47 protein-coding genes and 14 pseudogenes (2 of these 61 running past the window's edge) are annotated in these 56085 nt (G+C 67.9%); 31 read left to right on the top strand and 30 right to left on the bottom strand.

The genetic code is table 11. The features are described from left to right. Nucleotides 1-418, top strand: the end of a protein-coding gene (locus tag IFJ75_RS15560; RefSeq protein WP_207869203.1) for a DegT/DnrJ/EryC1/StrS family aminotransferase. 713 nt of this gene lie to the left of the window's left edge; only the last 418 of its 1131 coding nucleotides appear in the window; its start codon lies off the left edge, out of view; its stop codon occupies nucleotides 416-418. A gap of 102 nt (nucleotides 419-520) precedes the next feature. Here IFJ75_RS15560 and IFJ75_RS20270 read toward each other — a convergent pair whose 3' ends face one another. Both IFJ75_RS20270 and IFJ75_RS15555 read right to left on the bottom strand, forming a co-directional pair. Next, nucleotides 521-787 carry an OmpA family protein gene (locus tag IFJ75_RS20270; protein WP_449727648.1) on the bottom strand — a complete coding sequence of 89 codons (267 nt, stop codon included), beginning with the start codon at nucleotides 785-787 and terminating at the stop codon, nucleotides 521-523. Between the two features lie 20 nt (nucleotides 788-807). After that, the gene (locus IFJ75_RS15555; RefSeq protein WP_449727646.1) at nucleotides 808-1677 is read right to left on the bottom strand and encodes an outer membrane protein; all 870 of its coding nucleotides are present in this window, start codon (nucleotides 1675-1677) and stop codon (nucleotides 808-810) included. 228 nt (nucleotides 1678-1905) lie between these two features. Between IFJ75_RS15555 and IFJ75_RS15550 the strand changes: the two genes are divergently transcribed. Both IFJ75_RS15550 and IFJ75_RS15545 read left to right on the top strand, forming a co-directional pair. Next, entirely contained in the window at nucleotides 1906-2811 is a 906-nt protein-coding gene (locus IFJ75_RS15550) for an SDR family NAD(P)-dependent oxidoreductase (protein WP_207869201.1), read from the top strand. 242 nt (nucleotides 2812-3053) lie between these two features. Further along, nucleotides 3054-4256: an acetyl-CoA C-acyltransferase gene (locus IFJ75_RS15545; RefSeq protein ID WP_207869199.1), complete on the top strand. Its 1203-nt coding sequence runs from the start codon at nucleotides 3054-3056 to the stop codon at nucleotides 4254-4256. A 90-nt stretch (nucleotides 4257-4346) separates the two neighbouring features. Here IFJ75_RS15545 and IFJ75_RS15540 read toward each other — a convergent pair whose 3' ends face one another. Next, entirely contained in the window at nucleotides 4347-5084 is a 738-nt protein-coding gene (locus IFJ75_RS15540; RefSeq protein ID WP_207869197.1) for a helix-turn-helix transcriptional regulator, read from the bottom strand. Between the two features lie 239 nt (nucleotides 5085-5323). Between IFJ75_RS15540 and IFJ75_RS15535 the strand changes: the two genes are divergently transcribed. Next, entirely contained in the window at nucleotides 5324-5941 is a 618-nt protein-coding gene (locus IFJ75_RS15535; RefSeq protein ID WP_207869195.1) for a glutathione S-transferase family protein, read from the top strand. On the opposite strand, the pseudogene IFJ75_RS15530 reads toward IFJ75_RS15535, so the two are convergent. The 3 genes and pseudogenes from IFJ75_RS15530 to otsB form a co-directional block, all read right to left on the bottom strand. Continuing rightward, nucleotides 5942-7387: pseudogene (locus tag IFJ75_RS15530) on the bottom strand (alpha,alpha-trehalose-phosphate synthase (UDP-forming)). Nucleotides 7388-7511: 124 nt separating this feature from the next. Then, a complete protein-coding gene (locus IFJ75_RS15525; protein WP_207869193.1) occupies nucleotides 7512-9314 on the bottom strand; it encodes a glycoside hydrolase family 15 protein in 1803 nt (600 codons plus the stop codon). Continuing rightward, nucleotides 9311-10102 (bottom strand): trehalose-phosphatase, encoded by a 792-nt coding sequence (gene otsB, locus IFJ75_RS15520; protein WP_207869191.1) that lies wholly within the window; start codon nucleotides 10100-10102, stop codon nucleotides 9311-9313. Before otsB ends, IFJ75_RS15525 begins: the two co-directional genes overlap by 4 nt. A gap of 259 nt (nucleotides 10103-10361) precedes the next feature. On the opposite strand from otsB, the pseudogene IFJ75_RS20050 reads away from it, so the two are divergent. The 3 genes and pseudogenes from IFJ75_RS20050 to IFJ75_RS15510 all read left to right on the top strand — a co-directional run. Continuing rightward, nucleotides 10362-10855, top strand: a pseudogene (locus IFJ75_RS20050) (SIS domain-containing protein); the annotation flags it as partial. A 27-nt stretch (nucleotides 10856-10882) separates the two neighbouring features. Continuing rightward, nucleotides 10883-11371, top strand: a complete 489-nt coding sequence (locus tag IFJ75_RS20045) for a CBS domain-containing protein (protein ID WP_404822103.1) — start codon at nucleotides 10883-10885, stop codon at nucleotides 11369-11371. A 50-nt stretch (nucleotides 11372-11421) separates the two neighbouring features. Next, a complete protein-coding gene (locus IFJ75_RS15510) occupies nucleotides 11422-12693 on the top strand; it encodes a glycosyltransferase family 4 protein (RefSeq protein WP_207869189.1) in 1272 nt (423 codons plus the stop codon). Here the strand turns inward: IFJ75_RS15510 and IFJ75_RS15505 are convergent. Continuing rightward, entirely contained in the window at nucleotides 12690-13691 is a 1002-nt protein-coding gene (locus IFJ75_RS15505) for an LLM class flavin-dependent oxidoreductase (RefSeq protein ID WP_207869187.1), read from the bottom strand. The genes IFJ75_RS15510 and IFJ75_RS15505 overlap by 4 nt on opposite strands. A gap of 136 nt (nucleotides 13692-13827) precedes the next feature. Between IFJ75_RS15505 and IFJ75_RS15500 the strand changes: the two genes are divergently transcribed. Then, nucleotides 13828-14196, top strand: coding sequence for a hypothetical protein (locus IFJ75_RS15500; RefSeq protein WP_207869185.1), 369 nt, complete (start codon nucleotides 13828-13830; stop codon nucleotides 14194-14196). Between the two features lie 125 nt (nucleotides 14197-14321). Then, entirely contained in the window at nucleotides 14322-14789 is a 468-nt protein-coding gene (locus IFJ75_RS15495) for a hypothetical protein (RefSeq protein ID WP_207869183.1), read from the top strand. Nucleotides 14790-14813: 24 nt separating this feature from the next. Here IFJ75_RS15495 and IFJ75_RS15490 read toward each other — a convergent pair whose 3' ends face one another. The 4 genes and pseudogenes from IFJ75_RS15490 to secA form a co-directional block, all read right to left on the bottom strand. Then, nucleotides 14814-15977: an aminotransferase class V-fold PLP-dependent enzyme gene (locus IFJ75_RS15490; protein ID WP_207869180.1), complete on the bottom strand. Its 1164-nt coding sequence runs from the start codon at nucleotides 15975-15977 to the stop codon at nucleotides 14814-14816. Next, nucleotides 15974-16135: a hypothetical protein gene (locus IFJ75_RS19815; protein ID WP_225896859.1), complete on the bottom strand. Its 162-nt coding sequence runs from the start codon at nucleotides 16133-16135 to the stop codon at nucleotides 15974-15976. Before IFJ75_RS19815 ends, IFJ75_RS15490 begins: the two co-directional genes overlap by 4 nt. Before the next feature lie 158 nt (nucleotides 16136-16293). After that, nucleotides 16294-16799: pseudogene (locus IFJ75_RS19810) on the bottom strand (class I SAM-dependent methyltransferase). A 4-nt stretch (nucleotides 16800-16803) separates the two neighbouring features. Continuing rightward, nucleotides 16804-19656 (bottom strand): annotated as a pseudogene (gene secA, locus IFJ75_RS15480) (preprotein translocase subunit SecA). Between the two features lie 283 nt (nucleotides 19657-19939). On the opposite strand from secA, the pseudogene IFJ75_RS20240 reads away from it, so the two are divergent. The 4 genes and pseudogenes from IFJ75_RS20240 to IFJ75_RS15460 all read left to right on the top strand — a co-directional run bounded on the left by IFJ75_RS20240 (nucleotide 19940) and on the right by IFJ75_RS15460 (nucleotide 22892). Then, nucleotides 19940-20870: pseudogene (locus tag IFJ75_RS20240) on the top strand (peptidylprolyl isomerase). After that, a pseudogene (gene argJ / locus IFJ75_RS15470) lies at nucleotides 20867-22261 on the top strand (bifunctional glutamate N-acetyltransferase/amino-acid acetyltransferase ArgJ). Before IFJ75_RS20240 ends, argJ begins: the two co-directional pseudogenes overlap by 4 nt. An 8-nt stretch (nucleotides 22262-22269) precedes the next feature. Then, nucleotides 22270-22575: a DUF6980 family protein gene (locus tag IFJ75_RS15465; RefSeq protein ID WP_207869178.1), complete on the top strand. Its 306-nt coding sequence runs from the start codon at nucleotides 22270-22272 to the stop codon at nucleotides 22573-22575. After that, nucleotides 22572-22892: a low molecular weight protein tyrosine phosphatase family protein gene (locus IFJ75_RS15460; RefSeq protein WP_207869176.1), complete on the top strand. Its 321-nt coding sequence runs from the start codon at nucleotides 22572-22574 to the stop codon at nucleotides 22890-22892. Before IFJ75_RS15465 ends, IFJ75_RS15460 begins: the two co-directional genes overlap by 4 nt. A gap of 106 nt (nucleotides 22893-22998) precedes the next feature. Here IFJ75_RS15460 and rlmN read toward each other — a convergent pair whose 3' ends face one another. From rlmN to IFJ75_RS15430, 6 genes are all read right to left on the bottom strand, one after another. Beyond that, nucleotides 22999-24165, bottom strand: a complete 1167-nt coding sequence (gene rlmN / locus IFJ75_RS15455) for a 23S rRNA (adenine(2503)-C(2))-methyltransferase RlmN (RefSeq protein WP_207869174.1) — start codon at nucleotides 24163-24165, stop codon at nucleotides 22999-23001. A 54-nt stretch (nucleotides 24166-24219) separates the two neighbouring features. Then, nucleotides 24220-25422, bottom strand: a complete 1203-nt coding sequence (locus tag IFJ75_RS15450) for a benzoate/H(+) symporter BenE family transporter (protein ID WP_207869172.1) — start codon at nucleotides 25420-25422, stop codon at nucleotides 24220-24222. 9 nt (nucleotides 25423-25431) lie between these two features. Next, nucleotides 25432-26226, bottom strand: coding sequence for an enoyl-ACP reductase FabI (locus tag IFJ75_RS15445; protein ID WP_404822102.1), 795 nt, complete (start codon nucleotides 26224-26226; stop codon nucleotides 25432-25434). A gap of 139 nt (nucleotides 26227-26365) precedes the next feature. After that, nucleotides 26366-27595, bottom strand: coding sequence for a beta-ketoacyl-ACP synthase I (gene fabB / locus IFJ75_RS15440; protein ID WP_207869168.1), 1230 nt, complete (start codon nucleotides 27593-27595; stop codon nucleotides 26366-26368). An 86-nt stretch (nucleotides 27596-27681) separates the two neighbouring features. Next, nucleotides 27682-28206, bottom strand: a complete 525-nt coding sequence (gene fabA, locus IFJ75_RS15435) for a 3-hydroxyacyl-[acyl-carrier-protein] dehydratase FabA (protein ID WP_207869166.1) — start codon at nucleotides 28204-28206, stop codon at nucleotides 27682-27684. 87 nt (nucleotides 28207-28293) lie between these two features. Beyond that, nucleotides 28294-28761, bottom strand: coding sequence for an SH3 domain-containing protein (locus IFJ75_RS15430; protein ID WP_225896856.1), 468 nt, complete (start codon nucleotides 28759-28761; stop codon nucleotides 28294-28296). Between the two features lie 205 nt (nucleotides 28762-28966). On the opposite strand from IFJ75_RS15430, the gene IFJ75_RS15425 reads away from it, so the two are divergent. From IFJ75_RS15425 to IFJ75_RS20035, 4 genes are all read left to right on the top strand, one after another. After that, complete coding sequence (locus IFJ75_RS15425; RefSeq protein WP_207869162.1) at nucleotides 28967-29953, top strand: 2-hydroxyacid dehydrogenase; 987 nt, start codon at nucleotides 28967-28969, stop codon at nucleotides 29951-29953. Nucleotides 29954-29961: 8 nt separating this feature from the next. Further along, nucleotides 29962-30444, top strand: a complete 483-nt coding sequence (locus tag IFJ75_RS15420) for a GNAT family N-acetyltransferase (RefSeq protein WP_207869160.1) — start codon at nucleotides 29962-29964, stop codon at nucleotides 30442-30444. 97 nt (nucleotides 30445-30541) lie between these two features. Then, the gene (locus tag IFJ75_RS20040) at nucleotides 30542-32164 is read left to right on the top strand and encodes an alpha/beta hydrolase family protein (RefSeq protein WP_263973056.1); all 1623 of its coding nucleotides are present in this window, start codon (nucleotides 30542-30544) and stop codon (nucleotides 32162-32164) included. 166 nt (nucleotides 32165-32330) lie between these two features. Further along, nucleotides 32331-32579 carry an alpha/beta hydrolase family protein gene (locus IFJ75_RS20035; protein WP_263972993.1) on the top strand — a complete coding sequence of 83 codons (249 nt, stop codon included), beginning with the start codon at nucleotides 32331-32333 and terminating at the stop codon, nucleotides 32577-32579. On the opposite strand, the pseudogene IFJ75_RS15405 reads toward IFJ75_RS20035, so the two are convergent. From IFJ75_RS15405 to IFJ75_RS20235, 3 genes and pseudogenes are all read right to left on the bottom strand, one after another. Beyond that, nucleotides 32576-33330 (bottom strand): annotated as a pseudogene (locus IFJ75_RS15405) (HesA/MoeB/ThiF family protein). The gene IFJ75_RS20035 and the pseudogene IFJ75_RS15405 sit on opposite strands and share 4 nt — an antisense overlap. Before the next feature lie 35 nt (nucleotides 33331-33365). Further along, nucleotides 33366-33494 (bottom strand): hypothetical protein, encoded by a 129-nt coding sequence (locus IFJ75_RS20030; RefSeq protein WP_263972992.1) that lies wholly within the window; start codon nucleotides 33492-33494, stop codon nucleotides 33366-33368. A gap of 90 nt (nucleotides 33495-33584) precedes the next feature. Further along, nucleotides 33585-33653, bottom strand: a pseudogene (locus IFJ75_RS20235) (hypothetical protein); the annotation flags it as partial. 300 nt (nucleotides 33654-33953) lie between these two features. Between IFJ75_RS20235 and hslV the strand changes: the two are divergent. Then, the gene (hslV, locus tag IFJ75_RS15395) at nucleotides 33954-34526 is read left to right on the top strand and encodes an ATP-dependent protease subunit HslV (protein WP_207869156.1); all 573 of its coding nucleotides are present in this window, start codon (nucleotides 33954-33956) and stop codon (nucleotides 34524-34526) included. Between the two features lie 87 nt (nucleotides 34527-34613). On the opposite strand, the gene IFJ75_RS15390 is transcribed toward hslV, so the two are convergent. Further along, nucleotides 34614-35039, bottom strand: a complete 426-nt coding sequence (locus IFJ75_RS15390) for a hypothetical protein (RefSeq protein ID WP_207869154.1) — start codon at nucleotides 35037-35039, stop codon at nucleotides 34614-34616. A gap of 260 nt (nucleotides 35040-35299) precedes the next feature. Continuing rightward, a pseudogene (locus IFJ75_RS15385) lies at nucleotides 35300-36030 on the bottom strand (glycosyltransferase family 2 protein). A 208-nt stretch (nucleotides 36031-36238) separates the two neighbouring features. On the opposite strand from IFJ75_RS15385, the gene IFJ75_RS15380 reads away from it, so the two are divergent. The 3 genes and pseudogenes from IFJ75_RS15380 (at nucleotide 36239) to IFJ75_RS15370 (ending at nucleotide 40304) form a co-directional block, all read left to right on the top strand. Then, nucleotides 36239-37594, top strand: a complete 1356-nt coding sequence (locus IFJ75_RS15380; RefSeq protein WP_207869152.1) for a glycoside hydrolase family 28 protein — start codon at nucleotides 36239-36241, stop codon at nucleotides 37592-37594. Between the two features lie 90 nt (nucleotides 37595-37684). Beyond that, nucleotides 37685-39394: an ArnT family glycosyltransferase gene (locus tag IFJ75_RS15375; protein WP_207869150.1), complete on the top strand. Its 1710-nt coding sequence runs from the start codon at nucleotides 37685-37687 to the stop codon at nucleotides 39392-39394. Beyond that, nucleotides 39391-40304, top strand: a pseudogene (locus tag IFJ75_RS15370) (hydroxymethylglutaryl-CoA lyase). Before IFJ75_RS15375 ends, IFJ75_RS15370 begins: the two are co-directional and overlap by 4 nt. On the opposite strand, the gene IFJ75_RS15365 reads toward IFJ75_RS15370, so the two are convergent. Beyond that, the gene (locus IFJ75_RS15365; protein ID WP_207869148.1) at nucleotides 40276-40803 is read right to left on the bottom strand and encodes a GFA family protein; all 528 of its coding nucleotides are present in this window, start codon (nucleotides 40801-40803) and stop codon (nucleotides 40276-40278) included. The pseudogene IFJ75_RS15370 and the gene IFJ75_RS15365 overlap by 29 nt on opposite strands. 181 nt (nucleotides 40804-40984) lie before the next feature. Continuing rightward, a complete protein-coding gene (gene putA, locus IFJ75_RS15360) occupies nucleotides 40985-44113 on the bottom strand; it encodes a bifunctional proline dehydrogenase/L-glutamate gamma-semialdehyde dehydrogenase PutA (protein WP_207869146.1) in 3129 nt (1042 codons plus the stop codon). 112 nt (nucleotides 44114-44225) lie between these two features. On the opposite strand from putA, the gene IFJ75_RS15355 reads away from it, so the two are divergent. The 5 genes and pseudogenes from IFJ75_RS15355 to IFJ75_RS15335 all read left to right on the top strand — a co-directional run bounded on the left by IFJ75_RS15355 (nucleotide 44226) and on the right by IFJ75_RS15335 (nucleotide 48288). Further along, nucleotides 44226-44693 (top strand): Lrp/AsnC ligand binding domain-containing protein, encoded by a 468-nt coding sequence (locus tag IFJ75_RS15355; protein WP_207869144.1) that lies wholly within the window; start codon nucleotides 44226-44228, stop codon nucleotides 44691-44693. A gap of 273 nt (nucleotides 44694-44966) precedes the next feature. Continuing rightward, complete coding sequence (locus tag IFJ75_RS15350; protein ID WP_207869142.1) at nucleotides 44967-45152, top strand: hypothetical protein; 186 nt, start codon at nucleotides 44967-44969, stop codon at nucleotides 45150-45152. 130 nt (nucleotides 45153-45282) lie between these two features. Then, nucleotides 45283-46366: pseudogene (locus tag IFJ75_RS15345) on the top strand (glycosyltransferase family 4 protein). 174 nt (nucleotides 46367-46540) lie between these two features. Beyond that, entirely contained in the window at nucleotides 46541-46933 is a 393-nt protein-coding gene (locus IFJ75_RS15340) for a hypothetical protein (protein ID WP_207869139.1), read from the top strand. Next, nucleotides 46930-48288, top strand: a complete 1359-nt coding sequence (locus IFJ75_RS15335) for an ATP-binding protein (RefSeq protein WP_207869137.1) — start codon at nucleotides 46930-46932, stop codon at nucleotides 48286-48288. Before IFJ75_RS15340 ends, IFJ75_RS15335 begins: the two co-directional genes overlap by 4 nt. Before the next feature lie 6 nt (nucleotides 48289-48294). On the opposite strand, the pseudogene IFJ75_RS15330 reads toward IFJ75_RS15335, so the two are convergent. The 4 genes and pseudogenes from IFJ75_RS15330 to phnC form a co-directional block, all read right to left on the bottom strand. Continuing rightward, nucleotides 48295-49331 (bottom strand): annotated as a pseudogene (locus tag IFJ75_RS15330) (substrate-binding domain-containing protein). A 126-nt stretch (nucleotides 49332-49457) separates the two neighbouring features. Next, a complete protein-coding gene (gene phnE / locus IFJ75_RS15325; RefSeq protein ID WP_207869135.1) occupies nucleotides 49458-50270 on the bottom strand; it encodes a phosphonate ABC transporter, permease protein PhnE in 813 nt (270 codons plus the stop codon). Continuing rightward, on the bottom strand, nucleotides 50267-51277 hold the full coding sequence (gene phnD / locus IFJ75_RS15320; RefSeq protein ID WP_207869133.1) for a phosphate/phosphite/phosphonate ABC transporter substrate-binding protein: 1011 nt from the start codon (nucleotides 51275-51277) through the stop codon (nucleotides 50267-50269). Before phnD ends, phnE begins: the two co-directional genes overlap by 4 nt. Continuing rightward, nucleotides 51274-52069 (bottom strand): annotated as a pseudogene (phnC, locus tag IFJ75_RS15315) (phosphonate ABC transporter ATP-binding protein). Before phnC ends, phnD begins: the two are co-directional and overlap by 4 nt. A gap of 333 nt (nucleotides 52070-52402) precedes the next feature. Between phnC and IFJ75_RS15310 the strand changes: the two are divergent. Continuing rightward, nucleotides 52403-53666: pseudogene (locus IFJ75_RS15310) on the top strand (type III PLP-dependent enzyme). Between the two features lie 258 nt (nucleotides 53667-53924). Here IFJ75_RS15310 and IFJ75_RS15305 read toward each other — a convergent pair. Beyond that, nucleotides 53925-54215 (bottom strand): PadR family transcriptional regulator, encoded by a 291-nt coding sequence (locus IFJ75_RS15305; RefSeq protein WP_318781016.1) that lies wholly within the window; start codon nucleotides 54213-54215, stop codon nucleotides 53925-53927. Next, nucleotides 54184-54339: a PadR family transcriptional regulator gene (locus IFJ75_RS20135; RefSeq protein ID WP_318781015.1), complete on the bottom strand. Its 156-nt coding sequence runs from the start codon at nucleotides 54337-54339 to the stop codon at nucleotides 54184-54186. The genes IFJ75_RS15305 and IFJ75_RS20135 overlap by 32 nt, the downstream gene beginning before the upstream one ends. 27 nt (nucleotides 54340-54366) lie before the next feature. Between IFJ75_RS20135 and IFJ75_RS15300 the strand changes: the two genes are divergently transcribed. The 4 genes from IFJ75_RS15300 to IFJ75_RS15285 all read left to right on the top strand — a co-directional run. After that, the gene (locus IFJ75_RS15300; protein WP_207932695.1) at nucleotides 54367-54516 is read left to right on the top strand and encodes a hypothetical protein; all 150 of its coding nucleotides are present in this window, start codon (nucleotides 54367-54369) and stop codon (nucleotides 54514-54516) included. Nucleotides 54517-55048: 532 nt separating this feature from the next. After that, complete coding sequence (locus tag IFJ75_RS15295; protein ID WP_207869131.1) at nucleotides 55049-55402, top strand: hypothetical protein; 354 nt, start codon at nucleotides 55049-55051, stop codon at nucleotides 55400-55402. Further along, entirely contained in the window at nucleotides 55399-55584 is a 186-nt protein-coding gene (locus IFJ75_RS15290; protein WP_207869129.1) for a hypothetical protein, read from the top strand. The genes IFJ75_RS15295 and IFJ75_RS15290 overlap by 4 nt, the downstream gene beginning before the upstream one ends. Before the next feature lie 178 nt (nucleotides 55585-55762). After that, a protein-coding gene (locus IFJ75_RS15285) for a phosphatase PAP2 family protein (RefSeq protein WP_207869127.1) crosses the window boundary here: on the top strand, nucleotides 55763-56085 show its beginning. The gene runs 343 nt beyond the window's last position; the window shows 323 of its 666 coding nt (coding positions 1-323); it begins with the start codon at nucleotides 55763-55765; its stop codon lies beyond the right edge, outside the window.

Here is a 56085-nt window from a genome sequence, read left to right as displayed (position 1 = left end):
CCTGTCGGCGGCGGTGGGGGTGGCCCAGCTGCAGTCGCTGGAGGCGCGGGTGGCGCGGCGCCGGGCCATCTTCGACCGCTATGTCGCGGCGCTCGGCGACCTGCCCGGCCTGTCGTTCGCGCCCGAGGCGCCCGGACGGCGGCACAGTCGCTGGCTGACAGTGATCCAGCTGGATCCGGGTGCGGCGACGACGCGGCCGCTGGAGCTGATGAAGGCGTTGGAGGCGGCGAACATCGAGAGTCGCCCGGCCTGGAAGCCCATGCATCTGCAGCCGGTCTTCGCCGATGCGCCGATGATCGGCGGGGCGGTCGCCGGGCGGATCTACGACCGGGGCCTGTGCCTGCCCTCGGGCAGCGGCCTGACCGATGCGGATATCGACCGGGTCTGCGCCGCGATCCGCCAGACGCTCGAAGCCTGATCTCCCACGCAGAAACGCCGGCCTCGCTTGCGCGGGGCCGGCGTTTCGAAGTCTTCGACATCCGAAGACCGTCGGGGCCTGCCGGAGCAGACCCCTCGGGACTTAGAAGTTGATGTCGATGGTGGCGCGGCGGTTCAGCGGCTCACGGACACCGTCGGCGGTGGCGCGGGCCAGCTGGGTTTCGCCCTTGCCGTCCAGCGAGATCACGCCGCCGGCGACGCCTTGAGCGACCAGGGCGTCAGCCGTGGTGCGGGCGCGGCGGTTCGACAGGCCGATGTTGTACGCGGCCGAACCCGAGGTGTCGGCGTGGCCGACGACCAGGATGCGGGTCGGTTGACCCGACTTGGCGTAGTTGGCGGCGGCCGTGATAACCGAACGCGCTTCCGTGGTCAGGTCCGAGCGATCCCAGTCGAAGTAAACGACGAACTGGCGAGCGGCGGGCTTCTGAGCGACCGGCGGCGGCGGCGGCGGGGAGCCACGACCGGCGGGGGCGGCGGTGCGACGTACGGCGGAGGCGGCGGAGGCGGCGGGGCCGGCTCGGCACCGAAGGCATACCGCAGACCCAGGGTCACGGTGTGGCTGTTGTCGTAGTCGCCTTCGAAGGTGCCCTGGTTGTAGGCCGCGACCGAGGTGGTCGAGGCGAACTCGGCGTCGCCGGTCAGGTAGCGGTAGGTCAGGTCGATGTTGGCGCGGGGCGAAATCGCCCAGGCCAGACCGGCGATGGCTTGCGCGGCGAACTTGGTGGAGCTGTCATCGGCGGCGAAGCCGACGGCGCGGTTGTTGCGCAGGCGGCCGACGACGTCGGTGTTGACATGGTTCACACCGGCGCCGATGCCGACGAACGGACGCAGGCCCCAGCCCGACCAGCCGAAGTCATAAATGACGTTGGCCATCAGGGTGGTGGATTCGATGTCGCCGTCCGGCGAGTAGCAGCCGCCGGTCGCGGGCGTCAGGTTGCAGACGCCGTTGTTGCCCGAGACGGCGCGAACGGTGCCGACGTCGCCCGAGCGATAGCCGCCTTCCAGTTCGACGCGCCAGTTCGGGTTGAACCGGTAGCCCAGACGCGCGAACGCGGCCCAGCCGTCGTTCACTTCAAAGTTGAAGTTGTTGCCGGTGGTCTGGGATTCGGCGTTGATGCCGTCTTCCATGGTGTGGAAGCCGGCGTCGATCGCGCCGTACCAACCGTCGGGCTCAGCCGAAGCGGCGCCGGCTGCGAACAGCCCTGCCATCGCTACGCCGGCGAGAAGTTTCAGCTTCATGGTTATAGGACCCTCGTTCTCAATGAAATGCCGATAGCCGTACGGTTCCGTGCGGCGCTCGATGGTCAAAACCAAGCCAACCTCTGATGGTTCCGCACATTGGTTCGGGAATGTGGCCACTGTGGCGCCGTTTCAACACATAGTCCGGCGCCCGGCTTCGCCACGGGGACTCTTGGCTTACGCGACGGCGCCGGCGTAGATGAGCGGAAAATTCACGGGAGAATGACTATGGCGATCCGGTTCGACGGCAAGGTAGCGATCGTGACGGGGGCCGGTGGCGGTCTGGGCCGCGAGCACGCCCTGGCCCTTGCGGCGCGCGGCGCAAAGGTTGTGGTCAACGATCTGGGCGCGGCGCGGGACGGTTCGGGCGGCTCTTCGGCGGCGGCCGAAGCCGTGGTCGCGGAAATCATCGCCGCGGGCGGCGAGGCCATGGCCAACGGCGCCTCGGTCACCGATCCGGTCGCGGTTCAGGCCATGGTCGATGCAGCCATCGCCAAATGGGGCGCGGTCGACATCCTGATCAACAACGCCGGCATCCTGCGCGACAAGAGCTTCGCCAAGATGACGCTGGAAGACTTCCGCTTCGTCGTCGACGTCCACCTGATGGGGGCGGTCAACTGCACCAAGGCGGTCTGGGACGGGATGCGTGAGCGGAACTACGGCCGGATCGTGATGACGACCTCGTCCTCGGGTCTGTACGGCAATTTCGGCCAGGCCAACTACGGCGCGGCCAAGATGGCCCTGGTCGGCCTGATGCAGACCCTTTCGATCGAGGGCGCCAAGAACAACATCAAGGTGAACTGCCTGGCCCCCACCGCCCACACCCGCATGACTGAGGACCTGGGCGCCGCCCTGCCGCTCGAGGCCCTCGGGCCGGAGCTGGTCTCGCCGGGCCTGCTGTACCTGGTGTCCGAAGAGGCCCCGACCCGGGTCATCCTCGGCGCCGGCGCCGGCGGTTTCGAGCGCGCCTATGTGACGATCACCCAGGGCGACTTCGCCGTCGGCCCTGACGCCCTGGAACAGGTCGCCGCCCGCTTCGACGCCATCTCGGACCGCACGGGCGAGATCGTGCCGGAAATGGGCGGCGCCCAGGGCATGATCGAATTGACCAAGGCCCAGAAGCATCATTCTTGATGGGGCGCGCCTCGCGGCGCGGCGCCTACGCTCGGCTCGCGGAGCCTCCCCTGCTTGAGGCGCAGGATTTCCGCGGGTGCTTGCGTTGACGTGACGGCAGGAGGCTAGAGTATTCACCGATTGCTGAACCGGCCGACAGAAGCCGGGGGCGAACCCAGAGGAAACCCGCGCTCAAGTAGCAAGCGCCCCGTTCCGCAGGAGTGGGTCGCGAGCGATAGCGCCCAAAGGAAAGAGCATCTCCGATGCGTGAAGCCGTCATCGTCTCGACCGCCCGGACCCCCATCGGGCGCGCCTATCGCGGCGCATTCAACGATACCCAGGGCCAGCAGCTGGGCGCCCATGCGGTGAAGCACGCCGTGGCCCGCGCCGGCATCGATCCGGCCGAGGTCGAGGACGTGGTCATGGGCGCGGCCCTGCAGCAGGGCTCGACCGGCACCAATGTGGCGCGCCAGATCGCCCTGGCCGCCGGCCTGCCGTCCAGCGTTCCCGGCATGACCATCGACCGCCAGTGCGCCTCGGGCCTGATGGGCATCGCCACCGCCGCCAAACAGGTCATCGTCGATCAGCAGAAGGTCGCCGTCGGCGGCGGTCTGGAGTCGATTTCGCTGGTCCAGAACCAGCACATGAACCTGTACAGGATGAAGGACGAGGCGCTGCTCAAGCTCTCGCCCCACATCTATATGTCCATGCTGGAGACCGCCGAGGTGGTGGCCCGCCGCTATGGCGTCAGCCGCGACCGTCAGGACGAATACGCCCTGCAGTCCCAGCAGCGCACCGCCGCCGCCCAGGAAGCCGGCCGGTTCGACGCCGAGATCGTGCCGATGACCTCGACCATGCTGGTCATGGACAAGGCGACGGGCCAGACCTCCTCGAAGGAGGTGACCCTGTCGAAGGACGAGGGCAATCGCGCCGACACGACGCTGGAAGGGCTGCAGTCACTGAAGCCCGTCTTCGGCGGCGGCGAGGAGATCCAGCAGGGCGAGTTCATCACCGCCGGCAATGCGTCGCAGCTGTCGGACGGCGCTTCGGCCTCGGTGATCATGGAGGCTGGCGAGGCCGTGCGTCACGGCCTGCAGCCGCTGGGCGCTTATCGCGGCATGGTCGTCGCCGGCTGCGAGCCCGACGAGATGGGCATCGGCCCGATCTACGCCGTGCCCAAGCTGCTCAAGCGCCACGGCCTGACCATGGACGACATCGGCATCTGGGAGCTGAACGAGGCCTTCGCCGTGCAGGTGCTCTACTGCGCCGACACCCTCGGCATTCCGATGGATCGCCTGAACGTCTCGGGCGGCGCCATCTCCATCGGCCACCCCTACGGCATGTCGGGCGCCCGGATGACCGGCCACGTCCTGATCGAGGGCAAGCGTCGCGGCGCCAAATACGGCGTGGTCACCATGTGCATCGGCGGCGGCCAGGGAGCGGCCGGCCTGTTCGAGATTTACTGATCCGACCTGGCTCACCATCGGTTGATGGAGTGAGGCGTGTTAGTGAGCGAAGCTGATGCCGCGTTTGCTTCGCTGCTCACCCCTTGCTCATTAGCACTCGTCACCGGACGAGCTGTCAGCCCGAGCCGCCTGATATCGCCGGTGCTCCTCGTCCATCCTGGCCTGCCAGCGGGTGCGCAGGCGCGCCGGGCGCTCGGGGTAGCGGTCGTCGAGGAAGGTCGCCTCGACCACCCGGTCGGTGCGGAAGGTGCGGAAGTCCTGCCGCGTCTCGCACCAGGCGATGAGCAGCCGCACCGTCTCGCGATAGCCGATCAGGAAGGGCCAGACGGTGCGCAAGGACGCCCGGTCCTGTTCGTCGCGATAGTCGAGCGTCAGCTTGCGGCCCGAGCGGATCCAGGTGCGGACCTGGCCCATGTCCAGCCGGTCCTCCTTGGCCCCGGCCCAGGTCGGGCCCGAGGTGACCGAGGGTTCCAGCACCACCGGCCGCAGCCGCTCCGGCACACTGGCGGCGATCTTGGCGACGAGATCGCGGGCGGCGCGGGCCAGGGCCGGATCGCCGCGTGAGGCCACCCACTGGGCCCCCAGCACCGCCGCCTCGATCTCGTCCGAGGTCAGCATCAGCGGCGGCATGTCGAAGCCGGAATCCAGCACATAGCCGATGCCGGCCTCGCCCCGGATCGGCACCCGCTGGCCCATCAGGGCGGCGATGTCGCGATAGACGCTGCGCTTGGACGTTTCGAGCTCCAGCGCGATCATGTCGGCCGTCACCGGCTGGGACGAACGTCTCAGCATCTGCACGATCTGGAACAGGCGGTCGGCGCGTCTCATCTTTGGGCCCTAACGCTCGCGACGCGGTCGCTCGCTGCTTGAGGGCCCGGTGTGGACCCTGACGTTCGGCTCGCCGAGCCTCGCTGCTTGAGGGCGGTGCATAAGGCTCCGCTGCTGACAGCATGCTGGCAGCAGGGTGGCAGTAGTCAAGTTCCACCGCGCTGACGCAGCGGTGATCGCGCTCAAGCAGCGAGCGACCGCGTCGCGAGCGATAGCGCACAAAGAGAGAGGGTCTTTCTATGCTGACGCTGTTCCACGCTCCGATGTCCCGGTCCTCGCGCCTCGTCTGGCTGATGGAGGAACTGGGGGCAGACTGCGACATCCGCTACTGCGACATCCGTCGGATGGACGGGTCGGGCGGTCGCGATCCGGCCAATCCGCACCCGGACGGCAAGGTTCCGGCCCTGATCCACGACGGCGCTCTGATCACCGAATGCGCGGCTGTGGCCCTGTATCTGACCGACCTGTTGCCGGAAGCCGGGATGGGCGCGCCGGTCGGCCATCGCGACCGGGGCGAGTATCTGACCTGGCTGGCCTGGGGCGCAGGCGAACTGGAACCGGTACTGGGGCCGAGACTGGGCGGTCATGTTCCGACCGATCCCTATTCGGTGCGGCGCTATGAGGATGTGGTCGACCGCCTGCTCGACCGGCTGTGGAGCGCGCCCTATCTGATGGGCGACCGGTTCTCGGCCGCCGACGTCATGATCGGCTCGACCCTGATCTGGGCTCGCGGTCACCTGCCGGAAAGCCCGACCCTGGACGCCTGGATCGCCCGGATCGAGAACCGTCCGGCGCGTCTGCGGGCCATGGCGCGGGACGGCGACATCGCCGCCACGACCTCGAACCGGGCGGCCTGATCAGGCGGCGTTGGCGGCGTGGCCTTCGTGGTGGAAGGGATCCTGATGAAACGGGGCGTCGCCGTCGCCACTGATCGGGATGGAAGTCAGGCAGCTGACGAAATCGTCGCGCCAGGTCGAGACGTCGGTGTCACGCACCACCTTCATCAGTGCGGTCCATTTTCGGATCCGCTCCTCGATCGGCATGGTCAGGGCCTTGTGGATGGCCTCCGACAGCTCCTCGCGGCTGAACGGATTGACCAGCAGGGCCCCCCCATCTGTTCCGCCGCCCCGGCGAAGCGCGACAGGATGAGGACGCCGGGATCCTCGGGGTTCTGGGCTGCGACATATTCCTTGGCCACCAGATTCATGCCGTCGCGCAGGGGCGTCACCAGACCGACCCGGGCGGCGCGATAGATGCCGGCCAGTTGGTCGCGGCGATAGCCCCGGTTCAGATAGCGGATCGGCTGCCAGTCCATGTCGGCGTATTCGCCGTTGATCCGTCCGGCCAGCGCATCGAGGCGGGCGCGGATGTCCTGATAGGTGTCGACGTCGTCGCGTGAGATCGGCGTGACCTGCACCAGGAAGACGTCGCCGCGGATCGCCGCGTTGTCGTGCAGAAACTGCTCGTAACCGAGCATCCGCTCTTCCAGCCCCTTGGAGTAGTCGAGCCGGTCGACGCCCACGATCATCGAGCGGAAGGCCGCCGAGGCCGCCATCCGGTCGTAGGTGCGGTTGCCCTGGGGCGAGTTGCGCGCGGCGATGAACCCGTCGACGTCGATGCCGATGGGGAAGACGCCCGCATGGACCGTGCGGCCGAAAGCCTCCAGCCCGCCGTCGCCGACCAGTTCGCCGCGCGCCTCGGACACCACATAGTCGCGGAACAGATCCAGCCATTCCTCGGTCTGGAAGCCGATCAGGTCATAGGCGAACAGGGATTCCACCAGCCGGCGGTGGTGAGGCAGGGTGACGAGCAGCTGACGCACCGGCCACGGCGTATGCAGGAAGAAGCCGATCCGGTTGGTGATCCCCAGACGGCGCAGGTCCCTGCGATCGGGATCAGATGGTAGTCGTGGATCCAGATGATGTCGTCGGGCTGGATCAGCGGCGCCAGCACCTCGGCGAAGCGCCGGTTCACCCGCTCATAGCCCTCGCCATAGGACCGCTCGTAGGCGGTCAGGTCCACGCGGTGATGGAACAGGGGCCAGAGGGTCTTGTTGGCGTAGCCGTTATAATATTCGTCGACGTCCTGGGCTTCCAGATCGACGAGCGCGACGGTGACGCCTGCCCGGTCCTCCATCTTGGCCTCGCCCGTGAACTGTTCGACAGTCTCCCGGACCAGCCGAACCACAGGCCGTCATATTTTCTGAGCGCGGCGGACAGGGCCATGGCGAGACCCCCGGCCGAGCCCGCGGCCGGGTCGGAGGGAGCCGACACCCGGTTGGACACAACGATTAGACGTGACATGCCGCTCAAACGCTGCCGTCACGCTTTGGATGCAACGCAACATCGTGAAACCGAACGGGCTGTTTTAGAGCCGCCGGGGGTTGACGTGATTTGCCTTGTTCACCCGCGAGTTAGGGTCTTGGCCCTAGCGAACGTCCGTCCACGACCGGCTGAGCAGGATGGCGCAGTTGATGATCCCGACCAGAGAATAGGTCTGCGGATAGTTGCCCCACAGCTCGTCGTCGCCCAGCGAGATGTCTTCGCTGAGCAGGCCGGCATGGGTGCGACGGGACAGCATCTGTTCGAAGATCTCGCGCGCTTCTTCATCGCGGCCGTTCTGGTGCAGGGCCTCAATGAACCAGAAGGTGCAGAAGTTGAACGCCGTCTCCGGCTCGCCGAAATCGTCCGGAATGACGTATCGGAAGAGGTAGGGTCCCTTCTTCAGGTCCCTCTCGATGGCGTTGAAGGTGGCCACCTGCCGCGGATCCGTCGGCTCGAGGAAGCCCAGATCGACCATTTGCAGCAGAGAGGCGTCCAGCTCGTCGCCGCCGAAGCTGGCGCCGAAGCGGCCCTCCTCGGGGATGAAGGTCTCGCGCTCGATCCGTTCCCGGATGATCGCCGCCCTCTGGGCCCAGGTATTGGCCCGGTCCGGCAGGTGTAAATGGTCGGCGGCCTTGGCCAGTCGGTCGCAGGCGGCCCAGCACATCACCGAGGAATAGGTGTGGACCCGGGCGATGGTGCGGAACTCCCACAGGCCCGCATCGACCTGGTCGTGCATGGCGAAGGCTCGTTCGCCGACCTTCTCCAGCGCATAGAAGTCGTCGAGTGTGCCGGGCCGCAGCAGACGGGTGTCGTAGAAGCTCTGCACCAGCGGCAGGACGATCTGTCCGTAAACGTCGTGCTGCAGATGTTCTCGCGCCTGATTGCCGACCCGGACCGGCTCCATGCCGCGATAGCCGGCGACGGAGGTGACGATCCGCTCGTCGATATCCTCCTCCAGTCCCACGCCATAGACCGGCTGGACATGACCACCCGCCGATTGGTCGACGAGGTTTCTCAGATAGACCAGGTAGTTCTCGAGGATGTCGACGGCGCCAAGGCGGTTGAGGGCGCGCACCGTGTAATAGGCGTCGCGGACCCAGCAGTACCGGTAGTCCCAGTTGCGGCCGCTCTCGGGGAACTCGGGCACGGAGGTGGTCATGGCCGCGACGATGGCCCCGGTCTCCTCGAAGGCGCAGAGCTTCAGGGTGATGGCCGAGCGCACGACCGCGTCCTGATAGTCGAGCGGGATGTAAAGGGTGCGGACCCAGTTCTTCCAATAGGCCACGGTCCGGTCCAGCGTCGCCGCTACCCCGGGACCGACCTCCTGATCATAGCCCTCGTCCGGCCCGAGGAAGAAGGAGAGCGGGTTCTCCAGCCGGAAGGTGCGTTCGTCGAGGATGTGCGAGACCGGGCAGTCGGTGGTCAGCCTCAGCGTCACGTCGGCGCACAGATAACGGATGTGGTTGGAGCCGTGGGTCGTTCCGGCCCGGCGCGCGCCCCAGTCGGCCGAGGGCCTCAGCCGCACGGTGATCCGGGGCGAGCCCTCCAGCGGGCGCACGGTCCGGCCGAAGGCGAGGGGGCGATAGGTGCGCGAATGTTTGGGGTGGCGCGGGGCGAAGTCGATGATCTCGACCGAGGCACCGTCCTCTGCGGTCAGGACGGTGCGCAGCACCGGGGTGTTGCGGATATAGGCCTGGGAAACGTGCCTCAGCCCCTCCAGCTCGATCGACCAGAAGCCGTGGTCCGGATCCTCGCCGTTCATCAGGGCCGAGAACACCGGGTCGCCGTCGATGCGCGGGGCGCAGGCCCAGACATAGCGGCCGCGGCGGTCGATCAGGGCGCTGATCGAACAGTTGCCGATGGGGGCGAGATCAACGGAGGGCTTGAGCGGCGGCAGGGCGGTCATGCCTCGACCTCCTGACCGAGGGTGGCGGCGACGGCGTCGAGCCAGTCCAGCACCTGGGGCACTCCGTCCAGCCGGTAGCGGGCCGCGGTCTCGCGCATCGGCCCGACCAGCACCCCGAAGCCGCCCAGGGCCTCGGCGGCGCGGAAGGCATGCTCGTCGGTCAGGTCGTCGCCGAACATGACGGGCACGCCGCCCTTGAACGGCGGCTCGGCCATCAGGGCGGTCAGGGCCGTGCCCTTGTCCGTACCGGGGGTCTTGAGTTCGAAGATCATGTGGCCGGGCTGCAGGACCAGGCCGGTCTCGGCTGCCAGATCGCGGGCCAGCCGTTCGGCGGCGGCGGCGGCGTCTGGCGCCTGACGGAAATGCAGGCCGGTCGCCACGCCCTTGTCCTCGACGATCGCGCCCGGATGGGCGTCTGCGAAGGTCTGGAAGGCGGCGACGGCGGCGCGGATGGCCGGCGCCGCCGGGCGGGTGCGGACATCGCCCTGTCGGGTGCGGATTTCGAGGCCGTGGACGCCGGAGGCGGCGGGAGAGGCGGCCTCGGTGATGCGGTCGATCTCGCTCAGCGTCCGACCGCTGATGATGGCCAGTCGCCCGTCGAGCAGGGGCCCTAGGCGGCGCAGGACCGCCGTGCGACGCGGATCGGGCATCACCAGATCGGGCGTGGGCGCGAACCCGGCCAGAACCCCGTCCATGTCCAGAAACAGCGCCAGTCCGCGCACCTGCGTCGGGGGTGTCGAAAGAGGCTGGGACAGGGCTTGAGGCGCGGTTCCGGTGTTGAACGTCATGGACTCTCGATCAGTCTGGCAGCCCCGTGGCCCATAACGCGCCACGACGGCAAAGGTTGGCGGCCCGTTGTCTGTTTTATCCGGAACCCGGCCCGCGACGGCGCGTGCCGCCGGTTTTGGCTACCGGTGTCAGCCCTTCGGGGCGGGCTACGCCTTTCCGTAGCATTGTGCCCGCGCCCATATTGGGGCAATTCGCCGTCAACATCGCGAGGCGCGAAGGGCTGTTTCGGCGGCGCCGCGTTCCGCGCAAGGATACAGTATGACCGTCGACCCCAAGCCTTCTTCACACGCGCCTTCGACCCCCGAACAGATCGCCGCCATGACGGACCGCGCGCGGGAGGTCATCCAGCTCAATATCGAGGCCCTGCAGGCGCTGGAGCGGACCATCGACGGCGCGGTCGCGCGCGCCTGCGACGTCATCCTGTCGCGCCCCGGCTATGTCGTCGTCACCGGCATGGGCAAGTCCGGACATATCGGCGGCAAGATCGCCGCCACCCTGGCCTCGACCGGCACCAACGCCTTCTTCGTCCACCCCGCCGAGATGAGCCACGGCGATCTGGGCATGTTGCGCGAGGACTGCACCCTTGTGGCCATCTCGGCCTCGGGGAGAGCCGCGAACTGCGCGACCCGCTGATCTTCTGCCAGCGCAACAACATCCCGGTCATCGGCATGACCCAGCGCAAGTCCAGCTTCCTGGCGCGGATGTCGGCGGTGCCGCTGGTCATGCCCAATGTCGCCGAGGCCTGTCCCAACGGCCTGGCCCCGACCACCTCGACCCTGATGACCCTGGCGCTGGGCGACGCCCTGGCCATGGTGCTGATGGACCGGCGTCAGTTCACCGCTACCGACTTCGGCCTGCACCATCCGGGCGGCTCTCTGGGAATGAGCCTCCAGAGCGTGCGCGAATGGATGGGCGACAACCACGCCCCGCCGGCCAATGTGTCGCTCGACGCCGACTTTTCCGAGGTCGTCTCGGCCATCACCGCCGGCCGCAAGGGCGCGGTCGCCGTGCTCAATGCGGATGGGAGCCTGGCCGGGATCATCACCGACGGCGACGTGCGCCGCGCCTTCTCCCAGGACATTTCCGCCATCAAGGCGGCCGATATCATGAGCCGCAATCCCAAGGTGGTGAGCCCCGACCAGAGGATGAGCGACGCCGTCGACCTTCTTTCGGCCAACAAGATCGCCACCCTGTTCGTGGTCGAGGACGAGCGCCCGGTCGCCATCGTCCATATCGCCGAACTGATGCAGGCCGGTTATGTTTCGTAAGAAGGACGGGTCTTTCGGGGGCTGCGCCTTTCGGGCGCGGTGATCACGTCATGACGGACGACATTCTGTTCGACGCCAGCCGGCTGGTCAGCCGGACCGAACGCAGCGCGCCGACGGGCGTGGACCGGGTCTGCCTGGCCTATGCCGAATGGCTGCTGGCACGGCCCGACATCCGCATGATCCCTGTCCGCAGCAAGCACGACCAGCTGGTGGCCGTTGATCCGGTCTGGTTTGGCGACAGCGTCAAACAGCTGAGGTCCCGCTGGAGCGGAAGCGCGTCCCTGCCCGCAGGCGAGGGCGAGAAACGTCTCCTGGCCGCCCTGCACGATGACGGATCGGTGGCCCAGTCAGTGCTCAGCCCGCCTCCCGCGCCAGATGAGGTCGATCGCAACGCCGGCCGCCGCGTGCGCGTCTGGAAACAGTTCTTCCGTTCGCGCCGGATTTCCGAACTCCCGGCCAGCCGCCACTATTTCAACGTCGGCCACACCAGTCTGAATACCCCCGACATCCTGGCCTCGCTGAAGGCGCACGGGGTGGACACGGTGGTGCTGCTGCACGACCTGATCCCGATAACCCACCCTGAGTTCTGCCGTCCGGGCGACGGCGACAAGCACAGGGTGCGGGTCCTGACCGCGCTCAAACACGCTTCGCGGATTCTGGTGAACTCCCACTATACGGCCCAGGAGCTGATGCGGTTCGCGGATCAGGAGGGGCTGCAGGCGCCGCCCATCGACGCCATCCACCTGGGGCTGGAAACGGGTCTGGTGGCCCGGCCGACGGCGCCGACCCTGCGCCCCTATTTCGTCCATGTCGGCACCATCGAGGCGCGCAAGAATCTCGCCTTCCTGCTGACCATCTGGCGGCGGCTGGAGGAGAAGATGGGCGACCGGGCGCCACGTCTGGTGCTGGTCGGCCGCTACGGCTGGGAGAATGAGGCCGTTCTGGACCATCTTGAGCGCTCGCCCAATCTGCGGGGTCTGGTGCATCAGGCCTCGAACCTGCCCGACACCACATTGGCGACCCTGATGTCGAACGCCCAGGCGGTGGTGGCGCCGTCCTCGGTCGAAGGGTTTGACCTGCCCGCGGTCGAGGCCTGTGCGCTCGGCGTGCCCCTGATCGCTTCGGACATTCCGGCGCACCGCGAGCTGGTGCCCCAGGCTGAGCTGATCGATCCGCTGGACGGTCTGGGCTGGCTGGCCGCCCTGGAGCGGGCCACGCTGAAGAAGCCCGATGCCCCGGCCTATCGCGCCCCGACCTGGGACGACCATTTCGAACAGGTCGTCCGGACGCTGGGTCTGAACCCCTTGGGGATCAGGACCTAGGCGGCCTTCGCCAGACCCATCCCGAGCTCGGCCAGGATTTCCAGCGACCGCACCCGATCGGCGTGCGACCAGATCTGGCTGGTGATCATCAGCTCGTCGGCGCCGGTGCGGGCGATGAAGGCTTCCAGCCCCTGCCGCACCGTTTCGGGCGAGCCGACGGCGGAGCAGGACAGAGCCTGGGCGATCATGCCGCGTGCCCCCGCGTCCAGCCCGGCCTCATAGTTCTCGACCGGCGGGGGCAGTTTTCCGGGACGGCCCGAGCGCAGATTGACGAAGGCCTGCTGCATCGAGCTGAACAGCAGCTGGGCCTCGGCGTCGGTCGGGGCGGCGAAGACGTTGAAGCCGGCCATGACATAGGGCTCGGACAGATATTCCGACGGGCGGAAGGTCTCGCGATAGATGCGGATGGCGTTCATCAGATCGCCGGGTGCGAAATGGCTGGCGAAGGCGTAGGGCAGGCCTAGATGGGCCGCCAGCTGGGCGCCGTAGGTCGAGGAGCCGAGGATCCAGACCGGCACGGCCTGACCCTCGCCGGGGTTGGCGCGGATGGCCTGGTTCGCCTCCGCCGGCTTGAACCAGTGCAGCAGCTCCATCACGTCCTGCGGGAAGGCGTCGACATCGCCCTGAAGCGTGCGGCGCAGCGCCCGGGCCGTCGCCTGATCCGAGCCCGGTGCGCGGCCCAGACCCAGGTCGATCCGGCCCGGATAGAGGGCGTTCAGGGTGCCGAACTGCTCGGCGATCACCAGCGGCGCATGGTTGGGCAGCATGACCCCGCCGGCCCCGACGCGGATGGTCTTCGTCGCCGCCGCCACGGCCCCGATGACCACCGAGGTCGCCGCCGAGGCGATGCCCGCCATATTGTGATGCTCGGCCAGCCAGTAGCGGTGATAGCCCAGCCGCTCGGCCGCCTTCGCCAGGTCGATGCTGTTCGCCAGCGCCTGGGACACGTCGGAGCCCTGCGGCACGGGAGCGAGGTCGAGGATGGAGAGCTTGGTCATGGCGGGGATATGGGGAGGCGGCCGGACCCCGCAACAGCGACTGTTGCATGAGTTCGCCCGCCCGGTGTTCGGATGCGACGCAAATCGGTGTTAAGCGTTACCCTGAGCCCAATGCTTAAGCTGGAGCCCCCGCCGTATGCGTCGCTTTCTGATCTGGTCCGGCCTGGCGGTTGTGATTGGCCTCGTCCTGGCCATCGGCGGCTATCTGGCCTACGACCATTTCTACGCCCGCTTCCAGCCGGTCACGATCACGCGGAACCAGGGTGAGATCCAGCGGCTGCTGGACGAGAGCTCCTGGGTCTCGCCGGGCGGCGGCGGCGACCAGCCCCTCTACATCATCGGCTATCGCGACAGCGGTCCGACCCGGGCCTATGAGCAGCAGGAGGCCGAGAAGCTGAGAGCCGGGGGCGTCGACGTCCGCGTCATCCTCTTCGCCCGCCCGGATAAGGAGGGGCGCCGCAGTCGACCCCGGCCGAGCGCGCCACCCTGGCCGAGCTGTGGCTGACGCGCGACTGGAGCCTCTATCAGCGCTGGACGGCGACCCCGTCGAAGGACTGGACGGCGGCGGGCATTCCTCTGGCCGACGGCAATCTGGCCCGCAGCGCCGTGGTTGAGGCCGGGCGGCAGTTCATGTCCCGGCTCGACGCCCTGATGCGCGACGCGGGGGTCAAGCCGACCTTCCCCCTGGTGATCTGGCGCGACCGCGAGGGCTTCCTCAAGGCCTGCGCCTGCGCCGACAGCCGCTCCTGGGCCTTCATCCGTGACGATCTGGACGCGCCGGAAGCGGTGGAGGCCGTCCCGGCTCCGGCGCCCGAGGTCCCCATGACGCCGGCGCCGACGGTTCAGCCCCAAGTCGAGGGCCTGCCCTATCCGAACCTGCCGCCGATCCCGCCGGTCAATGGACAGCCCGCCCCGACGGCGACCCCGACGCCTGCCGCCCCGGCCCAGACGGCTCCGGCGGCGCCGGCCCGACCCGCGCCGTCGAACACGACGACCAGCCGTCCGGCGCCCCAGACCAGCCCGCGTCCCGCGCCGCGCCAGAACAGTCCGCGTCAGACCAACCGGCCGACGCCGCAGGAAGACACCCAGTTCTATTGAGCGGGCCGGGGTAGGCGGGGGCGGTCAGAACAGCCGTTTGCAGACCGCGATCAGCCTCTCGACGTCGTCTGCGTCCTGATAGAGCCCGAAGCCGAAGCGGATGATGTCGTCGCGCACATCGGTGACGACATTGGCTGCCAGCAGGGCCGCGCGCCAGGCCTGGGCGTCCGGATGCTTCAGAGCGAGGAACCGCGCCCGGGGGCCGTCGCCTGTGACGGGATTGAGCACTTCCGCATCGCCCGGAGCGCCGCATTCGCCTGACGCCAGAGCTTCGGCGAACCGGGTCTGCAGCGTCAGGGCATGGGCCGAGACCTCGGCCGTGGTCAGGCCGGCCCCCTGCAGCATCCGCCGCACTCCGTTGAAGCGATACAGCGGCGTGCCGTCGAAGGTCGCGCCCCAGAACCGGCCTGCGTCGGCGCGGTACTGGACGTCCTCGGGCCGACCCATCAGATCGCCGAACTCGGCGAACCAGCCGGTGATCACCGGCCGGGGGCAATAGCCGTCGGGGGCATGGAGGAAGCCCGCGCCCTCGCCGCTCATGGCGTATTTATAGCCGCCGGCGACATAGAAGATCCGGTCCGCCACGGACGAGAGATCGGTCGGGGTCGCCATGAAGCCGTGATAGCCGTCGACGACCACCCAGGGCCCCGCCGGATCGGCCAGGGCCGCCAGATCGGCGATGCGGTTGAAGGCGAGGCCGGTCTTGAAGAAGACCTGGCTGACCAGGATCAGGTCGTGTCCGCCGGCCCGCGCGGCCTCCACGAAGCGATCGTCGTCGAAGGTCTCATAGGGCAGGAGAGGGCGGGTCACCACGGCCTCTCCGGCCTCTTCCCAGCGCTCGGCCTGGCGGCGGAACGAGTGGAACTCGCCGTCGCTGGTCAGGATGCGGACGGGCTTCTTGTCGAAGCCCGACAGGATACGAACCAGAAAGTCGTGGGTATTGGGCGCGAAGACCACCGTATCGGGCGACGGCAGGTTCAGCTCTTTGGCGATATGCGTCTGCGCCTCGGGCACGACCTCGCCGAAGATCAGGTCCCATTTGCGGTCCGCGAACCGGTTGGCCTCCTCCCAGGCGCGCACCTGCCCCTCGAAGGAGGCGTCGGGCCAGAGGTGGTGGCTGTGGGCCGCGAAATGCAGCCGCTCGGGGTCGAGGGAGAGGGCGCGGGAGAAGAGGGGTTTGAAGCTCATGCGGTTGCGCTCACCAGCCAGCAGGCGGCCGTCATCGGCACGACGCCGTCGCGGGCTTCCTGTTCCACGCTTCGGACCATCGCGTCATGGACCTGCATTTGATGATTTTCGTCGAGGCGGGGCACGGCGGCGCCCACGGAACCCAGCTTCAGGCACATCTCGACCAGTTCGGCGACCGAAAGCGGCGTCGGGACGTCCAGAGAGGTAATCTCGACATCGCGCCAGCCTGCGCCCTGCAGAACGTCCCGGACCAGATCCGGATCGGCGAAGGCGAAACGGCCCGGGCCGCTGGTCGGCGGGGTCTGGAGGTCCGGGATCAGGGGGGGGCGACGGCGTCGGGCAGGCCCGCCAGCGGATTGTCCGCAGGGCCCCGCCAGCAGGCGAAACTCAGGCGGCCCTCCGGGCGAAGCGCCCGGTGCAGGTTGGCGAAGGCGACTTCTGGATCGGGGAAGAACATCACCCCGAAGCGCGAGATCAGGGCGTCGAATTCGGGTCGAAGGCGGCGGTCTGGGCGTCGGCCAGCCGGAAATCTGCACTGGCCAGGCTTTCAGCCTCCGCCCGCTGGCGTGCGAGCGCCAGCAGCGGCTCGGACACGTCGACGCCGAGGCATAGACCGTCCGGCAGCCGGCGGGCCATCTGGAGCGTGGTCGCGCCGGGGCCGCAGCCGATGTCCAGCGCCCGGGCGTCGGGCGCCGAGGGAACCTGCGTCAGGATGGCGTCGCTGATCGGCTGATACAGCCGGTCGAGCAGGGGCTGCAGGGTCACCCAGGCGTTCGAACCGGTGGACTTCCAGTAGTCCGTATCGAACGGCAGCCCCGACATGACGTCAGATCAGGCTGCCATGGCAGTGTTTGAACTTGCGGCCCGAGCCGCAGGGGCAGTCGGCGTTGCGCGAGGTGCGCTCCCAGCCGACCGGCAGGAGCTCGACCGGCAGGCGCGAACGGTCGTCGCCGGTGAACTGCTGCTCCGGGTTCTGGGCGTAGGGATTGCCCATCTCGTTCTCGCCGGTGCCGGGGTTCAGGTGGATTTCCCGGAACTCGGGCATCTCCATCTGCGGCGGGCCTCGAAGCGGAACTCCACCGTCATCAGCCAGCGGGTGACGTTGTGGCGCAGCTCGTGCAGCAGGTTCTCGAACAGGGAGAAGGCTTCGGTCTTGTACTCGTTCAGCGGATCGCGCTGGCCGTAGCCGCGCAGGCCGATGACGCCGCGCAGGTGATCCAGATGGACCAGGTGCTCGCGCCAGGACATGTCGATCTGCTGCATCAGGAACTGCTTCTCGATGCCGCGGGTCTGGCCTTCGCCGACCAGCTCCAGCCGTTCGGCGGCGCGGGCGGCGGCGGCGGCCTGCAGCCGCTCCTCGACCTCCTCGTTCGACACGCCTTCCTCTGCGGCCCAGTCGTGCAGCGGCAGTTCGAGACCCAGGGTCATGCGGACCTTCTCGTCCAGGCCGTCGATGTCCCACTGCTCGGCATAGGCCTTGGGCGGCATGTAGCGGTCGACCAGGTCGGTGACCACGTCCGAACGGAATTCGCCCACCAGTTCAGACAGATCGTCGGAGTCCATGAACTCCTGACGCTGTTCGAACACCGCCTTGCGCTGGTCGTTCACGACGTCGTCGTACTTCAGCAGATTCTTGCGGATGTCGTAGTTGCGGGTCTCGACGCGCTTCTGGGCGGTCTCGACGGCGCGGTTCAGCCAGGGGTGCGAAATCGCCTCGCCCTCGGCGACGCCGAAGGAGCGCATGATCGTGTCCAGACGGTCGCCGGCGAAGATGCGCAGCAGGTCGTCTTCGCAGCAGAGGAAGAATTTCGAGGTGCCGGGGTCGCCCTGACGGCCGGTGCGACCGCGCAGCTGGTTGTCGATCCGACGGCTTTCGTGGCGCTCGGTGCCCAGGACGAACAGGCCGCCGGCTGCCAGGGCCGCGGCCTTGTGCACGCCGATGTCGGCCTTGAGGCGGACTTCTTCAGCCTTCTCGTCCTCGGGCGTGACCATGACGCCCATGTTGCGCTGATCCAGACGCCATTTCTCGAGGCGCATCTCGAGGTTTCCGCCCAGCTGGATGTCGGTGCCGCGGCCGGCCATGTTGGTGGCGATGGTCACCGCGCCCGGCAGGCCGGCGTCGGCGACGATGAAGGCTTCCTGCTCATGCTGACGCGCGTTCAGGACCGAATGGGGGATGCCCTTGAACTCGGTCTTCCAGACGATGTCATAGGCCGCGTCGCCCAGCTTCTCGGCGTCCTTGGCCTTGCCTGCGAACTCGGGCTTCAGCGAGCGCGAGACCTCGGTCTTGTACTCATAGGTGTCGAGCATGGCCGACAGCTGTTCGGACTTCTCGATCGAGACGGTGCCGACCAGGATCGGCTGGCCGCGGACGTGGCATTCGGCGATCTGACGGGCGATGGCCTCGTTCTTCTCGCGCTCGGTGCGATAGACCTCGTCGTCATAGTCGATGCGCTGGACCGGGCGGTGGGTCGGAACTTCCAGGACGTCCATCTTGTAGATGTCGCCGAACTCCTGGGCCTCGGTGGCGGCCGTACCGGTCATGCCGGACAGTTTTTCGTAGAGGCGGAAATAGTTCTGGATCGTGACCGAGGCCAGGGTCTGGTTCTCGGGCATGATCTGCACGCCCTCCTTGGCCTCGATGGCCTGGTGAAGGCCTTCGGACAATCGGCGGCCGGTCATCATCCGACCCGTGAACTCGTCGATCAGCACGATCTCGCCGGCCTTGATGATGTAATCCTTGTCGCGCGTGTACAGGGTGTTGGCGCGCAGGGCCTGGTTGATGTGGTGCACCAGGCTGACGTTGGCGGCGTCATAGAGACCGGTCGTGTCCTCGGCGAAATGGCCGCCTTCCTCGAGGATCTGCTCGATCTTCTCGGAGCCTTCCTCGGTCAGCAGGGCCTGCTTCTGCTTCTCGTCGAGGTCGTAGGTGGTCTTGTCCTTGATCAGTTCCTTCACCACGCCGTCGAGGATCTTGTAGAGATCCGAACGGTCCTCGGTCGGGCCCGAGATGATGAGGGGCGTGCGGGCTTCGTCGATCAGGATCGAGTCGACCTCGTCGACGATCGCGAATTGTGCGGCCGCTGGACCATCTCGGCCCGGTCATAGACCAGGTTGTCGCGCAGATAGTCGAAGCCGAACTCGTTGTTCGTGCCGTAGGTGATGTCGGCCGCATAGGCCGCCTGACGCTGGCCCGAGGATAGGCCGTTGACGATCACGCCCACTTCCATGCCGAGGAAGCGATAGACCCGGCCCATCCATTCCGCGTCGCGGCGGGCCAGATAGTCGTTGACGGTGATGACGTGGACGCCCTTGCCGCTAAGGGCGTTCAGATAGGCAGGGGCGATAGCGACCAGGGTCTTGCCCTCGCCGGTGCGCATCTCGGCGATGCCGCCTTCGTTAAGGATCATGCCGCCGGCCAGCTGCACGTCGTACTGGCGCTGGCCCAGAACCCGCTTGAGGCTTCACGCGCGACGGCGAAGGCCTCATTGAGGATCTTGTCCGAGGACTCCCCGCCCGCCAGACGATCCCGGAAGGTCTGGGTCATCATGCGCAGCTCGTCGTCGCTCAGGGCGGCGAACTTGGGCTCCAGGGCGTTGATCTTCTCAACGCGGACCAGGAAGTCCTTGACCTTGCGATCATTGGAAGAGCCGAAAATTTTCTTGGCGAAGCCGAGCATAAGCGATCCGAAGGCGTCGAGCGTCTGAAGGCTCTGAACAGGGTCCGGAAAGGTTCCGGACGGGCGGCGACAACGCCGCGAGAGGGGCCAGACCCGACGGCGGCCCGGTGCGCCTGAACAAGGCGCGCGCGAGGGCCGCGCGAACGATCGAAAACCCCTCGACTTGGGCGCAGCCGGGACTTAAGCACCGGCCTTACCCCTGTCAACGCGAGGGGCATTCCAGTCCGGAACGGAGCAGCCTCCTTTGTCCGTTTTTCGTACAAGGCGTCTTTCGCGCAACCCTCTGACCTTGATCGCTTTCGCGGGGCTTTTGACGGTCGCCGCCTGCGGTGGCGGCAATGATGCGGATCGCGCGCCCGAGCCCGGTGATCAGGCCGTGGCCAAGGTGCAGGACCAGACCATCTGGGCCTCCGACGTCAAGCGTGAGGCGGTGGCGCAAGGGTTGGTCGGCGAGGGTGAACCGCTGGACGTCACCTCGGACCTGTTCCGGCGCGTGCTGGACGAGGTCATTGACCAGAAGCTGCTGGCCCGTGAGGCCGAGCGCCGCGGCCTCGACAATTCGATCCTCGCCCAGCGCCGCCTCAAGGCGACCCAGGAGCGGATCATGGGCGACATGCTGGTCGAGAACGAGGTCAACGGCCGCATCAACGACCAGGCCGTCCAGACCCTGTACCAGGAGCAGCTCAAGCTGGCGAAGAGCTCGGAAGAGATCGGGTGCGGCTGATCCTGTCGCGGACGAAGCCGGAAGCCGACGCGGTGATCGGCATCCTGAGCCAGGGCGCGGCCTTCTCGGCGGTGGCACAGGAGCGGTCGGTCGACGAGGCGACCCGGTTCTCGGGCGGCGACCTCGGCTATTCGACAGTCGATGTCATGCCCCAGGCCTATGCCAATGCTCTGCGCGACGCCCCGGCGGGTTCAACCGTCGGTCCGTTCCAGACGGACGGCGGCTGGGCCGTGCTGCGGGTCGAGGACCGGCGCAAGGAAAGTCCGCCGACCCTGGAACAGGCGCGGCCCCAGATCGTGCGCTATCTGACCTATGAAGGCGTGCGCAGGCTGCTGGAGCAGCTCCGCGGCAAGGCCAAGGTGAACATCCTGCTGGCCGACGAACCCGCGCCGAGCGGAGCGGAGGAGCCGGCATCCGCGCCCTCACCTTCCGCCAATCCTTCTCCCCGACGGCGCCGATGACGGCTCCCGCTGGAGCGTCCAGACAATGAGCAAGCCTCCCGTCACTTCCGCAGGCAAGGCCTCGACCGGCCAGAAGATCGAACACGCCATCGAAAAGGCGCTGGATCCGCTCGCCTCTGCCCTGAAGCGCGCGACGACCCCGGCCCCGACGGCCGCCCCCGCACCCGCGGCGCCCGGCAAGCCCGGCCTCAAGGTCTCGCCCTGGCCGTGCCCTTCCCGACCATTCCCCCATCGCAGGGGTCGAGATCGCCACCGCCCGGGCCGGCTTCTACAAGCATGAGCGCGAGGATCTGGTGGTGTTCCGCTTCGCGCGCGGCACGACCTGCGCCGGGGTCTTCACCAAGCACAAGGTGGGCTCGGCCCCCGTCGACTGGTGCAAGCGCCATCTGGATTCCGACGAGGGCGGCAAGGACGTGCGGGCCCTGGTGGTCAACGCCGGCTGCGCCAACGCCTTCACCGGCAAGGCCGGCGCCGACGCCGCCCGCCGCACCGCCTCCGAGGTCGCCAAACGCTTCGGCTGCCGCCAGCGCGACGTCATGCTGGCCTCGACCGGGGTCATCGGGGTGGTGCTGGACGACCACAAGATCGCGGCCCAGCTGCCGACCGTCGAAAGCCGTCTGGACCGACGCCTGGGCCCTGGCCGCGCGCGGCATCATGACCACGGACACCTTCCCCAAGGGGGCCTATGCCGAGGCCCTGATCGAGGGCGAGAAGGTCCGCATCGCCGGCATCGCCAAGGGCTCGGGCATGATCGCGCCGGACATGGCGACCATGCTGGCCTTCATCGTCACCGACGCCGACATCCATCCCAGCGTGCTGCGCGCCCTGCTCAGCCTGCACGTGCGCACCACCTTCAACTCGGTGACGGTCGACGGCGACACCTCGACCAACGACACCTGTCTGATGTTCGCCACCGGCGCCTCGACCGCGCCCCGCATCGGCCGCGTCGGCGATCGGCGTCTGAAGGAGTTCTCGGCCGCTCTGGACCGTGTCATGCTGGACCTCGCGCACCAGCTGGTCCGCGACGGCGAGGGCGCGACCAAATTCGTCAAGGTCATGGTCGACGGCGCCGCCAGCCCGGCCTCGGCCCGGAAACTGGCCAAGTCGATCGCCGACAGCCCCCTGGTCAAGACCGCCATCGCCGGTCAGGACGCCAACTGGGGCCGGGTGGTCATGGCTGTCGGCAAGACCGAGGAGCCGGTCAATCGCGACGCCCTGGCGATCAAATTCCGGACCTCATCAGGCGGCCATCGACGGCGCCCCTTCGCCCCACTACGACGAGGCCAAGATGACGGCCTATATGAAGAACCCCGAGATCGACATCACCGTCGATGTCGGCGCCGGCCGCGCCTCCGCCACCGTCTGGACCTGCGATCTGACCAAGGGCTACATCGAGATCAACGGGGATTACAGAAGCTGACGAGAGCCATGATCGAGTCCACGCTCCGGGATGACTTTCCCGACCTGTTCCGCTTCATCGACAGGGGAGAATGCGGCCTCGGCTATTCCGCCCGGTTTCGCGAATTCCATCTGGCGATCGAACCGGGATCGTCGGCCGTTCAAGGGCTGACCTTCTGCCCGTTCAGTGGGAAGCCTCTGCCATCCTCCTTGCGAAACGTCTTTTTCGACGCGTTGGAGGCCATGGGGCTCATCAACGGTCTAGCGGATGTGGACAAGGCGCCGGCGGAGTTTCAGTCCGAACTCTGGTGGCTGTCGCGCGGCTTGCCGGCGTGAAAAACGTCCTCTTCGTCTGTTCGCAGAACAAGCTGCGGTCCCCGACGGCCGAACAGGTCTTCGCCGACTGGCCGGGACTTGAGACCGCCTCGGCGGGCCTCGATCAGGACGCCGAAGAGGTGGTCACGACCGAACTGGTCGAATGGGCCGACGTCATCTTCGTCATGGAGAAGGCTCACCGCAGCAAGCTGCAAAAGCGGTTCAAGGCCAGTCTGAAGCGGGCGCGGGTTATCTGCCTCGGCATTCCCGACGACTATGAGTTCATGGACCCGAACCTCGTCCGCCTGCTCAAGGCGCGCGTGCCGCAGTTCCTGTGAAGGCCGCTCAGTCCTCGCCGGCCTTCTTCTTCGCTGCGAGCTCGCCCGCCGTCAGGCCGGCATGGGGTCGCTGGCGCGGTCGTCCACCGGATGGCGCTTTCGCAACCTAGGCCGCCTCAGCCCCAGCCTGTTCCGCCGTCCTGAGGGCGCTCGCCCGCAGCTTCTCGCTCTCGGACTTCAGCTGGCCGCAGGCGGCGAGGATGTCGCGGCCGCGCGGGGTGCGGATGGGGCTGGCGAAGCCGGCCTTGTTCAGAATGGCGGCGAAGACCTCGATGGTCTTCCAGTCCGAGCATTCGTAGTCGGTGCCGGGCCAGGGGTTGAACGGGATCAGGTTCACCTTGGCCGGGATGCCGTCGATCAGCTTGACCAGGGCGCGGGCCTCGGCCGGGCTGTCGTTGACGCCTTTCAGCATGACGTATTCGAACGTCACCCGGCGCGCATTGGACAGGCCCGGATAGGCGCGGATGCCGTCCATCAGCTGTTCGAGGTTGTACTTCTTGTTCAGCGGCACCAGCACGTTGCGCAGGTCGTCGTTGGTGGCGTGCAGGCTGATCGCCAGCATGGCCTGGGTGCGGTCGCCGAGGGCCTGCAACTGCGGCACGACGCCCGAGGTCGAGACGGTCATCCGGCGGCGCGACAGGGCGATGCCCTCATTGTCCGAGATAATGTCGATGGCGTCCGACACGGCGTCCAGATTGTACAGCGGCTCGCCCATGCCCATGAAGACGATGTTGGACAGGCGGCGGTCTTCGGAGGGCGACGGCCATTCCTCCAGATCGTCGCGGCAGACCTGGACCTGGGCCACGATCTCGGCCGCGGTCAGGTTGCGGACCAGCTTCTGGGTGCCGGTGTGGCAGAAGGTGCAGTTCAGGGTGCAGCCGACCTGCGAGGAGACGCACAGGGCGCCCGCGCGACCGACGTCGGGGATGTAGACCGCCTCGATCTCGATGCCCGGGGCGGTGCGGATCAGATATTTGCGGGTGCCGTCCTTCGACACCTGCCGCTCGACGATCTCGGGTCGGGCCAGGGTGCAGGAGGCCTCCAGCCGCGCCCGGGTCTCCTTGTCGATATTGGTCATGGCCGCGAAGTCGGTGACCCCGTGGTGATGGATCCAGCGCCAGATCTGCACGCTGCGCATCTTCGCCTTCTCGGGCGCACAGACCCCGCCCGAAATCAGGGCTTCGCGCAGGCCGTCGCGCGTCAGACCGGCGAGGTTGACGGGGGCGGCAGGCGCGGGCGTTGAAACACGCGAGAGATCGAGCGTGATGCTCAAGGGGCGGTATCCTGATCGAAGGGAGCCCGCCTTATACCACAGATCGCGCTGGATTTAAGGCGCGGGCCGCACGCGAGGTTGGGGCGGCTTCACCCAGCGTCCGACCGCCAGGGCGACGAAGCCCGTGGCCAGCCCCCAGAAGGCCGAGCCGATACCGAACAGGGCCAGGCCCGAGGCGGTGGCGGCGAAGGTCAGGACGGCCGCTTCCCGGTCCTTCGGCTCCGCCAGCATCCCGCCCAGCGCGCCCAGCAGTGGGCCGACCAGCGCCAGTCCGGTGATCAGGGCCAGGGTCCCGTGCGGCATGGCGATGAACAGCCCGGCCAGAGGCGCGGCCAACAGGGCGACGACCAGATAGAGGCCGCCGTAGATCACGCCGACGATCCAGCGGCGCTGCGGGTCCGGATGGGCCTCCGGGCCGGTGCAGATGGCCGCGACGATGGCCGCCAGATTGATTCCATAGGCTCCGAATGGCGCCAGAAGCACCGTTGCGGCCCCGGTGGAGAGCAGCAGCGGCCCGGCGGGCGGGGCGTATCCGGCGGTCCTCAGCACCACCAGACCCGGCAGGTTCTGGGACACCAGGGTCACCATGAACAGGGGCAGGGCCAGGCTGACCGCCGCCTTGAGCTCGAAGTGGGGAGCGACCGGCGACAGGGTCCCGAACACGCCTGTGCCCGGCGGCAGGGCGATCTGTCCGCGGACGGCCAGGGCCGCGAAGGCGCCGACCAGCACCAGAGGCAGCGCCCAGGTCGGGGCCAGTCGTCGCGCGATCAGGAAGACCGCGACCAGACCCGCAGCCAGCGCCAGATCGGTCGGGAAGACGAGGAACAGCTTGATCACGAAGGGCAGCAGCACCCCCGCCAGCATGGCCGAGGCCACCGCCGCCGGGATTCGCGCCGCCAGACGGCCCAGCACCGGGATCAGGCCGACGACCATCATCATGGCGCCCGCGATGACGAAGGCGCCCACCGCCGTCGACCAGCTGTGATTCAGCGTTGAGGCCGCCAGCAGGGCCGCGCCCGGCGTCGACCAGGCGAGTATGACTGGAATCTTCAGCCGCCAGCTCAGCACCAGTCCCGGCAGGCCGATGCCGAGGCACAGGGCCGTGACCATCGACACGATCTGGACCGGCGAGGCCCCCATCGTCTGCCCGGCCTGAACGACAAGGGCCACGGTGCCGCCGAAACCGATGATGGTCCCGACGGCGGCGGCCGTGAAGGCGGAGACGGGCGGGGCTGGAGGTTCAGCGGACTCCGTCATCGACGGCGACTACTCCTCGTCGCCCGCGAGGCCCATCATGTGGAAGCCGGCGTCGACGTGGATGACTTCGCCGGTGGTCGAGAAGCCGAGGTCCGAGCACAGCCACAGGGCGGCGCCGGCGACGCCTTCCATGGAGGTGTCCTCCTTCATCGCCGACATGGCCCGGCCCTGGGCGATCATGCCGCGGCCGCCCGAGATGCCGGCGAGCGACAGGGTGCGCATGGCGCCGGCCGAGATGGCGTTGACGCGGATGCCCTTGGGACCCAGGTCGCGGGCGATGTAGCGGGTCGCCGCTTCCAGCGCGGCCTTGGCCACGCCCATGGTGTTGTAGTTGGGGATGGCCCGTTCCGAGCCGAGGTAGGTCATGGTGATCATGGCCCCGCCGTTCGGCATCAGCTTCGCCGCCCGCTTGGCCACGTCCACGAAGCTGAAGCAGGAGATGTTCATCGCCAGCAGGAAGCTGTCGCGCGAGGTGTTCTCGATGAAGGAGCCCTTGAGCTCATCCTTGTTGGCGAAGGCGACGGAGTGGACAACGAAGTCGATCGTGCCGAACTCCTTCTCCAGCTCGACGAAGGCGGCGTCCATGGAGGCGTCGTCAGTGACGTCGGCCTGGATCAGCAGCTTGGCGCCGACGCTTTCGGCCAGCGGACGCACGCGGCGCTCCAGACCCTCGCCGAGATAGGTGAAGGCCAGTTCGGCGCCCTGGGCGGCCAGCTGGGAGGCGATGCCCCAGGCGATGGAGTTGGCGTTCGCCACCCCCATGATCAGGCCCTTCTTGCCCTTCATCAGTTCGCCGGTCGGCATGTTCCAGGCGGATTCAGCGGCCATGGATCGATCTCCTCTGTGCGGCCTACCGCGCGCAGCGCTGCTTGAGGCCTGATTTCCGCGAGGGTTAGCAGGCGAGGCGCCGTGACGGAACCCTCTCGCGAGAGAGGGTAACGTCTCAGACCTTCGAGAAGATCAGCGTACCGTTGGTGCCGCCGAAGCCGAAGCTGTTTGACATGACGTGGGTCAGCGGGCCGTCGTGGCGCTGGCGCAGGATCGGCATGCCCTCGAACTCGGGGTCGAGGGTCTCGATGTGGGCGCTCTCGGCGGCGAAGTCGTTGGCCATCATCAGCAGGCAGTAGATCGCCTCCTGGGCCCCGGCGGCGCCGAGCGAGTGGCCCGTCAGCGACTTGGTCGAGGAGATCATCGGCAGATCGTCGCCGAAGACGTTGCGGACCGCCGCCATCTCCTTGGCGTCGCCGACCGGGGTCGAGGTGCCGTGCGGGTTCAGGTAGTCGATCTTCGGATTGCCGGCCTGGGCCAGGGCGATCTTCATGCAGCGCTCGGCGCCCTCGCCCGACGGGGCAACCATGTCATAGCCATCGGAGTTGGCGCCGTAGCCAACGATCTCCGCGTAGATTTTCGCGCCGCGCGCCAAAGCGCGCTCGTATTCCTCGACCACCACGATGCCGGCGCCGCCGGCGATGACGAAGCCATCACGGGAAGCATCGTAGGCGCGCGAGGCGACTGACGGGGTCCCGTTGTAGTCGGAGGACATGGCGCCCATAGCGTCGAACATGTTGGACATCGACCAGTCGATGTCCTCGCAGCCGCCGGCGAAGACCACGTCCTGCTTGCCCAGCTGGATCTGCTCCATGGCCGCGCCGATGCAGTGGGCCGAGGTCGCGCAGGCCGAGGAGATCGAATAGTTGATCCCGCGCATCTGGAACCAGGTCGAGAGCACGGCCGAGGGGCCGGACGCCATGGCCTTGGGCACGGCGAAGGGGCCGACGCGCTTGGGCGACATCTTCTCGATGGTGGTCTGGGCCGCCTGCAGGATGACCTGGGTCGAGGGGCCGCCCTCGCCGACGATGACGCCGATGCGGTCGTCGCGGATCTCCTCGGCAGTCATGCCGGAATCGGCCAGGGCCTCTTCGAAGGCGATCTGGGCCCAGGCGGTGCCGTTGGCGAGGAAGCGGGCGGCGCGACGATCCACGCGCGGGGCCCAGTCCTCGGCCGTGACGCCCAGCGACGGCGGCGCCCAGACCTGGGACCGGAAGCCGTATTTGATGTGATCAGGGGCCGCCACGACGCCGGATTTGGCGTTGCGCAGCGATTCGGTGACCTCCGCGGCGCCGTCGCCGATGGAGGAGACGATGCCCAGCCCTGTAACGACGACACGCCGCATGCTGTATTTCCTCTTACTCTGATCCCCGCGCCGGTCCGGAGCGGGTTCCGCGTTTGTCGCGGTTATGTCCGTCAGACGACCCTAGCTCAGCCCTTGGCGGCTTCGTTAGCGCCGAACAGGCCGACCCGCATGTCCGTGGCCGTATAGATGGGGACGCCGTCGGCTTCGAGAACCCCGTCGGCGATGCCCATGACCAGTTTGCGGTTGATGACCCGCTTCAGATTGATCTTGTAGACGACGCGTTTGACGTCCGGCGTCACCTGACCCGTGAACTTGACCTCGCCGACGCCGAGCGCGCGGCCGCGGCCCGGGCCGCCGATCCAGCCCAGATAGAAGCCGACCAGCTGCCACATGGCGTCCAGGCCCAGGCAGCCGGGCATGACGGGGTCGCCGATGAAGTGGCACTGGAAGAACCAGAGGTCGGGATGGATGTCGAGTTCGGCCTCGACATAGCCCTTGCCGTGTTCGCCGCCGTTATCGTTGATCGTGGTGATCCGGTCGAACATCAGCATCGGCGGGGCCGGCAGCTGGGCGTTGCCGGGTCCGAACAGCTCGCCGCGGCCCGAGGCCAGCAGGGCGGCATGATCGAAAGACGACGGATATTGGCTCAAGGTGGAACTCCGAATATGTGGCGCCGGGGTTACACGAGCCGGGGGGCGGGCTCAACCGTCCAGTTTTGACGGTCGCTCAGGGGGCGCTCAGGGGCGAGGGCCCGCCGGGCGGCGTGCATCGCACAGGGGTTGTGTCGCCCCGCCGAAGACGGCGGCCTGGGGCACCCAGCCGTGGACCTTGCGGCCGCCGACATGGCACCAGCCGTCCTCGCAGTCGTCCAGCGACACGATGGAGCGGGGTGACAGCCGGGCGCGGACCGAGGCCGTGTCGGACCGGCTTGAACGGATCGGGATTTCCTGGCCGCCGGCGTTGAAGGCGCTGCGGCGCGAGCGGACCACGCTGCGGTGAACCCAGACGACCGCGCCGTCGGGATCACAGATCTTGCGCCATTCCAGGGTCTCGGCGATCACCTGAACCGGCAGTCCGGCGGCGTGGTATTCCCACAGGATATGGTAGTCGAGGCCGGGGCCGGAGCGGGCGCGGACCTCGGACGCCTTCAGCGTCAGCCAGCGCGGCACGGGCTGGCGCGTCGGGGTCGGACGGCCGTCGGGCATGGTCGCGGTCGGCTCGGACGCCGCGCCTAGCGACCCGCCCAGACCCAGCGACAGGGCGATCGCGCCCGCTACGGGAACGGCCCGACGGAGGAAACCGGCTGTTGGGCTTTGGAACCCGGACTGAGCTTTGCTAGACACCCTTGTCGACCCGTCGCGTCCGGCGCCGTCCTTCGGGATCGGCGCATGGTGAAACCTCAAGGCTCCCATGTCCTCCCCCAAGCTTAAGGTCGTATTAACCAGACGCCTGCCGGACGCGGTCGAGACGCGGATGCGCGAGCTTTTCGACGCCGAACTGAACCTGAAGGACCGTCCGATGGACCGGGCAGCGCTGGAGGCGGCCATGCAGCGCGCCGACGTTCTGGTTCCCACCATCACCGACGAGATCGACGCGGCTCTGATCAACGGGGCCGGCGACCAGCTGAAGATGATCGCCAATTTCGGCGCCGGGGTGGATCACATCGACGTCGACGCGGCCGTGGCGCGCGGAATCATCGTCACCAATACACCGGGCGTCCTCACCGAGGACACTGCCGACCTGGCCATGAGCCTGATCCTGGCCGTCAGCCGCCGCATCGTCGAGGGGGCGCAGGTGGTGGCGGAAGGCAGGTTCGAGGGCTGGACCCCGACCTGGATGTGCGGCCGCAAACTCTGGGGCAAGCGCCTCGGCATCGTCGGCATGGGCCGCATCGGCCAGGCCCTCGCCCGCCGCGCCAGGGCCTTCGGCATGCAGGTCCACTATCATAACCGCAAGGCCGTCAGCCCGAGGATCGAGGAAGAGCTGGGCGCGACCTGGTGGGACGATCTGGACGAGATGCTCGCGCGGATGGACGTCATCTCCCTGAACTGCCCGGCGACGAAGGACACTCACCATCTGCTCTCGGCCGAGCGTCTGGCGCGGCTGCAACCGCACGCCATCCTGATCAACACCGCCCGCGGCGAGCTGATCGACGAGGCGGCCCTCGCGGATGCGGTGGCGCGCCGCAGCCTCTACGGCGTCGGTCTGGACGTGTTCGAGAACGAGCCTGCGATTCACCCGGGCCTGATCGGCAATCCCCATGTCGTGCTGCTGCCCCACCTTGGCTCGGCGACGCTGGAAGCGCGTCAGGACATGGGCGACCGGGTGATCCTGAACGTCATGACCTACCAGAACGGCCACCGTCCGCCAGACCGCGTCATCCCGGCCATGCTCTGAGGATGGCCATGGAGGTCGTCCGCGCCGACTATGGCGATCCGATCCATGCGGCGGCGGTTGTCGAACTGCTCGACGCCTACGCCCGCGATCCGATGGGCGGGAAGCACCCATTGAGCCTGGCCGTGCGCGAGGGGCTGATTCCTGCGCTCGCCGCCCGCCCGGACGCCCTTTCCGTCCTCGCCTTCGTCGACGGGGCTCCGGCCGGTCTGGTCAATGTGTTCGAGGGCTTTTCGACCTTCAGATGCGCGCCCCTGCTCAACGTCCATGACGTCGCCGTCCTTGCCGAATACCGGGGACTGGGCCTCGCCCGGCGGATGCTGGCCCTCGTCGAGGCGATCGCCCTAGAGCGCGGCTGCTGCAAGCTGACGCTGGAGGTGCTGGAGGGCAACCATCCGGCCAAAGCCCTGTACCGCTCGCTTGGCTTCGCCGGCTATGCGCTCGACCCCGAGCTGGGTCAGGCTCAGTTCTGGGAAAAGCCGCTCCAGCCCTGATCGTCGCACAGGAAGCTTGACGTTGGCGTCTTGACGGCGGGCCCGGCCTGGGGCTGGTTGCATCCGTGAGTTGAGTTGGGGGACGTGCGTGGCGGGTATGACCAAGGCGGCGCGGCAGAGGTTGTCGCGACGTGATTTTCTGGCGAGCGCAGGGGCGCTTGCAGCGGCGGGTGCAGGCGCAGGGACTCTGGCTGCCGATCCGGCCGAGGCGGCGGCCCAGGCGGGGCGGCCCTATCCGGTCGGCGATTTCTTCACCCACGCCGGGACCCGGTCGGTCAAGCTGTCGCCCGATGGACGGCGGATCGCCTCGCTGGAGCAGATCGGCGCCTTGAAGGAGCCGCATGGCGTCGTGGACATCCTCGACGCCGGTGATCCGGAGGGGCGGCCCGTCCGGGTGGATCTGGGGCCCATCGAGGTGGACGGGCTGTACTGGGGCAACGACCACCGCCTGCTGGTGCGGCTGATCATCACCCAGACCATCGGGCGACGGACCTCGGCGGGCAGCAATATCCGCACCGGCGGCGGTGAGCTGAAGTCGCGTCGGATCGTCTCCATCGACGTCGACAGCGGCGCCCGGGTCACCCTGTTCGAGGCCGAACGCAGCCGGGCGCGGGGCAATCTCGACCTCGGCCGGATCGTCGATCTCCTGCCAAAGGACGCGGACCACATCCTGATGACGGCTCTGGAGCCGGGCGGCTTTCTGGCCCTGTATCGCGCCAGTCTGGTCGACGGCTCGGCCGAACGGCTGGAGCGCGGCAATTCCGGCACCTTCGGCTGGGACACCAAGGACGGGGTCGCGGTCCTGCGCCACGACATCAATCCGCGCGGCACGCTCGAGAGCGTCTATGCCCGCGCGCCCGGCGAGACCGAATGGCGGTTCGTGCGTCGCAGCCGCGTCCAGGACGCGCCCGAGTTCTCGTGGATCGGCGGCACGGACAAGCCCGGGGTGGTGCTGGTCAACGCCCGCGCCGGCGAGGAAGACGTCAAATCGGTGCGTGAGCTGGACCTCAACACACTCGGCTTCGGCGCCCCGATGCAGTCCCGCGCCGGACGCGACGTCCTGTACGGCCTCAAGGATTCCGCCGGCCGCTATCTGGGCGCCGCCTACTATGGCGACCGGCTGGAGTACGACTTCGTCGAACCGGCCCTGGCCCCGCACCACCGGGCGCTCAACCGCTTCTTCGACAATGACTGCGACGTCCATCTGACCGATGTGGACCAGAGCCGGAACCGATTCATCGCCCGCGTCGACGGACCGCGCGAGCCGGGCGGCTGGTATTTCTACGACCGGACGGCCCAGAATATCGTCAACATCGGCTCGCGGCTGAAGCTGGATCCCGAGCGGCTCGGCCCGGCGGAGCTGCTCAAGGTCCAGACGCGCGACGGGGCGACGGTCGAGGCCTATCTGACGGCGCCGCCCGGCGGCCGGTCGGGGCCGCTGGTGGTCCTCGTCCATGGCGGTCCGGAGATGCGCGACAACCGCGGCTATGACCGGCAGGTCCAGGTTCTGGCCGCTCAGGGCTGGTGGGTGATCCAGCCCAATTTCCGGGGCTCGGGCGGCTATGGTCTCGGCTTCGCGAGCCAGGGCTGGCATCGCTGGGGCACGCGGATGCAGGAGGACGTCGAGGACGCCGTCGCCCACGCCGTCTCCGCCAAGGGTCTGGACGCCGGCCGGGTGGCCCTCATGGGTTCCAGCTACGGCGGCTATATGCGGCCATGATGGGGGCGGTGAAGACGCCCGGCGCCTACAAGGCCGCCATCTCCATCGCCGGCGTCTCGGACCTGCCCGACATGCTGGCCTGGGAGAAGCGCGAGGATGAGACCCCGGGCAGGAGATCTATGACTTCTGGACCAAGCGAATCGGCGTCCCCGGCGTCGACGACGCCATGCTGGAGGCCGCCTCGCCGCGCCGCCGCGTGTCGGAGATCCAGTGCCCGGTCTTCCTCGTCCACGGCACCGACGACTGGATTGTGCCGGTCGAGCAGACGCGTCGCCTGAACGCCGCCCTGCGCGGGGCCGGCAAGCGGGTCGAGTTCGTCGAGGTGAATGACGCCGGCCACGGCGACTGGGAGGACGACAAGGAGCAGGAACTGCTGGAGCGCTACATCCGCCTGCTCAAGACCGCCTTCGCCTAGGGGCGGCCGGAACAGACCGGGCAGTGGGGATCGGCGGCGATCCTCACTGTCCGGGCCGTGGCATTCAACCCGTCATAGAGCATCAGCCGGCCTGTCAGGGGCTCGCCCGCCCCGGTGATCCGCTTGATCGCCTCCAGGGCCGCCATGGCCCCGATCACCCCGGCCAGGGCGCCGACGACGCCGACGCGGGCGCAGGTCTCGGCGTCGGGCGGCGTTTCCGGGATCAGGCATTGGTAACAGGGGCGGCCCTCGAACACCGCGACCTGGCCGTCCCAGCGGCCCAGAGCGCCCGAAACCAGCGGAACTCCCGCCGCGACACAGGCCGCATTGACCGCGAACCGCGCCGGGAAGTCGTCGGTGCCGTCCAGAACCAGGTCATAGTCGGAGATCAGGCGCGCCGCCGTCTCGGCGGTCAGCATTTCGGCATGGGTCCGCACCGCGATGTGCGGATTGATTCCGGTCAGCCGTTCTGCGGCGGCCTCAGTCTTCGGGCGACCAATGTCGTCGGTGGCGAACTGGATCTGGCGCTGCAGGTTGGACAGGGAGACGGTGTCGGCGTCGACCAGGCCGATCGTCCCGACGCCCGCCGCGGCCAGATAGAGGGCCGCCGGGCCCCCGACGCCCCCGGCGCCGACGATCAGCACCCGGGCGCGGGCGAGTTTCTGCTGCCCCGGCCCCCGACCTCGGAGAGGATCAGGTGGCGGGCGTACCGCTCGACTTCATCTTCGGAAAACTGGGCCACGGCCGACATCTAGGCGTCGCCCGGCCCGTTGTCAGGCCGGATTGTCAGGCCGCGAGATCGAGGGTTTCGGCGGCCGTGGTGAACAGGGCCTCGACCTGGGGCAGGGACAGACAGTCCAGCGGACGATCGCCGATCATCGCCGCGACCTTGCCGTCGACCGCGATGCGGGCCATCGGATGAACGCCGAGAGGCTCCCCGATAACGTTCTCATCGACCAGCATGCGAATATTTTCGTGGCGCGGATCGAATCGCAGCCGCGTCAGCAGCCGGTCCAGATCGATGCGTTGGCCCTCGATCAACTGCATGAACTGGCCGCGATGGAAGATCAGCAGGCCGCGCAGTTCGTCGCGGCGGTTGTTGATGTCCGAGGCTCCCAGAATCTGGGCGATCGACAGGATCGAACTGCCGGCGGTGCCGACGCGTCACTGACGTAGATCGCGCGCTGCAACACGGCGGAGCCTTTCGCTGGGGAGATCGGGGGAGCCGCGCGGGGGAACGCGGAAAGGGACGCGACAGCACTGTAAGCTTGACTGATACCGGTGACATTGGTCGAAAATGTGACTGAACGGCGTTCAGGTTGGAATCTTATTCCCAAGCTTGATGGAGCGGCTTGGCGACGCCATCTGGAGGGCATGAAAGACTTCAACGCCTCCCCGTCCGAAAACGCCGGCCCCGGCTGGCACGGCACCACCATTCTCGCGGTCCGAAAGGACGGCAAAACCGTCATCGCGGGCGACGGTCAGGTCTCGATGGGGCCGACCATCGTCAAGGGCGCGGCGAGGAAGGTCCGGGTCCTGGCGGGCGGCAAGGTGCTGGCGGGCTTCGCCGGCGCGACCGCCGACGCCTTCACCCTGATCGAGCGGCTTGAGGCCAAGCTGGAGCAGTATCCGGACCAACTGGCCCGGGCCTGTGTCGATCTCGCCAAGGACTGGCGCACCGATCGCTATCTGCGTCGTCTGGAGGCCATGCTGCTGGTCGCCGACGCGACCTCGATCTTCACCGTCACCGGCGTCGGCGACGTGCTGGAGCCGGAGCACGGCGTGGCGGCGGTCGGCTCGGGCGGCAACTACGCCCTTTCGGCGGCCTTGGCCCTGCTGGAGAATTCCGACCTCGACGCCGAGGCCATCGCGCGCAAATCCATGGCTATCGCGGCCAGCATCTGCGTCTACACCAACGGCAATCTGACGGTGGAGACGCTGGGGTGAGCGAGAGGTGTTAGTGAGCGAGACGTGAGCTTGCCTGCTCACGACTCACCGTTTGCTCACTATTCACCTTGATGTTGCGCTCGGCCGTCAGGCTCCGCCGAAATCCAGATCCTTGCGGGCCGCGATGATGGTCACGATGAACCCGGCCAGGACGTCCAGCATGACCATGGCCAGGATCAGGAAGAAGGTCGAGGTCGCGAAGCCGCGGATCAGCAGGAACTCGACCAGACAGACCACGAAGACGATCAGCGACAGGGCGTGATTGACGATGGCGACCTTCTGGCTGGAGGTCGACTTGAGCAGTTCGAAGAACAGCAGGATCAGCGACAGGAACAGGATCAGGTCGCCGACGCCGACGTTCCAGTTGGCGCCCGAGGTCATGGGCACCGAGAACAGCGGATCGCGCAGGATGGCGTCGGCCTCGGCCATGCCGCCGCCGCCCGTGGCCCCGAACAGAATGACGATGTTGTAGAGCACCACCGGGATCAGCAGCAGGGGCAGGGCGATCAGCATGACAGCGGTCCTCGCGAGCGAAGGCCGCTCTAACGGCCGCGCTTCTTAACGATACATATCCCGGAACGCTCCATACCGCCACGCCTGCTCGCCCGAGGGGCGAGCAGGGGGAAATCCCATCATCACCACTCATCCCGGCGAAAGCCGGGATCCAGAAGCGAATGCGGCGTTTGAGATCGGGAGCCAATCGTATTCCCGCGGCGAACACCCGGCGTGATTCTGGATCCAGACTTTCGTCCGGATGAGCGGTGTGTGTGGGTTCAGAATTCACTCACCGGTCCCGGCTGCCTCGAGCGGGTCTTCAGCCACATCACACCCAGCAGGTCGGAGAAGGAGGCCACCAGCCGGCCCCAGTTGGTGTATTTCGACCGGCCCGTCTCGCGGTGGCGGTGGTCGACGTCGAGATAGCGGTTCTCGAACCCCTCGCGGATCATCAGGGCCGGCAGATAGCGGTGGATGTGATCGAAGTAGGGCAGGCGCAGGAACAGGTCGCGGCGGAAGGCCTTGAGGCCGCAACCCGTGTCGTCGGCGTCGTCGCTGAGCAGCTTCTTGCGGATGCGGTTGGCCCAGAGCGAGGCCTGACGCTTGGCGCCCGAATCCTGACGTTTGGCCCTTACGCCGCCGACCAGTCCGACATTGGCGGGCGCCGCCATCAGGGCGTCGGCCAGCCGCGGGGCGTCGTGCGGGGGTTCTGGCCGTCGCCGTCCAGTGTGACCACGATCGGCGCCCGGGCCGCCATCACCCCGGTGCGCACCGCCCGGCTCTGTCCGGCATTGGTCGCATGGGCCAGCACCCGCAAGGTCGGCATCTCGGGCATCAGGGCGCGCAGCTCGGCCAGGGTCGTGTCACGGCTGGCGTCATCGACGAAGATCATCTCGTACGACCGGCCCTGAAAGGCGGCGGCGATGTCCTTGGCCAGCTGTCCGGCGGCCCCGGCCTCATCATGCACGGGAACGACGACGGAAACGTCGGGGGTCTGGGTAGCGCTCATCGCCGCTGTTTAGCCGAGCCTGAGCCCGCGCGCGAGAGCAGCGGCATTCTGGTGGTTTTGGTCGGCGCGGCCCTGTGCCATGGTGGCCGGAACAAGAAACGGCCAGACCATTTTTCCGGGGAAGGAAACCATCATGAAAGCGAATCGCCGCCACTTCATCACGACCGCCGGGCTCGGCGCTTTTTGCGCGACAATGACACCGGTTACCGTGGCTGCCGCGTCTGCCTTGGCGCAAGCCTCCGGGCAGACCGGGACCGGTCTTTCCACGCCGCCGCCGGCGCTTCCCGCCCATTCCGACCGGGCTGACAACGGGGTGCGGCTGAACCCGCGTGATTTCGGCGCCAAGGGCGACGGGGCGACCAAGGACACGGTCGCGGTCCAGACCGTGCTGGATCGCTGCGCGGTGCTCGGCGGCGGCGAGGTGGTGGTTCCGGCCGGGACCTATGTGGTCGGGGCGATCCGCATCGGCTCCAATACGACTCTGCGGCTTGAGGAGGGGGCGACCCTGCTGGGCTCGCCCGACGTCGCCGACTATCCGATCACCCAGGTGCGCTGGGAGGGCCGCTGGATCCCCGGCTATATCGGTCTGGTCTGGGCCCAGGACGCGAGGAACATCACCATCGCGGGCAAGGGGAAGATCCTCGGCAACACCGCCATCCCCGGCCGGGTCGATCGCGCCTCGGGCCTGCGTCACCCGGCCCTGATCGAGTTGGTCAACTGCCACAACATCCTGATCACCGAAGTCTATACCGAGCAGAACGACATGTGGTCGATCCACCCGGTCTATTGCGACGACCTGACCTTCAAGGGGGTGACGGTGAAGGGCGGGGCCGACGGCATCGACGTCGATTCCTGCCGCCGGGTCCTGATCGACCACTGCGACTTCGACACCACCGACGACTGCATCTCGCTCAAGTCCGGACGCGGCATGGAGGCCAATGTCATCGCCCGGCCGACCGAGGATGTGACCATCCTTGACTGCAGCTTCCGCGACAAACACTGGGCCTGTATCGGCATCGGCTCGGAGACGTCCGGCGGGGTGCGCCGCGTCCTGGTCGAGCGCTGCCGGTGCCTGGCCGCCCGCACCTTCGCCATCTACATCAAGACCCGTCCGGGCCGGGGCGCCTTCATCGAGGACATCGTCATGCGCGACCTCGACGTCTCGGGCGCGGGCTATGGCTTCCTGCGCCTGAACATCCTCGACAGCGGCAAACAGGACCAGTTCCCGGTCGGCGGCCCCGACGGCATTCCGACCGTGCGAAACTTCGCCTTCGAACGGATCAAGGTGACCGAGGTCCCGGTGCTGGTCGAGGCGGTTCTGATCCACCCCGACAAGCCGCTGGACGGCTTCGTGCTCAAGGATGTCACCGGGACCAGCGGCCGGGGCATGACCCTGGCCAATATGAAGAATGTCGACATCGAGAATGTACGGGTCAACGTCTTCTCGGGCCCGCTTCTGGCCATGGACAATGTCACCGGCCGCGGGCTGGAGAACGCCCAGCCCCTGATCCCCACGGCGCGCCCCCGGCGGTCGAGGGCGTGCCCGGCTATCGCCTCGGCATGACCTCGGGCGCGCCGAACTGAACAGGCTTTCGGCCGTCGGGTGTAAGGTGGGGCCTGACAACGGCGGCCGAACCCGTGCTAGGAGGGCGGAATGACGCGCCCGAACCTGGATCGCCATATCGCCGGCTGGCGCGGACCCGTGCTGGCGGCCTTGCTGACGCTGATCGCGGGTTTGCCCGGACTGTTGCTGCTGCCGCCGCTGGATCGCGACGAGAGCCGCTATGCCCAGGCCACCTCCCAGATGCTGGAGAGCGGCGACTATGTCGACATCCGCTTCCAGGAGGAGCCGCGCTGGAAGAAGCCGGTGGGCATCTACTGGATGCAGGCGGTCGCCGTCGGCCTGACATCGAGCGTTGAGAACCGCGACATCGCGCCCTACCGCCTGCCGTCCCTGTTCGGGGCCCTGATCGCGGCCCTGGCCGTGGCCTGGGCGGGCGCGGCCCTGTTCGGCCAGAGGGCGGGCTTCCTGGCCGGGGCCATTCTCGGGACCACCCTGCTGCTCTCGACCGAGGCCGGGATGGCCAAGACCGACGCCATGCTGTGCGCCTGCGTCACCCTGGCCATGTGCAGCCTGGCGCGAATCTATCTGGCGACACGGGCGGGCGAGGTCCCGCGGCGACCGCACAAATTCCTGTTCTGGCTCGGGCTGGGCCTGTCGATCCTGATCAAGGGGCCTATCGGTCTGCTCGTGGTCGCCCCGGCCATGGTCGCCCTGTCGGTCTGGGACCGCGACATCAGGTGGTTGAAGCGGCTCGGCTGGGGCTGGGGGCTGCCGATGGTGGCCCTGCTGGTCGGGCCCTGGGCCATCGCCATCACCATCGCCACCGACGGCGGCTTCTGGCGCGAGGCCGTGGGCCACGACCTGGGCGGCAAGATCACCGGCGCGGCCGAGAGCCATGGCGGCTTCCCCGGCTTTTATCTGCTGCTGTCGCCGCTGCTGCTCTTCCCGGCGACCCTGTTGTGGCCCGCGGCCCTGTCGACCGCCTGGAGCCGGCGGGCCGAGCCTGCGGTGCGGTTCATGGTCTGCTGGATGGTCCCCGGTTGGCTGATTTTCGAGTTCGCCCCGACCAAGCTGCCGCATTACACCCTGCCGACCTTCGGGGCGATCGCCCTGCTGATGGCCGCCGCCCTGACCCAGCCGATCGGCACGATCAGCCGCCGCGTCGGCGCCGGCCTGACCGTCTTCGCCGCCGGGATCATCTGTGCGATCACCGTCTATGGCCTGACCCAGTGGGGCACTTCGACGGCCCAGACCTGGGCGGCCATCACCATCCTGTGCACGGCGGTGGCGGGCATCGGCGGCACCTTCATCCTGCTGAACCGGGCGGCGGTTTCGGCCCTGCTGGTGGCCATGGCCTTCGGGGTTGTGTCTCATGCGGCGCTCGCCGGGACCCTGCGCCAGCTGCGCCCCCTTTCGGTCGCGCCCCTGCTGGTCGAGACCATGGAGCGGGCCGGCATCGCCCCGGATCAGGGCCTGATCCCCGGGCCGGTGGCCATCACCACCTTCCACGAGCCCAGCTTCGTCTTCCTGACCGGCCGGGACACCCAGCTGACCGACGCCGCGGGCGCCGCCAGGGCTCTCGCGGAAGGCCGGCCGGCCATCGTCGAGGCCCATGACGCCGAAGCCTTCCGTCAGGCCGTGGCCCAGTCGGGCGCGGGCGGCCGGGCCGTCGGCACGGTGCGTGGCTATAACTACGCCGCCGGCGAGGAGGTCGCCCTGACGGTCTACGCCCCGACCGGCGCCCCGGCCGCGCCCAGCGTGCCCGGCAATGGCGCGCCTGCCGAGGGGCCCGCCGAGTGAGCCGTCCGATCCAGATCGTCGAGGTCGGGCCGCGCGACGGGCTGCAGAACGAAAAGGCCGTCCTCGAGCCCGCCGTCCGCTCCGAACTGGTGCGCCGGCTGGAGGCTGCGGGGGCGAAACGGATCGAGGCCGTCAGCTTCGTCCATCCCAAATACGTGCCCCAGATGGCCGGCGCCGAAGAGGTGATGGCCGCCCTTCCCAGGGAGACCGGCCGCAGCCGCATCGGCCTGGTGCTCAACGGCAAGGGCTATGACCGGGCGCTGGGCACGGCGGTGGACGAGGTCAATGTGGCCATGAGCGTCACCGACGGCTTCGGCCTGAAGAACCAGGGCCTGTCGGTGGTCCAGCAGGTCGAGATGCTGGCCGGTATCATCGCCGGACGCGCGAATGCCGAGGGCGAACCGGGCGCCACGCCGTCCCTTTGGCGACCCTCAGCTGCGTCTGGGGCTGCCCCTTCGACGGCGAGGTCTCGACGGATCAGGTTCGGGATCTTGTCGGCGAGATCGCGGCGCTCGGCGTCGACGAGATCGCCCTGGCCGACACCATCGGCGTCGGCGATCCCTGGAGCGTGACCAGGAAGGTCGAGGCGGCCCGACGCGCGGCCCCCGACGCGACCCTGCGCCTGCATTTCCACGACACGCGCAACACCGGCCTGGCCAATGCCTATGCGGGCGTCGAGGCCGGGGTGGACATTCTCGACGCCTCGGTCGGCGGCATCGGCGGCTGCCCCTTCGCCCCGGGCGCCACGGGCAATATCGCCACCGAGGATCTGGTCTATATGCTGGAGCGGGCGGGCTATTCGACCGGCTATGACCTCGATGGTCTCATCGAGACGGCGAAATGGATCGGCGAAAAGATCGGCCGCCCGGCGCCCAGCGCCCTCAGCCGCGCGGGCGGCTGGCCGAAGTAGGAGCCCCCTCCGTCACGTCGCCAAGCGGCGCCGCGCCACCTCCCCATCGCAAGCGCGATGGAGAGGACATCATAACTCCACGCCCCGGAACGGATTGCCCTGATGCACCTCCAGCCCCCGGGCAGGGGACCCAGGCGGGGCGGCGGGCGTTGAAGATGGCGACCGTCGGTTTGAAGCTCGAAGAGTCGTCCAGCGATCCGGCGTAGAACGTATAGCTGTCGCTGACCCCCACCTCGCCGCCGAAGACCAGACCGCCGCAGGTCGGGCACATGTTGCGCGTCGCCGGACCGCCGTGGGCCCCGGTCGAGGTGTGGGACTGCACCGGCCCGATCAGCCGCACCCCCGCCGCCGCCAGCCCCAGAAACGGAATGAAGCCCGAACCCGAGGCCTTGCGGCAATCCGTGCAGAAGCAATAGCCGGCATAGAGGGGCTCGCCCTCCGCCTCATAACGCAGCGCCCCGCAGAGGCAGCCGCCGGTGTGTTTGACGGGGTGGGTCATGCGGCGAGGCTAGGCCGACCCGTTCTCACCAGCAAGCAATCCAACCACCGCTCATCACGGCGAACGCCGGGATCCAGATCCATTCCGAGGTTTGCCCGTTGGGCTGCAGAGGCAAGTTCACCCTGACCTCCCGACTTGCATCTGGATCCCGGCATTCGCCGGGATGAGCGGTGAGGGTGACCTACAGGTTCAACAGCGCCGGGTCGCCGCCCTGGGCGGAGATGTTGTTCGAGATCGCCTTCTCCGAGGCGAAGCGGATCAGGCTGTTGGGGCCGCCGGCCTTGGGGCCGGTGCCGCTGAGGCCCTCGCCGCCGAACGGTTGCACGCCGACGACCGCGCCGGTGATCGAGCGGTTGATGTAGACATTGCCGGCCGGGACGCGACGCACGACCTCCTCGGCGAAGGCCTCGATGCGCGAATGGACGCCCAGCGTCAGGCCATAGCCGCGCGCGGCCAGCTTGCCGGCGACCGTCTTCAGATCCTTCGGATCATAGCGATAGACGTGCAGGACCGGGCCGAAGACCTCGCGCTCCAGGAAGTCGGCGGTCGGGATTTCGGCGATGGCCGGGGCGAACAGGTCGCCCTTCGACGCGCCTTCCGGCAGGGCCGCACGGGCGATGATCTTCGCCTCCTTCGACAGCCGCTCGACGTGGGCCTCCAGCGCCTTGTGGCTCTCGGCGTCGATGACCGGGCCGATGTCGGTGGCCGGGTCGGTCGGGTCGGCGACGACCTGGGCGGCCAGCGCCCCCTTCAGCCCCTCGATCAGGCTGTCGGCCGAATCCTTCGGCGCATAGAGGATGCGCAGGGCCGAGCAGCGCTGGCCGGCCGAGCCGAAGGCCGACAGGATGACGTCGTCGATGACCTGTTCGCGCAGGGCCGTCGTGTCGACGAACATGGCGTTCAGGCCGCCCGTCTCGGCGATGAAAGGGATGATGGCGCCGGGGCGGGCCGCCAGCGACCGGTTGATGGCCGAAGCCGTGTCCGTGCCGCCGGTGAAGGCGACGCCGTCGACGCCCGGATGCGAAACCAGTTTGGCGCCCACCGTCTCGCCGCGACCGGGCACGAGGGCCAGCAGGTCGGCGTCCAGACCGGCCTTGTGATACAGGCGCACGGCCTCGGCGGCGATCAGGGGCGTCTGTTCGGCGGGCTTGGCCAGGACGGCGTTGCCGGCGGCCAGGGCGGCCGCGACCTGCCCGGTGAAGATGGCCAGGGGGAAGTTCCACGGGCTGATGCAGGCGAAGACGCCGCGGCCGTGCAGGATCAACTGGTTCACCTCCCCAACCGGACCCTTCAGCGTCTCGGCGCCGCCGAAATCGCGCTCGGCCAGCAGGGCGTAGTAGCGCAGGAAGTCGGCGGCCTCTCGCACCTCGGCGACGCCATCGTTCAGGGTCTTGCCGGCTTCCCGAGACAGCAGGGCAACCAGACGGTCCATCTCGGCTTCCAGCGCATCGGCCATGGCGCGCAACACGATGGCGCGCTTGCCGCCGCCCTGACGGTCCCAGTCGATCTGGGCGCGGGCGGCGAGATCGGCGGCCGTGTCGATGTCGGCTTCCGAGGCTTCCGAGACATGTCCCAGAACCTGCGACCGATCGAACGGATTGGTGACGTCGGTCGGGTTGATCCCGGCCTTCAGCTTGCCGCCGATCAGCGGGCCGGAGGTCAGCTTCTCGCTATCGACCTTCTCCAGCGCGGCGGTGTGCCGGGCGCGGACATCGGCCTGCGAATAGTCGCGCCCGAGGGAGTTCTGGCGGTCCATGTACATCTCCTGGGGCGTGGGGATCTTGGCGTGGCGGTCGGGGTGTTGTTCGACCGAGGTGACGGGGTCGGCGGCGACGGCGGAGGCCGGCACCCGCTCGTCCAGCAGGGCGTGGACGAAGGAGGAGTTGGCGCCGTTCTCGAGCAGGCGTCGGACCAGGTAGGGCAGCAGGTCCTCATGCCCGCCGACGGGGGCATAGGCGCGCACGGTCACGGCGCCGAACAGGTCGGTCGCGGCGTCATACAGCGCCTCGCCCATGCCGTGCAGGCGCTGGAACTCGATCTTGACCTCGCTCGCCGTCGCCATCCGGTGCACGGCGGCCAGCGAATGGGCGTTGTGGGTCGCGAACTGGGAATAGAGGTGCGGCGCGGCGTCGATCATGGCGCGGGCGCAGACCAGATAGTTCAGGTCGGTCGCGGCCTTGGTCGTGAAGACCGGATAGTCGGTGCGGCCGAAGACCTGGGCGCGCTTGATCTCGGTGTCCCAATAGGCGCCCTTGACCAGACGGACCATCAGGCGGCGGCCGGACGTCTTCGCCAGTTGGGCGATGCGGGCGATCGCCTCGGGACCGCGCTTCTGATAGGCCTGAACGGCGAGGCCGAGGCCGGTCCACGATCCCAGCTCCGGCTCATTGGCCAGCCGGTCCAGCAGCTTCAGCGACAGGGCCAGGCGGTCGGCCTCTTCCGCGTCCATGGTGAAGTTGATGTCGTAGGAGGCCGCGATCTTCGCCAGCCGCAGGATGCGCGGATAGAGTTCGGTCCAGACGCGGTCCTCATGCGTCGCCTCATACCGGGGCGACAGGGCCGAGAGCTTGACCGAAACGCCGTGCCCGACCTCGGGGCCCTGACCCTTGGCGGTCTTGCCCACGGCGGTGATGGCGTCGGCGTAGATCCGCTCATAGCGCTCGGCGTCGGCGGCGGTGCGGGCGCCCTCGCCCAGCATGTCGAACGAACAGAGCCAGCCCTCCTTGTTCGACCGCTTCAGCGCCGCCTCGATGGTGCGGCCGACCACGAACTGCTCGCCCATGATGCGGACGGCGGCGGCGACGGCCTGACGGATGACGGGCTCGCCCAGACGGCCGGCGACGCGCTTGAGGAAGCCGGGCAGGTCGGTCTTGGCCTCTTCGTCGGCGTCCACCAGCTTGCCGGTCAGCATCAGGCCCCAGGTCGAGGCGTTGACGAACAGGCTGTCGGACTGGCCGAGATGCGAGGCCCAGTCGGCCGAGCCGATCTTTTCGGCGATCAGCCGGTCGCGGGTGTCTTCATCCGGGGTGCGCAGCAGGGCTTCGGCCAGGCACATCAGGGCCAGCCCCTCGCGGGTGCCCAGCGAGAACTCCTGCAGGAAGCTTTCGACCACCCCCTGCTTCTTCTGGCTCTGGCGGGCGTGCTCGACCAGGGCGGTGGCCTCGTCGACGACGGCGCGGCGGCCGGCGGCGTCCAGCGGAACGCGGGCCAGGTTGGCGGCGACCGCCTCGCGCTCATCGGCGAACTTGCCGTGGTCCAGCGTGTCCCAGTGGGCGTAGGCGGAGGCGTTGAAGGGGGCGGGCGTGGTCATGCGGCGTCCTCTCGGCCTTCCGGCCCGTCTGTCTTGCGTATATGGCGGGCCTGACCGAATGTGCATCGTATGATCGGCGCTCAAGCCAACGATCCTTCGGAAAAATACGCTCTTGGCCGTTGAAACTCTCGATCCCGTCGATCGCCGCCTGCTCAAGGCGCTTCAGGAGGACGGTCGTATCTCCAACGCGGAACTGGCCCGGCGGTGCAATCTGTCGCCCGCCGCCTGTTTCGAACGCGTCCGTCGCCTCAGGGAGCGCGGCGTCATCACCGGCTATGCGGCCCTGATCGACCCGGGCAAGGTCGGACGCGGGCTGATGATCTTCGTCGAGGTCCTGCTGGACCGCACCACCGGGGATCAGTTCGAGGCCTTCGCGGAGATGGTGCGCCGCCAGCCCGAGGTGCTGGAGTGCCATATGGTCGCCGGCGGCTTCGACTATCTGATCAAGGCCCGGGTCGGGGATATGGACGCCTATCGCGCCTTCCTCGGCGACGTCCTGACCCGGATGCCCGGGGTGCGCGAGACCCGCACCTACGCCGTTCTCGAAGAGGTGAAATCGACCACGGCGCTGCCGTTGTAGAGGAGGCTGCCATCATGATTTTAAAGCGGGGTCTGGACAGATGAGATCGTTCCCGATGGCGGTCCTGACGGCCGCTGGCCTTGTCGCCCTCGGCGCATGCAGTCCCCGAACCGATACCGTCCACGCCGAACCTCCGATCCTGTTCACGGGAAACCTGGTTTCAATAGACGCCCGGCCGATGAATCACTTGGGGGTTCGGCTTCACCTCAGGGGGCAAGCGAGTCCGGCATTCCGACCGATTACCGGATCGAGACCGGCTGCCGCCTGGGCGGGATGACGGACGGCAAGGGCGGCTTCATCGCCGGTGAAACCCTGTCACCCTGCACTGAGGCCGAAGTCGCCGCCATTCAGGAGCTCAGCGGCGTCCTGCGGGGCCCGATCAGCCTGAACTGGCGGCAGGACGCCTTTGCGGAATTGCGATCCGCCCACGGCGTGGTGCGGTTTGAGGCTGTGAGCTGAACCGTTCTCGAAGAGGTGAAATCCACCACGGCGCTCCCTCTCTAGGTTGGCGCTTTAAACGCGTCTCGCAATCGTCGCCGTGACCCGCTATGGCTTCCTGCTCGACAACGGCGGGAGCCACTCGGCCCACATGCGTATCGTTCTGGCCACCGACGCCTGGGAGCCCCAGGTCAACGGCGTCGTCCGCACCCTGACCCGTACGGTCGCGGAATGCCGCGCCATGGGCCATGAGGTCGAGGTCATCGAGCCCAGCCAGTTCAAGACCATTCCCTGCCCGACCTATCCGGAAATCCGGCTGGCCCTGGGCGCCGAGGAGGAGATCCGCGAACGCCTGCGCGCCTTCGAACCCGAGGCGGTGCATATCGCCACCGAAGGCCCGATCGGCATCGCCATGCGGCGCATCTGCGTGGAGTGGAAGCTGCCCTTCACGACCAGCTATCACACCAAATTCCCCGAGTACGTCTCGGCCCGGTTCCCGATCCCGGTTCAGGTCGGCTACGCCTATATGAAGTGGTTCCACAAGCCGTCGGGACGGCTGATGGTCGCCACCCCGACCCTGCGCGACGAGCTTCAGGCGCACGGCTTCAAGAACGTCTCGCCCTGGACGCGCGGCGTCGACACCGAACAGTTCAACCCCGATCTCGAGCGCATCTTCGACGAGCTGGGCGGCAAGGACTGGCCGCGTCCGTTCTGGCTCAACGTCGGCCGCGTCGCCGTCGAGAAGAATATCGAGACCTTCCTCGAGACCGACCTGCCGGGCACCAAGATCGTCGTCGGCGACGGTCCGGCCCGTGCCGATCTGGAAGAACGCTATCCCAACGCCATTCCTCGGCGCCCGCTTCGGTCAGGAGCTGGCGCGCTGCTTCCGCGACGCCGACGTCTTCGTCTTCCCCAGCTGGACCGACACCTTCGGCCTGGTGATCCTGGAGGCCATGGCGGCGGGCACCCCGGTCGCGGCCTATCCGGCCCATGGGCCCATCGACATCATCCCCGGCTCCAACGCCGGCGCCATCGACGAAGACCTCAAGACCGCCTGCATCAAGGCCCTGGAATGCGACCGCAAGGCGGTCCGCGCCTATGCCGAGAAATTCAGCTGGCGCGCCTCGGCCGAGCAGTTCGTCGAGAACCTCGAACCCTATCCCGACCCCGAGCGCGGCCGCTTCTGGCGTCGTCTTCGCCGGATCGCCCGGGTGCGCAGGCGCGCGGCGGCCTGAGCGGCGTAAAGCGCCGCATACGGATAGCCCGGCCATCCCCGGCGCTGACACCGGTCTCACCTGCGCTCTCCACAGCGATTTGAGAACTCAGGCGAAAAATTGAGGAACGTGGTTCCGCGAGTTCATACTCTGTGAACCAAACCGGTGTGTATTTCCCGGCGGGGAAGAACGCACATGACGTCCGACTGGACCGACCACATCAAGGCAGCGATGGAGGCGCGCTCGCAGCAGTGGCGTCTGCGGGTCGTCATCGCCGGCGTGATCGCCGTGATCTTCCATTCCTTCACCGGCATCGGCTTCGCCTTCGGCTGGTTCGGCGTCTATGCCGCCCTGCAGTGGATCGAGCACGATTTCAGCCCCAGGGGCTCCTGGATCATGCGGCTGGACCGCAGGGACTGGGCCCGGGCCAGCATCGGCATGGTCGCAATCAACAATCTGGCCTTCGCCGCCATCGGTCTGGCGGAGCTTCAGAGCGGCTCGGGCATCGCCATCTCCTGTTCGGCCATGCTGTTCGGCGGTTCGATCCTGAACGGGATCATGGTCTCCACTCCTCGCGGCCTCTGGTGATCGCATCGGTGGTCCCGCATCTGGCGTGTTCGCTGGTCCTGCCCGTCGCCATGCTGATGCGCGGTTCGCCGCCGCTGGAAGCCTTCCAGGTCTTCGTCGCCATCATGATGGTGGTGGTCGCCACCCTCCTGACTTGGCGGCAGCTGGCCACGACCATGGCCGAGGTCCATCGCGCCCAGGCCGAGGCCATCGTCGCCAACCGGGCCAAGAGCGAATTCCTCACGGTCATGAGCCACGAGATCCGCACCCCGCTGAACGGGGTGCTGGGCATGGCCCAGGCCATGGCCGCCGACACCCTGTCGGGCCGTCAGCGCGAGCGGCTCGAGGTCGTGGCCCAGTCGGGTCAGGCCCTGCTGGCCATCGTCAACGACGTTCTTGACCTGGCCAAGGTCGAGGCCGGAAAGGTCGAGCTGGAAAACAGGCCCTTCGATCTGGAGGCGACGATCCGCCAGGCCGAGGCCAGTTTCGAGGCCATCGCCCTGTCGAAGGGTCTGGCCTTCAACTCCACCGTCGAGCCCTCGGCGGCGGGCCGTTACATGGGCGACGCCCTGCGGCTGCGGCAGGTTCTGGCCAATCTGATCTCCAATGCGGTCAAGTTCACGGACGAAGGCTCGATCACCGTCGCGGCGCGGCGCGAGGCCGGCGAACTGGTGCTGGTCGTCGAGGACACCGGCCCGGGCTGCACGCCCGAACAGATGGGCCGGCTGTTCAGGAAGTTCGAACAGGCCGACGTCTCGACCACCCGCCGCTTCGGGGGCACGGGCCTGGGTCTGTCGATCTGCAGCGAGCTGACCACCCTCATGGGCGGATCCGTCCAGGCCGAGGCGGTCGAGCCCCATGGTCTGCGCTTCGTCACCCGCCTGCCGCTGGAATGGCTGGGCGGCGAGGATGAGGCCGTGGCCGCCGTTTCGGTCATCCAGGCCGAGGATGAGGGCCGCGCCCTGCGGGTGCTTGCCGCCGAGGACCATCCGGTCAACCGCCAGGTGCTGACCGTGCTTCTCGCCCAGGCCGGGATCGTGCCGACCATCGTCGAGAACGGCGCCCTCGCCGTCGAGGCCTGGCGCGAGGGTCAGTGGGACCTGATCCTGATGGATGTGCAGATGCCGGTCATGGACGGGCCGAGCGCCACCGCCTGCATCCGCGCCGAGGAGTTCGCCGAGGGTCGGGATCACACCCCGATCATCGCCCTGACCGCCAATGTCATGACCCATCAGATCGAGGACTACCGCGCCATCGGCATGGACGCCGTCGTGGGCAAACCGATTCAGATGGACGAGCTGATGCGCGCCATGGCCCGGGTGCTGGAAGACAACGACGTCGACGCGGCGCGGTCCGGAGCCCTGGCCGCGGCCTGAGCCCCCTTACTTCGTGGGGGCGACCATCGGCGTCAGATTGGCGGCGATGCCGCGCTGGGCCTGAAGCTGGTCTTCCGGCAGCGGCACCAGGCCCCGATCCTGCAGATAGCCGCCCTTGCCGGTCGCGGCGTCGGACATGAACTCCGACAGAAACTGCTGCAGCCCCGGCGTCACCCCGATGTGCGCCTTCTTGACGTAGATGTAGAGGCTGCGGGCCAGCGGATAGCTGCCGTCGGCGATGGTCTCGGCGGTCGGAGCGATACCGTCGATGGTCTCGGCCTTCACCGTGTCGAGGTTCTGCTCCAGGAAGGAGAAGCCGAAGACGCCCAGCGAGCCCGGGGTGCGGGTCAGGGTCTGGACGATGGCGTTGTCGTTCTCGCCGGCGTCGATCCAGGCGCCGTCCTCGCGCAGGGTGTGGGTCAGGCCCTCGAACCTGGTCTTGTCGTCCTTGAAGGCGGCGACAGCGGGGATCAGGCCGCCGCCGGGCGCCATGCCCAGCTCCAGGAAGGCGTCGCGGGTGCCCGAGGTCGGCGGCGGGCCATAGACCATGATGCGCTGGTTCGGCAGGCCCGGATTGACCTGGTTCCAGGTCGTCGTCGGATTGGCGACGAACGCCCCGCCGGCGCCGGGGACCGATTTGGCCAGACCCTCATAGAGGTCGTTCAGTTCGAAATGAAGCCGTTGCCGTTGCGCGCCGTGGCGATGACGATGCCGTCATAGCCGATCTTGATCTCGATGATCTCGGTGACGCCGTTCTTCTGGCACAGCTCGTATTCCGACTTCTTGAGCGGACGCGAGGCGTTGGCGATGTCCGGGGTCGAGGGGCCGACGCCCTGACAGAAGGCCTGGATGCCGCCGCCGGTGCCCAGCGATTCGACCCGGGGCGCGGCGACGCCCGGATTGTTGCGGCCGAAATTTTCGGCGACGCGGGTGGCGAAGGGGAAAACGGTCGAGGAGCCCGCCGCCCAGATGCCCGCGCGCTGGGCCTGGGGCCCGCCGCCGCCCTGATCGCAGGCGGCGACCGCGATGACGGTCACGGCCATCAGGGCGGCCGAGGCGGCCAGTTGATTGCGGGTCATCAGACGCTCTCCGAACGGACGTTTGCGCCCGTGCTTAGAGCAGGCTTTTGTGACGGTACGGCTACCGTTCCGGCGAGGCGTTTTGTCCTGTCAGAGCAGGCGTTTGCGCATCGCCTGGGACAGCATGTCGATCAGGGTCACCGCCACGATGACGATGATGACGATGGCCGAAACCTGGTTGTAGTCGAAGGCGCCCATGCTTTCGAACAGCAGCTGACCTATGCCGCCGGCGCCGATCAGGCCCAGCACCGTCGCCGAGCGGCTGTTGGATTCGAACCGGTACAGGGCGAACGAGGTCCACAGCGGCCCGACCTGCGGCAGGACGCCCCAGAAGATTTCGTGCAGCGGCGAGGCGCCGGTGGCGCGCACGCCCTCGACCGGCCCCTTGTCGATCGACTCGACGGCCTCGGAGAACAGCTTGGCCAGGACGCCCGCGGTGTTCAGGGCGATGGCCAAGACACCGGCCAGCGGCCCCAGGCCCACGGCGACGATGAACAGCAGGCCGATCACCAGATCCGGGATCGAGCGCAGCAGGTTCATGAAGATCCGGATCGGCGTCACCACCCAGGCCGGGGCGATGTTGCGCGCGGCGGCCAGACCCAGCGGAATGGCCAGGAAGACGGCGATGAAGGTGCCCCACAGCGCGATCTGGATGGTCTGCCACATCTGGGCGACCAGCAGCTTCCAGTTCGAGAAGTCCGGCTTGAGCAACTCCTGGGCAAAGGTCGAGATGTCCTGGGAGTTGGTGAAGACCCGCCCGAGGTTCTTGAGCTCGACCGCATTGAAGCTGCCGATCAGGACCACGGCGATGCCGCCCCAGACCAGCAGGTCGAGCAGCCAGGCGCCCAATGACTTGCTGGGGGCGGCCGGGACTGGCGTCGGCGTGACAGTCGCAGCGGTCAAGGCTGGACCTCAAGCTTGGTGCGCAGGGCGGCCGCCTGCGCCGTCAGGCTCGAGACGGCGGAGGCGTCGTTCTTGGCCTTGGCGTCGTTCAGCTTCTGCTCCAGCACCATCAGGCGGACCGGATCCAGGTAGCTGTCGTCGGCGGCGCGGAACATCGAATAGTTCAGGGCCAGCAGGACGCCGCGCTGACGCTCCGCCTCGGCGCCTTCGCCCTTGCCATAGCCGATCAGGAAGGCGCGAATCTTCTCCTTGAGCGCCGGGTTCATGTCCTGACGGATCACGATGCCGGATTCCGGCAGGGGCGGGGAGGTCCAGATCTCTTCCAGGGTCGCGGCGATCTGCGGGTTTTCGCGCTGGATGAAGACGGTGTTGACGCTGTTGGAAGTCGAGACGTCCAGCACGCCGCTGCCGATGGCGAAGGTGTTGTTCTGGTGGCTGGCCGAGCGCACGGTCTTGAAGCACTGTGCCGGGACGATGCCGCGCGGATTGAACAGATAGGTCATGGGGGCGAGGGTCCCCGAGGTCGACTGGGCGTCGCCGAGGCCGAAATCGTAGACCTTGCCGCAGGCCAGGACCTTGTCGAGGGTGATGCCCGAGCCCTTCTTGACGATCAGGCTGGAGGTATAGGTGTCGCGGCCTTGCGGGTCGACGATGCGGGCGATCACCTCGGCATTGGCGCGGTCGATGGCCTCCAGTTCAGGCTTGGCCGACAGCCAGGCGATCTGGGCCTGGTTGAACTGCATGGCCGTGATCGAGACATTGTAGTTGGCGGCGAAGTTCGGCTTCACCTTGACGCCGATCTCCTTGGACATGTCGTCCAGCAGCGGTTGCCACAGTGGCCCGGATGAGCCTTGGCCTTCGGCGGGCAGGATGGCGAAGGTGATCTCGGTCGGCATGGCGCCGGCGGCGGGCTTGGAGTCGCCGCCTCCGCAGGAGGCCAGGCCGAGGGTGGCGGCCGCGAGGGCGGCGGCGCCCAGGATGCGGCGGGTCAGGAGAGTGCGGGTCATGCCTTGGCTTCCCAGAACGCGTCCTCGAACTCGGGACCGTAGATATCGATGAGGGTCTTGGTGTCCAGGCTGGTCGAGGGACCGTCATAGACGATCTTGCCGGCCTTCAGCGCGACGACGCGCTCGCAGTAGCGGATGGCGTAGTCGACCTGGTGCAGGGTGACGATGACCCCCAGGCCGTCGCGCTTGTTGAGCTCGACCAGCAGCTCCATGACCTTGCGGGCCGAGACGGGGTCCAGCGAGGCGACGGGCTCGTCGGCGAGGACGGCCTGGGCCCTGGACGATGGCGCGGGCGATGGCGCCGCGCTGCTGCTGGCCGCCCGACAGGGTGTTGGCGCGCTGGCCGGCGTAGTCGGCGACGCCGACGCGGTGCAGGGCCGCCATGGCCATCTGCTTGTCCGCCTTGGGCCAGGCGCCGAGGATGCCGCGCCAGCCGGGCAGGCGGCCGAGCGCGCCGAGCATGACGTTGGAGAACAGCGACAGTCGGCCGACCAGGTTGAACTGCTGGAAGATCATGCCGAGCTTGGCGCGCGCGGCCCGGATCTGGCCGGTGGTGCGGCCGTTCTTCTGCACCGTCTCGCCGAACACCTGGATCGTGCCCTTGCCGGGATCGATGGGGTGCATGCCGGTGATAGAGCGCAGCAGGGTGGACTTACCGGAGCCGGACGGGCCGATCAGGGCCACCATCTCTCCGGCGGCGACCTCCACCGACACGCCGTCGAGCGCTTTGCGGGCGCCGTAGGTCTTCGACACATCACGGACGGATGCGACGGCTGGGGAAGTGGAACTCATCGGGCTCGCTGGTGCGGCTGAAATGGGGGCGCCGAATGACGCGAGAGGGACGTTTCGACAAGTCTTAATGCCATGCGGGCGGTTACGGCGTCCAGTGCTGTGGACAATGGGGTACAGGCGCGCCCGCCCCCTCGGCGCCTTTGCGGCTTGTCGTTGAAATCCCGAGACCTTCCGCAGGCGGATCAAAGAGGCGTCCCGTCAGGCCCCGCCTCGAAAAACCGCTTTACATGACAGTCCCGTGACCCTACATCGCGCTCTCCGGCGGACCCCGTAGGTCTAACGTTGCGCTGCTAACGCCGGTCTGGGTTTAACAATTACAGGGGTTTACGTGAATTGCGCACGTATCATTTCCCCCTGGACCTGGTCCGCGAGCGGTCCCCGAACGTCCTGTCGCACTCGTGCGGCCGGCGGCGGTTTCCGTAGCGGCGCGCTGGTTCCAGGACAATCTGAAAGCTGACGTCTTCTATGCGGTGAAGGCGAACCCTTCGCGTTGGGTCATCGAGGCCCTGAAGGACGCCGGCGTCAAAGGCTACGATGCAGCCTCGATCGCAGAGATCGAGCTCGTGCGCTCCGTCGATCCCGACGCGCGCATCGCCTTCATGCACCCGGTCAAGAGCCGGACCGCGATCACCACGGCCTATTTCGATCATGGCGTCCGCACCTTCTCGCTCGACTGCGAGGAAGAGCTGCAGAAGATCCTCGACTGCACGGGCGGCGCCGATGATCTGAACCTGATCGTGCGCATGGCCGTCTCGGCCGAGGGCGCGGCCTATACGCTGTCGGGCAAGTTCGGCGTCTCGCCGGATCAGGCCCCGGCCCTGCTGCTGTCGGTGCGTCGCGCGGTCAAGGACGGCCTGATGGGCGTCTCCTTCCACGTCGGTTCGCAATGCATGCGTCCGACCGCCTTCCAGGCCGCCATGGCCCAGGTCGGCCGGTCGATCAGCCGCGCGGGCGTCATCGTGGACATCGTCGATGTCGGCGGCGGCTTCCCTCGGTCTATCCGGGCATGGTCCCGCCGGACATGAGCGAATACGCCGACGCCATCCATCGCGGCTTCAACGAGATGCCCGTGTCGGAAACGACCGAGCTGTGGTGCGAACCCGGCCGGGCCCTGGTCGCTGAGTCCTCGTCGGTGTTGTGCCGGGTGGATTTGCGCAAGGGCGACGCCCTGTATCTGAACGACGGCTCCTACGGCGCCCTGTTCGATGCGACCCACTCGCGCTGGCCCTTTCCGACCAAGCTGGTGCGCGACGGCGCGTCCTCGGACGAGCTGAAGCCGTTCCAGTTCTACGGTCCGACCTGCGACTCGATCGACCACATGCCCGGTCCGTTCTGGCTGCCGGCCGACATCCGTGAAGGCGACTTCATCGAGATCGGCATGCTGGGCGCCTATGGCGTGGCCATGTCGACCGGCTTCAACGGCTATGGCGACCATGAGATCGCCGCGGTTGAGGACGCCCCGATGGCCTCGCTCTACGGCCTGGCGCCGCGCTCCATCCCGACCGTGCGCACCACGGCCGAGGAGAACGCCCGCAAGGTGGTTCGCCTGTCGCGGCCCAAGGGCAAGGCCGGCCAGCGCAAGAAGGCCCGCCGCTAGGGCGAGACCGATCTGAACAATGAAAAGGGGCCGCGAGCGATCGCGGCCCCTTCTTTTTTTCTCCTCACCACGCATCGCGTGGGGAGGTGGCTCGGAGCGAAGCGGAGAGACGGAGGGGGTTCTTTCTGCCTCTCAACGCCTCAGGGTATCGGCGCGGAGCGAGCCCCCTCCACCACCCGCCAAGCGGCGGGCGGTTCCCCCTCCCCAAGCTTCGCTTGGTGAGGATTTACTCCCCGCTGATCTCGCGCACGGCCTTCATCAGGGCCTCGACGACCTTGGCGGTCTCGGGTCCGACCAGCCGCCGGGCTTCATCTGCACAGCCTGACGCAGGGTGTGGAAGGCTTCGCGAACCACCTCCGGCGTCTGTTCGCCGGCGACGAATTTCGCGGCCAGGGCCATGCGCTGCATGACGCCGTCGACGGCGGCGCGGTTCTCGTCCAGCCAGACCTGACCGGCCTCGGTGACCGAGAAGACCCGCTTGCCGGACGCATCCTCGACGCCCGCGATCAGGCCCTCGTCAGCCAGCAGCGACAGGGTCGGATAGACCACCCCGGGGGGGGGCGTAGCCGCCGCCGAACGCCGTCTCGATGGCCTTGATCAGGTCGTAGCCGTGGCGCGGCTCCTGTTCGATCAGGGCCAGCAGCACCAGCCTCAGATCACCGGGGCCGAACATGCGGCGTCCGCGTCCCGGACCGCGTCCATGACCGCGACCTTCGCCGCGTTCACCCATGCGGCCCATCGGTCCACGGCCTTCGCCGCGCCCCCAAGGTCCGGCGTGATGGCCGAAACGGCCCCGACCCCGAACTGGCCTTCGCCGCAGGGATGGCGACCGTGGCGGCCGCCGCGTTGATTTTCTCTGTCTTCGTGAAATCCAAACATCATGTGTTCCTTCGTTTTCATGCCGCCAAGATATATCTTTAAGACCGTTACGCAAGGGTCTTGAGATATATCTTTTGAGGAGTCGTATCGGCGCCCCGGAACCGGCGCCCCCGTCTCAGGCTTCTGTTCTCGAGAAGGAGCCCGCCATGTCAGACCCCATGTCACCGAAGACGCCCGCGAAGCCGACGACATCGGCGAGAAGCCCGATCTGGGCCGGACGCCCGATTCCCTGATCGACGTCCTGAACGGCACGGACTCAGGTTCGGACACCCGTGCAGGTTCGCTGCAGGGCGGTTCGGCCAGCGGTTCGGACGATGATCCGGACCAGGATCTGATCAACGAGACCCTCGCGTCCGAGGGCATGGTCGATAAGGCGTCAAGGGCCGAAGATTGACCCTCGATCCCCGTTCGGTCGTGCAACCGGCGCCGTGCCGCCTTGCCGCCGCCGCAACGATGGGCCACGGTGGAGTCAGTTGAGAAACGTGCCCAGGGACAAGACCGGAATGAAGCGCAGTCTGGCGGCGGTGGTCGCCCTTCTGACGGTGACCCCCTTGTTGGCGGTCGGCCTGGCGGGCTGTGATCCGTCGAACAAGGCAAGCAAGGCTGCTGACACCTCGTCCGAGTCCGCGGCGACCACCGGCGCAGAATCGCCTGTCGCCGACACCGCCGCGCCTGCGACCACGGCAGCGACGTCGCCGGCGGTCACGGCCGAGGGTGCGGTTCGCGTAGGCAACGCCCCCGACTTCGCCGCCGTCTATCCAGGCGGGGTGGTCGAGACGCCGCCGACCGTCGCGGACGGTCCCGCCGGTCCCGGGGTCTGGTCACCTTCACCACCGACGCCAAACCCGAGGCGGTGATCGACTTCTACAAGCAGCGCGCCGAGGCCGCGGGCCTGGCCCAGGTCATGTCGCTGAACCGGGGCGACACCGTCGCCTATGGCGCGGCCGTGCCCGCCAACGGCGCCATGGTCCAGGTCGTGGCCACCGCCGCCGATCAGGCGCCGACCTCGGTCCAGCTGTCCTGGAGCGCGGGTCAGTGAGAAAGGTCGTGACGGCCCCGGTTCTGGCCGCCGCACTTCTGGCCATTCCCGTCATCGCCGCCTGCGCCGTGACCCCTATGGCGAGCCGGCCGGCGCCCCGACGACAGCGGCGCCGATCGCCGAGCCGGTTCTCGCCGGCTATCTGACCGATGCCGAGATCAAGCGTCTGGCCGACGCCGTGCCCGCCCCCTCCGCCGACGGATCGACCGCCCAGATCGCCGACCGGGCCCTGTCGGACCGGTATCGCGCGCTGGAAAGCTCGGACCGCTGGCTGCTGGCCACCGCCCATGCCGAGCTCAGCCCCGAACTGGCGCGCCAGCATTTCGACTGCGCCCTGGGCGTGCGCTTCACCGGTGTCGCGACACCGCGCCTGAACGCCGTCCTCGCGAAAATCCTGCACGACGCCAATGATGCCGCCGAGGCCGCCAAGGCGCGCGAGTTCCGGCCGCGACCCGTCGGCGTCGACATGACCCGCCCCGCCTGCGCCCGCATCAGCGAGGC

This window comes from Brevundimonas goettingensis (genome assembly GCF_017487405.1).
GTDB lineage: Bacteria > Pseudomonadota > Alphaproteobacteria > Caulobacterales > Caulobacteraceae > Brevundimonas > Brevundimonas goettingensis.
Note: the sequence above shows the minus strand (reverse complement) of the source record. Positions and strands in the feature narration are given on the sequence as shown.

Bases quoted from the DNA above. Each gene is read 5' to 3' on its own strand.
- IFJ75_RS15555 (WP_449727646.1), bottom strand. From the start codon at position 1,677: ATGAAGCTGAAACTTCTCGCCGGCGTAGCGATGGCAGGGCTGTTCGCA.
- IFJ75_RS15550 (WP_207869201.1), top strand. From the start codon at position 1,906: ATGGCGATCCGGTTCGACGGCAAGGTAGCGATCGTGACGGGGGCCGGT.
- IFJ75_RS15545 (WP_207869199.1), top strand. From the start codon at position 3,054: ATGCGTGAAGCCGTCATCGTCTCGACCGCCCGGACCCCCATCGGGCGC.
- IFJ75_RS15540 (WP_207869197.1), bottom strand. From the start codon at position 5,084: ATGAGACGCGCCGACCGCCTGTTCCAGATCGTGCAGATGCTGAGACGT.
- IFJ75_RS15535 (WP_207869195.1), top strand. From the start codon at position 5,324: ATGCTGACGCTGTTCCACGCTCCGATGTCCCGGTCCTCGCGCCTCGTC.
- IFJ75_RS15525 (WP_207869193.1), bottom strand. From the start codon at position 9,314: ATGACCGCCCTGCCGCCGCTCAAGCCCTCCGTTGATCTCGCCCCCATC.
- otsB (WP_207869191.1), bottom strand. From the start codon at position 10,102: ATGACGTTCAACACCGGAACCGCGCCTCAAGCCCTGTCCCAGCCTCTT.
- IFJ75_RS20045 (WP_404822103.1), top strand. From the start codon at position 10,883: ATGACCCTGGCGCTGGGCGACGCCCTGGCCATGGTGCTGATGGACCGG.
- IFJ75_RS15510 (WP_207869189.1), top strand. From the start codon at position 11,422: ATGACGGACGACATTCTGTTCGACGCCAGCCGGCTGGTCAGCCGGACC.
- IFJ75_RS15505 (WP_207869187.1), bottom strand. From the start codon at position 13,691: ATGACCAAGCTCTCCATCCTCGACCTCGCTCCCGTGCCGCAGGGCTCC.
- IFJ75_RS15500 (WP_207869185.1), top strand. From the start codon at position 13,828: ATGCGTCGCTTTCTGATCTGGTCCGGCCTGGCGGTTGTGATTGGCCTC.
- IFJ75_RS15495 (WP_207869183.1), top strand. From the start codon at position 14,322: ATGTCCCGGCTCGACGCCCTGATGCGCGACGCGGGGGTCAAGCCGACC.
- IFJ75_RS15490 (WP_207869180.1), bottom strand. From the start codon at position 15,977: ATGAGCTTCAAACCCCTCTTCTCCCGCGCCCTCTCCCTCGACCCCGAG.
- IFJ75_RS19815 (WP_225896859.1), bottom strand. From the start codon at position 16,135: ATGTGCCTGAAGCTGGGTTCCGTGGGCGCCGCCGTGCCCCGCCTCGAC.
- IFJ75_RS15465 (WP_207869178.1), top strand. From the start codon at position 22,270: ATGATCGAGTCCACGCTCCGGGATGACTTTCCCGACCTGTTCCGCTTC.
- IFJ75_RS15450 (WP_207869172.1), bottom strand. From the start codon at position 25,422: ATGACGGAGTCCGCTGAACCTCCAGCCCCGCCCGTCTCCGCCTTCACG.
- IFJ75_RS15445 (WP_404822102.1), bottom strand. From the start codon at position 26,226: ATGCCGACCGGCGAACTGATGAAGGGCAAGAAGGGCCTGATCATGGGG.
- fabB (WP_207869168.1), bottom strand. From the start codon at position 27,595: ATGCGGCGTGTCGTCGTTACAGGGCTGGGCATCGTCTCCTCCATCGGC.
- IFJ75_RS15430 (WP_225896856.1), bottom strand. From the start codon at position 28,761: ATGCCCGACGGCCGTCCGACCCCGACGCGCCAGCCCGTGCCGCGCTGG.
- IFJ75_RS15425 (WP_207869162.1), top strand. From the start codon at position 28,967: ATGTCCTCCCCCAAGCTTAAGGTCGTATTAACCAGACGCCTGCCGGAC.
- IFJ75_RS15420 (WP_207869160.1), top strand. From the start codon at position 29,962: ATGGAGGTCGTCCGCGCCGACTATGGCGATCCGATCCATGCGGCGGCG.
- IFJ75_RS20040 (WP_263973056.1), top strand. From the start codon at position 30,542: ATGACCAAGGCGGCGCGGCAGAGGTTGTCGCGACGTGATTTTCTGGCG.
- IFJ75_RS20035 (WP_263972993.1), top strand. From the start codon at position 32,331: ATGCTGGAGGCCGCCTCGCCGCGCCGCCGCGTGTCGGAGATCCAGTGC.
- IFJ75_RS20030 (WP_263972992.1), bottom strand. From the start codon at position 33,494: ATGGCCCGCATCGCGGTCGACGGCAAGGTCGCGGCGATGATCGGCGAT.
- hslV (WP_207869156.1), top strand. From the start codon at position 33,954: ATGAAAGACTTCAACGCCTCCCCGTCCGAAAACGCCGGCCCCGGCTGG.
- IFJ75_RS15390 (WP_207869154.1), bottom strand. From the start codon at position 35,039: ATGCTGATCGCCCTGCCCCTGCTGCTGATCCCGGTGGTGCTCTACAAC.
- IFJ75_RS15375 (WP_207869150.1), top strand. From the start codon at position 37,685: ATGACGCGCCCGAACCTGGATCGCCATATCGCCGGCTGGCGCGGACCC.
- IFJ75_RS15365 (WP_207869148.1), bottom strand. From the start codon at position 40,803: ATGACCCACCCCGTCAAACACACCGGCGGCTGCCTCTGCGGGGCGCTG.
- putA (WP_207869146.1), bottom strand. From the start codon at position 44,113: ATGACCACGCCCGCCCCCTTCAACGCCTCCGCCTACGCCCACTGGGAC.
- IFJ75_RS15350 (WP_207869142.1), top strand. From the start codon at position 44,967: ATGACGGACGGCAAGGGCGGCTTCATCGCCGGTGAAACCCTGTCACCC.
- IFJ75_RS15340 (WP_207869139.1), top strand. From the start codon at position 46,541: ATGACGTCCGACTGGACCGACCACATCAAGGCAGCGATGGAGGCGCGC.
- phnD (WP_207869133.1), bottom strand. From the start codon at position 51,277: ATGACCCGCACTCTCCTGACCCGCCGCATCCTGGGCGCCGCCGCCCTC.
- IFJ75_RS20135 (WP_318781015.1), bottom strand. From the start codon at position 54,339: ATGTTCGGCCCCGGTGATCTGAGGCTGGTGCTGCTGGCCCTGATCGAA.
- IFJ75_RS15300 (WP_207932695.1), top strand. From the start codon at position 54,367: ATGACCGCGACCTTCGCCGCGTTCACCCATGCGGCCCATCGGTCCACG.
- IFJ75_RS15295 (WP_207869131.1), top strand. From the start codon at position 55,049: ATGAAGCGCAGTCTGGCGGCGGTGGTCGCCCTTCTGACGGTGACCCCC.